Consider the following 54,935-nt stretch of genomic DNA (forward strand, 5'->3'; position numbering starts at 1 on the left):
ATCTCGCCCTTGCAACCGACGCGCCGAGCGGGTCCGCAGCGACGCCGCCCCGCCAGCCGCCGGTCACGCGTCCCGCCGGAACGCCGCAGGGGGGCAGCCAAGCCACAGGCGCCGGTGCGGCAGGGGCGGACTATACTTTGCCCGCGTCGCGCCCGACGGTCATCGCGCGACAGGAAGAGGAAGCGCTGTCCCGCGAAGCGGTGGCAGTGTCGAGCGCGCCTGCGCCTGCCGAACCGCGGCCAGTACCGGCCACGCGAGTCGCCGCGTCCGAGGGGCCGTGGAAAGTCCAGTTGGGGGCCTTCGGCGTTCCTGGAAATGCCGAGCGCTTATGGAGCCAGCTATCGGGCCGCGCGGAAATAGCCGGGCGTCAGCGTCTGCTGATCAAATCCGGCCGCCTGACCAGGCTTTTGGCTGGTGGCTATGCGTCACGGTCCGAGGCTAACGCAGCCTGTGCTTCGCTGAAGCGCAGCGGTCAGGGCTGCCTGGTTACTCGATAACTGCAATCCGTTTCACAAAGTGGTTGACCGTGCTAATGCGGCGATACGGGAGGAGATCGCATGAGCACGGCATACACATCCAGGCCGGAGGTCGGCGCAACCGGACCGGCCTTACCGCTCGCAGTGTCAGCCAGTCGGCGAATCGCAAGCCTGGATTTCATCCGTGGGCTTGCCGTCATGGGTATTCTGGCGGCGAATATCGTCGCTTTCGGTCAGCCGATGCCGGCTTATATGTTTCCCGATGCTTTCACCGTTCCGCACAGCGAGGCGGAGGAGTGGATGTGGGTCGGGCAATTCATCCTGATCGACGGGAAAATGCGCGGGCTGTTCTCGCTGCTGTTCGGCGCTGGAATGTATCTGTTCCTGGAAAAGGCCTGGGCGCGCGGGCAGGGGGTCTGGTTACAGGTCCAGCGACTGTTCTGGCTCGGTGTGATCGGTCTGCTGCACTATTTCTTCATCTGGCGCGGCGACATTCTTTTTCTCTACGCTTGTGCAGGGCTTGCGGGCCTGTTGTTCGTGGCCCTGTCTCGCCGCAAGCAGCTCGTGCTCGGCGTGCTCGGCTATTTGGGCGGATGCCTGCTTTACGGCGGATTCGTGGGCTTTCTCCCCGCCGTCGCGGATACCGAAGTCGGGCAAAATCCGGCCTATTCCGAAATGGCCCGGGAACTGGAAGAGGAAAAGCAAGCCGATCTGGCGGATGGCGAACTCGAGACTCAACTGATCTCCAGCGGTAATTATGGCGCATGGGTTTCGCACAATATCTCCGATCATGGCGGTGATCTGCCGTTTTATCTGTTCCTGTTCTGGTTCGAAACGCTTCCGCTGATGCTGATCGGCATGGCGGCTTATCGCTACGGCCTGTTCGATGGCGGGGTCGATCCCGGACGTCAGCGCAAATGGGGTTGGGCGCTACTGGTGGTCGGAACCGCCCTGACCGTGCCGGTGGCGCTGTGGGCCAAGAGTGGCGGATTGACGTATTACGGCACGCTGGCGGCAATGGTCGGCTTTTCGATGCTTCCCCGCGCGCTGGCCATTCTCGGTCTCGTTGCTTTGCTGGCCTTGTGGGGGCAGACGGTCAGCGGCGGGCTGGCCGAACGCGTCTCGGCGGCAGGCCGTGCCGCTTTCTCGAATTATCTCGGTACGTCGATCCTCATGCTGCTTGTGTTCCACGGCTGGGGTTTGGGTTTGTTCGGAGCGCTCGGACGCAGCGAATTGTATCTTGTGATGCTATTCACATGGGTGTTGATGCTGCTGTGGTCCAAGCCCTGGCTCGAACACCTCCGGTTCGGTCCGCTCGAATGGGTGTGGCGCTGCCTGACTTACCGGAAGCTCTTGCCCTTGCGCCGGTGAAGGCGATTGCCTCTCCCGCCCCTCGCGGGAAGGGAGCGGAGAAATGCCGCGTGCGGCATATCCATCCCTTTCGCTGGTTCGTTTCGGCCAATCCGGCCACGCCATGCAGCCGAGGCGCTTGCTATTGAGAACGACTCGCACTAGATATGCTCTTGCGAATCAATCGCAGGAGTTTTCGAGTGTACGTTTGCATCTGTAATGCGATCCGCGAAAACGAACTGCGCCGTGCGGCGCGTCACGTTTCGGGCGATGCGGAAGCCTGCTACGCGGCTTTGGGCAAGGCCCCCTGTTGCGGCTCGTGCCTCGACGAGGCCGATGATATCCTGAAAGAAGAACGCGAGTTCGGATTCATACCCGCAGCAGCCTGATCTCCCGCTAACGCAAATCGCTCGCAACTGACGGAATTCCGTCACTTTTCGACGATCTGGCCCTTGCCAACCCGCCACCTGAAGGCCCATAGGGGCTCCCTGTTCAGTAGTAAGGAGTCAGGGCCGTGAAGGGCGATCAAAAGGTTATCGAGTTCCTTAACAAAGCGCTCACCAACGAACTGACCGCCATCAATCAATATTGGCTCCACTACCGGGTGCTCGCCGATTGGGGCGTGACCAAGCTCGCCGAATATGAGCGCCACGAATCGATCGACGAGATGAAGCACGCCGACGTGTTGGCCGAGCGCATCCTGTTCCTCAACGGGCTTCCCAACTTCCAGGCGATCCATAAGCTCAAGGTCGGGGAAACGGTGGAAGAAATTCTCAAGGCCGACCTTGCAGTGGAAATGGAAGCGATCCCCTTGCTCAAGGACGCGATCGCCTATTGCGAGGAAGTACGCGACTATACCACGCGTGAGATCTTCGAGCGCATCCTCGAAAGCGAGGAAGAGCATGTCGATTTCCTCGAGACGCAATTCGACATGATCGCCCGCATGGGGCTGGAAAACTATGTCCAGCTCAACAGCAAACCCGCAGGCGAGGGCGAAGACGGCTGACCGCGTTCACGTGACACGCCAGAACGTGGCATAGTGGCCGCCATGCTTTGAAAGCCGGGCAAGGCGGCGCCCGCCGTCCCAGATTTCCGCATCGCCCGCGCCGACATTGATATCGGCGATAGTCAAAGCGGTAGCGATATCGAGCGCTTCCAGGGCGATGGGTGTGGCGCCCGGCATTTCGCCATCGTGAATTGAAACGCGGAATTTGTTCATCCTTCGCCTCCTTTTTCAGGCGGCTTTATCGCATGGGTAGATGAACCCCGCCCGACACGATCGCGCTACTCGTCGCGGAATTGACTGCGGCTGGCCGCTACAGGTTTGTTCTGCGCGGCAGGGCGTTACGGCATCGCGGCTTTGCGCCGCTCGCGCATGCGTTCGCGGTTGCGCCGTGCCGCAGTGCGCGTTTCCATCCAGAAAGATCCCAGGCCGGCCACCAGCAGTCCCATGCAGATTACCCAGACAGCCGACACGAGCGAGCCAAGCGCAGTCTCCACGAATGCGCTGACGAACAACAATACAATCACAATGCTGATGGCGAGCGCGGACGCAGTGCTGAACATCACCGCGCGCTGGGCGTAAATCCGCCGCTGTTCCAAGGCAGGCAATTCCCGGCGCAAGGCCGCGATATCGCCATCTTCGCCTGCTTCGATAATCCGTTCGATCCTGTTGGCAACCCAGATCAAGCGGTTCGTCATCACGTTCATCACCGCGCCGATCCCCGCCAGGAGGAAGGCCGGTGCAAGGCTGAGCTGAACCACTTGCTGTACGCGCAGGGTCGAACTGGTCCGTTCTAGCAGCTCGCTGCCGGGCAGGGCGGTTAAGATATCCAGCAGCACTAATGCTCCCCGCTGTAATTGCCACCGCCGCCCTTATTTGCGTTATAGGGGTTCTTGGGGCTCTTGAGGACGACGCGCACCGGCACTGCCTCGAAGCCGAGCTTCGCGCGGATGCCGTTTACCAGATAACGCTCATAGCTCTTCGGTAGCGAATCGAGGCGCGTACCGAAGACCACGAATCGAGGCGGGCGGGTGCTGGCCTGCGTGATGTAACGCAGCTTTATGCGGCGGCCTCCGGGGGCTGGCGGCGGATTGGCTTCCAGAGCATCATCGAACCACCGGTTGAGCGCGGCAGTGGGCACGCGGCGGCTCCAGGCTTCGCGCAATTCGAAGGCTGCGCCGAGCATCTGGTTGAGCCCCTTGCCGGTTTTCGCGCTGACCGCGAAGAGCGGAACGCCGCGGACCTGCGCAAGCCCTTCGTTTAGCGCGTCCCGGATGCCGTTGAACAGGGCGCTGGCGCCTTCGGCCACGTCCCATTTGTTGATCGCGATCATCAGCGCGCGGCCTTCCTCGAGTACCATGTTGGCGATCTTGAGGTCCTGAGATTCGAGCCCACGTGTCGCATCGAGCAGCAGGACTACGACTTCGGCGAAATCGACTGCCCGGCGCGCGTCGGCAACCGAGAGTTTTTCGAGCTTTTCGACCACCTGCGCTTTCTTGCGCATGCCTGCGGTGTCGATCAGGCGGATTTCCCGCATCTCGCCGCTTTTGGGATCGGGCCATTCCCAGTCGATCGTGATCGAATCGCGGGTGATCCCGGCTTCGGGGCCGGTCAGCAGGCGATCCTCCCCCAGCAGCCGGTTGATGAGTGTCGATTTGCCGGCATTGGGACGACCGACGATGGCCAGCTTGAGCGGGCCAGCCAACAAGGCTTCCTCGTCTTCCTCGTCGATCTGCGCTTCCATCTCGGCGGCTTCCGCCTTGGCACCGATGATCGGCCAGAGATGATCGAACAAATCGGCAATGCCTTCGCCGTGTTCGGCACTGATCGCGGCGGGTTCGCCGAAGCCGAGGGAAAAGCTCTCGTAGATGCCGGCATCGCCCTGGCTGCCTTCGGCTTTGTTGGCGACCAGCACGACGGGCACTTCTTGTTCGCGTAGCCAGCGCGCGATTTCCTCGTCCAGCGGGGTCAGCCCCACGCGCGAATCGAAAACGAAGAGAGCCGCATCCGCCCCCTCGAGGCTGATTTCGGTCTGCTTGCGCATCCGGCCGGGCAGGCTTTCGGGGTCGTCGTCTTCCCAACCGGCCGTGTCGACCACCTGGAATTCGAGCCCGGCGATCGTCGCATCGCCAAATCGGCGGTCGCGTGTCACACCGGGCTGATCGTCGACGAGCGCAAGGCGTTTGCCGACAAGGCGGTTGAACAACGTCGACTTGCCGACATTGGGGCGGCCGATGATGATCACCGTGGGTTTGGCAGAGGAAGGTACCATGATGGCGCGGCAAGTGGCGCTTTGCGCGCCGTATTGCAAGCGGCACCGCCCATCCGGTTAACCCGTGTTAACTGTAAGCGGAAGGGCGGCGATAAGGGGGACCGGCATATTCCTGCCGGTATGAGGAAGAACCTTGCCGCATACGCCCTTCTCGTTCTTGCCGCGCCAGCCGTGGCGGAAGATTTCGACGGTTTCGCACGGAGCGATACCGAACTGGAGGCCTATCTCCAGTGTGTTCCCTATGCACGGGAGGTCTCCGGCATCCAGATTTATGGCGATGCGTACACCTGGTGGGACCAGGCTCAGGGGCGCTATGCGACCGGCACTGCGCCGCGCCCCGGTGCGGTGATGGCTTTCCGCCCGCATCGCAGCATGCAACTGGGCCACGTTGCCGCCGTTAGCCAGGTGCTCGATTCACGCCGGATCCTGCTCGACCATGCGAATTGGTCGCCGATCAACGGTCGTCGTGGCCAGATCGAGAAGGACGTGCTGGCAGTCGATGTCTCGCCCGCGAATGACTGGAGCCAAGTTCGCGTCTGGTATGCGCCGCTCGGCAAGGTCGGAACGACTGCCTGGCCGGTCGAAGGTTTCATCTATTCGGACCGCAGGCCGCAGCAACCGCGCGTACAATACGCGATGGCACCGGCACGCAAACAGACCTCGAAACGCTTCCTCAGCGCTTTCGCCGCCTACGCCGACTAATCAGTCGGCCTTCGAGACGGGCGGTTCCTCGCCCAAATCTTCGAACCATGCCTCGACAGGGCCACTGAGCTTGAGAGTCAGCGGATCGCCTTTTCGATCTACGGTCTTGCCTGCCTGAACCCGCACCCATCCTTCCGAAATCGAATATTCCTCGATATCGGTGCGCTGCCTGCCCTTGAACCGTATGCCGACGCCGCGTTGCAGCACGTCTGCATCGAAGTACTCGCTTCGCGGGTTGACCGAAAGGCGATCGGGCGGGGTCTGGCTTTTGGTTTCTTCGCTCATGGCGCGCGCCCCTAATCTGCGCTGCGGCGCCCGGCAAGAGCAATTGGTCGAGAGCTACGTCCAGCATGCTTGCGCATTGCGTCGCTCTCTACTAGAGGCACGCGCCTACACGCGAAGGTTTGCGCCGTTCGCGCGGCTTCGTTCGGGTTAGCGGGCGTGGCGGAACTGGTAGACGCGCTGGTTTTAGGTACCAGTATCGCAAGATGTGGGGGTTCGAGTCCCTTCGCCCGCACCAGTTTCGCCCGGCGCAAAGCCCCATCGCACATAATCGCTTTTGGAAAGTCACGAGTTTCAACCCATGCAGATCAAAGAGACCGCCAACGAGGGCCTCAAGCGCGCCTACACCGTCACCATTCCGGCCAAGGAAATCGACGAGCGCGTCAACAGCGAAGTGAAGAAGATCGCTCCGCAGGTGAAAATGCCGGGTTTCCGCCCGGGTAAGGTGCCGGCTAACCTCGTGCGCAAGATGCATGGCGAGCAGTTGCACGCGCAGACGGTCAACGACGTGATCCGCGAATCGGTCGACAAGGTGATGGCGGAAAACAAGCTGCGCCCCGCCATGCAGCCCAAGGTCGAGCTCGAAGAAGGCTATGAAGAAGGCAAGGACGCTTCGCTCAGCGTCGAGGTCGAAATCCTCCCCGAGATCGAAGCTCCCGAAACCGATGGCCTCAAGCTCGAGCGCCTGACCGTTCCTGTGACCGACGAGCAGGTCGACGAAGCGGTCCAGCGGATCGCGTCGAATAATAAGAGCTACAAGGATGCCGCGAAGACCAAGAAGGCCGCGGACGGAGATCAGTTGATCATCGATTTCGTCGGCCGCGTCGATGGAACCGAATTCGAAGGCGGCAAGGCCGAGAACACCCCGCTGGTAATCGGTTCGGGCCAGTTCATCCCCGGCTTCGAAGAACAGCTGACGGGTGTGAAGACCGGTGATGAAAAGACCATCACTGTGACCTTCCCGGAAGACTATCCGGCGGAAAACCTGAAGGGCAAGGAAGCCGAGTTCGATGTCACCGTCCAGCAGGTGAAGGTCCCGACCGACACCAAGATCGACGACGAATTCGCAAAGAACCTCGGCCTCGAGAACCTCGGCAAGCTCAAGGAATTGCTGCGCGGCCAGCTCGAGCAGGAAACTGCCGGTCTCACCCGCACGCAGATGAAGCGCCAGCTGCTCGATACGCTGGCCGCCGGTCACGATTTCCCGGTTCCGCAGGGCATGGTCGATGCCGAGTTCGAACAGATCTGGGCGCAGCTCCAGCAGGAAGCCGCACAGTCGGACGACGCCGAAGCCATGCTCAAGGAAATGGAAGACGAGAAGGACGATTACCGCAACATCGCCGAACGTCGTGTCCGCCTTGGTCTGCTGCTCTCGGAAATCGGCCAGAAGAACGGTGTCGAGGTCAATGCCAACGAGATGAACATGCTCATCCAGCAGGCGGCCCAGCAATATCGCGCCGAAGACCGCGAGCGGTTCGTCCAGTACGTCCAGCAGGAGCCGATGGCCGCCGCCCAGTTGCGCGCGCCGCTCTATGAAGACAAGGTCGTCGACTTCCTGTTCGACAAGGCCGATATCACCGACCGCGAAGTGACGCGTGAGGAGCTCGAAGCGGCGATCGAGGCGGAAGAAACCACCGAGGAAAAGCCCAAGAAGAAGGCTCCGGCCAAGAAGGCTGCTGCCAAGAAAGCTCCGGCTAAGAAGGCCGCTTCAAAGAAGACCGACGATAAGCCCGCTGCGAAGAAGGCCCCGGCCAAGAAGGCTCCCGCCAAGAAGGCGGCTGCGAAGAAGGCGGACGATAAGGAACCGGCCAAGAAGGCGGCTGCCAAGAAACCGGCGGCCAAGAAGGCTCCAGCCAAGAAGGCCGCTGCCAAGAAATAAGTACACACGAGCTGCACGTATATGCGAGGGGCGGCGGACTTCGGTTCGCCGCCCCTTGTCTTGTGGATCGCCCTTATTCCGGTTTCGCCGATTTTTCGATTTCGAGGTCGGGACCGTCGGGTGACAGGGATGCCATACTGCTATCTTGCCCGGCATGGATATGCGCGCGGCGATTCTCGACATGCCGGATGAAAGGTCCGGAAAAAACGCCGTGAATCACGATCGACAGCAGAATGGCAAAGCTCACCGTTGCCCATAACAGGTCGATCTGCGCGAAGTCGGCGCTGTTCTGACCATAGGCAAGATAATAGATCGAACCCATGCCGCGTACGCCGAGGAAGGCGACAGCAAGCTTGCCGATCATCGGAAGGTCGCAGTTCATTTCCGCCAGCAATCCAGAGAGCGGCCGGATCACGAAGATCAGAGCGATGCCTACCAATGCGGCTGGCCAGGTCAGCGCTTCGAGCACACCGCTAGCGAGCATCGCGCCGAACCCGAACAGGACGGCCACCAGCACAATCTGTTCGATCTGGTCGATGAAGTGGTGGCTTATCTTGTGATATCGGCTGCGGTTCTCGCGCTGTCTCATCGTAACTGCGCCGACGAAGACCGCAAGGAAACCATAGCCTTCGGTCAGTTCCGCCAGTCCATACGCCAGCAGCAATGTGCCAAGCACGATTAGCCCCTCGCTGGTCGAGTAGATGGGGCGGTCTGAGCCTTCGCTTCCCTTGTCGATATCCTCCATCGACGCGTCGGCCTCGCGCTCGAAGACGTACCACGAACCGACCCGGCCCACGAGCCATCCGACAAGGCAGCCCGCCACGATCCGCCAGCCGAGGTCGAGCGCGGCCCATTCCAGCGTCCAGCCTCCCAGCGCGGTCATTCCCACGGCGGCGATGGCGAGATAGGTGAAAGGGAAGGCCAGCCCATCGTTCAGTCCGGCTTCCACCGTCAGGCTGAAACGAACATCGTGGCGCTGGTCTTCGCCAGGGGGACCAACCTGCACGCTGCGCGCAAGCACCGGATCGGTGGGGGCCAACGCCGCGCCGAGCAGGATGGCGCTGGCCGGGGCCAGGCCCAGTGCCCACCATCCCAGCAAAGCCACTGCCGTTATCGTCAGCGGCATGGCGATGACGAGAAGCGGCCAGATCTGGCGCCAATTGGCCCAGCTCACCGGGCGGTCGATCGCAATACCGGCCGCCATGAGTGATGCGATAACGATGAACTCGGTCGCATATTCGAGTGTGAGGGCATCGAATCCATCCACTGTCGGGTTGAAGTGCGGCAGGCCCAGCGGCAGCGACCAGATGACATATCCGGCGGCGACATAAATGATCGGCAGCGAGAGCCAGAAGCGCGCCAGCCAACGTTCCAGCGCGACGGCCAGGGTCAGGCCCGCGCCGAACACGACGAACATCAAGATGCGCGGATCGAGTTCCATGGGGTGTCAGTCCGCGGGCGCCAAGCCGGGTTGCCAGCGCTTGAAGGAAGGTTGGGGTATCGTGGCGGTCCGCGCCTTCTCATAGGCAGCACCTATCGCAAGGATAGAGGCATCCTGCCAGACGCCGCCCATAAAGCTGATGCCGATGGGCAGACCTTCAACCGCGCCCATCGGCACCGTGAGATGCGGATAGCCTGCGATTGCGGCGAGCGATCCGGCGCCGATGCTGCCATTGAAATTGTCGCCGTTGACGAGGTCGCTTGTCCACGCCGGACCGCGGGTCGGGACGACGAGCACATCGACCTCATGCTCGCGCATCAACCGGTCGATGCCCTCTTCGCCCGCCAGACGTAATGACGTGGCTCTTGCTTCACGGTAGGCGGTCTCGTCGATCGTTTCGAGAGCCTGTTCGAAAAGCGACTGGCCGAACCAGCGCAATTCGCTGTGTGCGTTTTCAACGTTGAAGGCAATCAGATCGGCGAGGTTGCGCGGCATGTTTTCGCCCGGGAGAGAGGCGAGATAGGCTGCCATGCCGGTGCGCAGTTCATACAGAAGGACGGTTGATTGCGCCCCGAACATCTCGCCGGACGCTTCAAATTCGATTTCGACCAGCTCGGCTCCGGCGCGTTCCATGTCGGCCAGTGCCGTTTCGAACACCTCGCGGACGTCTTTGCGATTGCCGATCTGGTTGATGAGCACACCGATGCGGACGCCTTCGAGCGAGGCATCGGCCAGACCCGCAGTGAAATCGGCGACATGCGCGTCCGCCTCCGCCGTTGCGGGATCGGCGGGATCGCTTCCCGCGATCGCGCCCAGCAGCAGGGCGGCATCGAACACGGTGCGCGCCATCGGCCCGGCCGTGTCCTGCGAGTGGCTGATGGGAACGACATGCGTTCTGCTGACCATGCCGACTGTCGGCTTGAACCCCACCACGCCGTTGATACTGGCAGGGCAGGTGATGGAGCCGTTGGTTTCCGTCCCGATCGCGGCCCAGGCGAACCCTGCAGCGACCGCTGCGCCGCTGCCCGAGGACGATCCGCAGGTGTTGCGATCGACAGCGTGCGGATTGCGGGTTAACCCGCCCACCGCGCTCCATCCGCTGGTCGAATTGCCGTCCCGTATATTCGCCCATTCGGAAAGGTTGGTTTTGCCCATCACGACCCCGCCGGCCCGGCGAAGATTGGCGATCAGCGGTGCGTCGCGCCGGGTCCAGTTATCGGCCAGGGCGAGGCTGCCCGCAGTGGTTGGCAGCTCGCGCGTTTCGATATTGTCCTTCACGAGCACCGTGTGGCCTTTCAACGCCGTGCGTCGGCTGCGTGCGTTTCGAATCTGCGCCGTGATATCGGGAGCGAGCGCGATGACGGCATTCAGGCCATCGGGGCCATCGTCGTAGCGCGCGATCCGGTAAGCCTGCCCGGCCGCAGCGCCTTCCGCAGCGGTGGTTGCGGGTTCCAGGCCCTCGGGTAGTTCCATCTTCGGAATTTCGATCGTTACGACGGGACGCGGCGTATCCTGGGCTGCCAGGGGCGTTGCCAGGGAACAGAGCGAAGCGGCCAGGAGCAGTATCGTGCGCATGAGCAGGGTTCTGCCACCCCGCCACCCGAAAGCAAGGGCGGGAGCTAGAAATCCCCGCTGATCGTTAGCCGAAAGATCGGCCCGATGCGGCGATCCTGATACTCTCTGAACAATATGGCGCCGTCCGGACGCGGCCCGTCATAGACCGTTCGGCGGAAGAAGTTGCGAGCGCCCAGCAAGTTGTTGGCGCGCGCTTGAACCGTGAGCCCGAGCACGTCCTTGTGTTCGATAAACAGCGAGCCCCAAACCGGTCCTTCCCAATCGCGACCTTCTTCGAAACGGCGCGAATAGGGTGCTTGATCGTAATGCTCGAGGTTGACGCCCCAAGCCCAGTCGGTCGACGGAATGTCGTGGCGGAAGTCGATCTCGAAGCTGCCCTCCTGATCGTTCGAAAATGGCCGATCAAGTCCGGTGAAGGGGTCGGTCACGCTCATCCAGCGCTTGACCGCTTCGATGTCGAGCCGCGCGCCTTTGAAGCCGATCGGGTCGAAATTGATCGTCGCATTGCCTTGCAGATGCAGGCGGTCGGCATTGCCTATATTACCGCGCGCCTCCCCGCCGCCAGGCAGCGGAAACCAGTCGATGAAGTCTTCGAACCAAGCCTGGCGCGCCTGCAATTGGATCGATCCCCATGGGCCAAGCGTCTTGTTTGCCTCTATTTCGACGTTCCAGCTCTGATAGGGGACGAGCTCGTTATTGCCGCCATTTTGATTTTCGTTGTTGAGGTTCACGCTGGCGAGAAAATCGCCGAAGGACAATTGGCTCACCCGGCGAGCCACCGTCACCGAGACATCAAAATCGTCGGCAGGCTTCCAGGTAGCGGCAAAAGATCCCTTGGGCCGCTTGAAGCTGCGCGAATTGGCAGCGGCGCCGGTTTGCTCGATTTTGGAAAACTCCATCGCGCCGATCAGTTGGACCGAAAGCGTTTCGGACAAAGTGCGTGACAGGCTCAGACTGGTTTCGTAGCGATCCTCGGTAACTCCGCCAGTGCCCTGCGGGAAGGCGAGTTGGACGAATTCTCCGCCGGGAGACAGTTCGAACAGTTTCGAGGCCCGATCGAGCCGGTTGAAGGCCGCTTCACCGGATAATTGCCAATCGGCATTCCACAGCTTCCAGCCATATTCGAAGCGACCGATTCGTTCTCCAGCGCCATTCACCTGCTCGAAATGAAAGCCGGTGGAAGGGCGAGCGTCCGAAAAGCTGTCGACCACCGTGGACTGGAAATTGTCGCGTTCATAGCGTTCCAGCCCGATGAGTTTGAGCGTACCCGGGCCGACCGGGAACTGGATATCGGCGCCGATTTCATATTCCGGGCCATCTTCCTCACGGCGGGCATCGCGTGTGCGGACCGGTCCGCTGACCGGCGTTGCGATCTCGCTTTCGCGTCTTTTAAAGTAGTCCTCGCGGTAGCTGAGATTGAGGTTCGCCACCACACCGCTTCCGAAATCATAGGCGAAGATCGTGGCCAGCTTAGGGTTGTCGAACTTGCCCGAAAACTTGGTGTCCTGTCTTTCGATCAGGTCCCCGGTACCATCCGAGATGATAATCGGCCCGTCGGCGCCGAAGCGATCATTGTCGTTCGTCAGCGATACGGTGTAGTCGAGCGCGCCGCTGCTGCCGGTCAGCGATATCTCCCCGCCATACAATTGTGCTTCGGTGTTGTGTGGGCGAAAGCCGGTGGCCCAGCGGAACTGTCCGGACGCGCCGCTATTGGTGTAGACCACGTTCGCGACCTGCCCGGTAAGGCCGGGAATGCCCGTCGCATTACCATCGACGATTTCGATCCGAAGCACGTCGGAAGCCGGAATGCGCCGTAACTGGTCGCGTACGCTTTCCGACTTGCTCGACAAGCGGTCGCCGTTGACGATGACATTCTGCGTCGCTTGGCCGAGCCCCCTCTGGCCCTGATTGTTGCCACCACTAATGGTGAAGCCGGGAATGCGTTCAACCATGTCGAGCGCATTGCGCGGGGCGAATTGAACGAAATAGTCGGGGTCGAAAGCCTGCGCGCCGGGCGTAGGGGCCGGTGCCACGGGTGCTGCCACATCGAGCGCATCGGTATCCTGCGCATGCGCTGCAGCGTTGATAGACATGGCAAGCGTCAACGTCGCCGTCGAGCATAGAAGCAGGCGTAAAGTCATGAAATAGCAGTCGTCCCTCGTTTCCCTCCTGCCGTGTTTACACCTGTAGGCGCCCACACCAATTCCGCCTCGACCGATGACATTTGTCATCCGACAAACGGATTCACCTGCTGGATCGGTTGCCCGAACACCGCCGAACAGTTTGCCGAGGCCACTCGATCAGCGCCGTGCGCTACATATCCGCCGCTTTCATGGGTAAAGCCTCTTGAACATCTTGCGGGGCATGGCGACATAGGCGGCCAATTGATCCGATAAGAGGACTATTCATGATCGACCTGTTCGGCAGCGACGCCCACGGCGCCCAGGGCCAGTTCACCACCGACCCAGCCACCGGCGCGCTCGTGCCCGTCGTCGTGGAACAGACCAGCCGTGGCGAGCGCAGCTTCGACATCTTCAGCCGCCTGTTGCGCGAACGCATCGTGTTCGTCACGGGCCAGGTCGAGGACAGCATGGCCTCGCTTATCACCGCGCAGCTATTGTTCCTGGAAAGCGAAAATCCGTCCAAGCCGATCAGCATGTATATCAACTCGCCCGGCGGCGTGGTGACGGCGGGCATGGCGATCCACGACACAATGCAATACATCAAGCCAAGGGTTTCGACCGTGTGCATGGGGCAGGCCGCCAGCATGGGCAGCTTCCTCCTCGCAGCGGGAGAACCCGGTATGCGGATCGCGCTGCCCAACGCCCGTATCATGGTTCATCAGCCTTCGGGCGGCGCGCGCGGCATGGCGTCGGATATCGAGATCCAGGCCCGGGAAATCCTGCGCATCAAAAAGCGGATGAACGATCTCTATGTCAAATATACCGGGCAGAGCCTGGATGAGATCGAGAAGGCGATGGACCGAGACACCTTTCTCGAGGCGGACGAGGCCATGAAGTTCGGCATCGTCGACAAGGTTTTCGAAACCCGCCCCGAAAACGAGGGTGCCAGCGCCGACGGTTCGGGTGGCGCGCCCGAGTAATCCGCGCCCTGTATGCGCGCATGACATCTGTTCCCGTACGGGACTGTTGCAAGAATGTCGTAGGAATTGAGCAACCTTGCCGCTTCAGCTTGCGGCAAGGGGTGCGCGCTACCTAGGATATTGACCCATGACCTGCGTACCCTACAGTCGGGATTCTTCCGACGGGCACGCGGGGAAGACGTTTAGGATATGACCAAGTTGAGCGGTACCGACAGCAAATCGACCCTATATTGCAGCTTTTGCGGCAAGTCGCAGCACGAGGTGAGGAAGCTCATCGCGGGTCCGACCGTGTTCATTTGCGATGAATGCGTCGAACTGTGCAATGATATCATCCGCGAGGAAACCAAGGCGGGACTGGTCGGCAAAAAGGATGGGGACGTCCCCTCACCTGCCGAAATCTGTGCCACGCTGGCGGATTACGTAATCGGGCAGGACCGCGCCAAGCGCGTTCTTTCCGTCGCGGTGCACAACCACTACAAACGCCTGAAGCATGGCGCGAAGGCTGGCGATGTCGAACTTGCGAAGTCGAACATCCTGCTGGTCGGCCCGACCGGCTCGGGCAAGACGCTTCTGGCACAAACGCTGGCGCGTACCTTCGATGTTCCCTTCACCATGGCCGATGCCACCACGCTGACCGAAGCCGGTTACGTGGGCGAGGATGTCGAAAACATCATCCTCAAGCTGCTTCAGGCCAGCGACTATAATGTCGAGAAGGCGCAGCACGGCATCGTCTATATCGATGAGATCGACAAGATTACGCGCAAGGCGGAAAACCCCTCGATCACGCGTGACGTGTCGGGTGAGGGCGTGCAGCAGGCGCTGCTCAAGCTGATGGAAGGCACTACGGCTTCCGTGCCGCCGCAGGGCGGGCGCAAGCATCCGCAGCAGGAATTCCTTCAGGTCGACACCACGAACATCCTGTTTATCTGCGGCGGCGCTTTTGCCGGTCTCGACAAGATCATTGCCGACCGTCTGCAGAAGCGTTCGATCGGTTTTGGCGCTCATGTTGCCGATCCGGACAAGCGCCGCATTGGCGAATTGCTGGAAAAGAGCGAGCCGGAAGACCTGCTCAAATTCGGTCTGATCCCCGAATTCGTCGGCCGTCTGCCAGTCATCGCCACTCTGCACGATCTCGATGTCGATGCGCTGGTGACGATTCTGCAGGAGCCGAAGAACGCCATCGTCAAACAGTATCACAAGCTGTTCGAGCTCGAGGATGTCGAGCTTACCTTCACCGACGAGGCATTGCGCGCCATCGCCGAGCGGGCGATCAAGCGCAAGACCGGCGCTCGCGGCCTGCGTTCGATCGTCGAGGCGATCCTGCTCGATACCATGTTCGATCTGCCCGACATGGATGGCGTGTCCGAAATCGTAATCGACAAGGATGTCGTCGAGGGCAAGAAGGAGCCCATTCAGGTGCATGGCGGCAAGAAGGAACAGGACAAGGAAGAAGCGGCCTGATCGCCAAGTCGAATTCGCTGTGAAATAGGGGTGGCGCGCTGCGGGAAGATGTTCCTGTGGCGCGCTTTTCCTTATAGGGTCGGGGCATGAAAACCATCGGCCTGATTGGCGGAATGAGCTGGGAAAGCTCGCTTCACTACTATCGCCTTATCAATCAAGGGGTGCGGGCCGCTCGCGGCGGCATCGCATCCGCACCGCTGCTGCTTCACAGCTTCGATTTCGCAGAGATCGCGGCCATGCAGGCGGCTGGAGAATGGGGCGCGCTGGCAGATCGGTTGGCCGCAGCGGCGCAGGGTCTGCACGCGGCGGGGGCCGAAGCGATCCTCATTTGCACCAACACCATGCACAAGGTGGCCCAGGCAGTGGACGACGCATCGCCTGCGGCGCTGATTCATATCGCCGATCCGCTGGCCGATGCGGTCATTTCGGCCGGACATTCGAGCGTCGGCTTGCTGGGTACGCGCTTCACGATGAACGAGCCATTTTATCACGAGCGTCTTCAGGCGCGCGGCCTCCAGACGGTCTCGCCGCCGGTGGAGGAGCGTGACGAGCTCAACCGGATCATTTTCGAAGAACTGTGCGCAGGGCGGGTCAACGATTCCTCGCGCGCGACCTATATCGATAGCATTTCGCGCATGGCAGCGAACGGAGCGGACTGTGTCGCCTTGGCCTGTACGGAGATCATGCTGCTTGTTGAACCGGATGACAGCGTGCTGCCCTCCTTCGATACGACTGCGCTTCACGCCGCTGCGGCGGTCGATTTCGTGTTGTCGTAAGAGCCCCGCCCAAATCCGCTACCAGCCGACCCGACACAGGGCGGATGCCGTGCCGCAGCAGGCGGGACACATCAGCAGCACGCCTTTTCCGGATGCGTTCGCTCGATCTGGATGGTCGCGTGGCCGATCCGGTGGTGATGGTCCAGATCGCGCTGGATTTCGCGCAGCACGTCATCGCCCGGATGGCCGCCGGGCATGACCAGATGCGCGGTCAGCGCCGTTTCGGTCGTGCTCATCGGCCAGATATGGAGGCTGTGGACTGCCTCGACTCCGGGCCGTGTCGATAGGTAGGCGCGCACTCCCGCTTCCGAAATGCCCTTGGGGACTGCGAGCAGGCTCATCGCCACGCTATCCTTCAGCAGGCCCCAGGTGCCCCAGGCGATGACCAGCACGATCACCAGGCTCACGACCGGATCGATCCAGCGTTCGCCGGTCCAGATGATGGCGAGGCCGGCGATGACGACCCCCAGACTGACCAGGGCATCGGCTGCCATATGCAGGAAGGCGCCGCGAATATTGATATCGTGCTGCCCGCGCATGAACAGCGCGGCCGTGCCGGCATTGATGAGGATGCCGATCCCGGCGACGATGGCCATGGTGTCGCCCTGGACCGGGGCAGGCTCTGCAATACGGTGCAGGGTTTCGAACAGGATTGCGCCTATCGCCACTAGTAGCAGGCCTGCATTGGCCAGCGCGGCAAGGATGGTTGAGCTCTTAAACCCGTAGGTGAAGCGTTCCGAAGGTGGGCGCTTGGCCGCAATACTCGCCGTCCAGGCGAGCACCAAGGCAAGCACGTCCGACAGATTGTGTCCGGCATCGGCGATCAGCGCCATCGAGCCGGAAATCCAGCCATAAACCGCCTCGACGATGACGAAGCCGGTATTGAGTATGATGCCGATCAGGAAGGCGTTGCCGAAATCGGCCGGGGCATGGGCATGCCCGTGCCCATGATCGTGATCGTGCGAATGGCTGTGACCCGAACCCATGGGATTTACCGATATACACAGGAATCGAGCCCGTCACGGGCTACCGAGCCAATTCGCGCGGCGATCGTATTGCCGTGCCGGGCGAGCCAGCCGCGCGGGTTCGTCACTGACCGCTCCTTGGGCAGAGGAAGCGCGGCGGCCATGCGCGCAGCTTCAATCGGTGTGAGCGAGGCGGCCGACTTGCGGAAATAGCGGCGGGCACCTGCCTCCACGCCGTAAGTGCCGATGCCGGTTTCCGCGACGTTGAGATACACCTCCATGATCCGCCGTTTGCCCCAGATCTGTTCGATCAGCACGGTGAACCAGGCTTCGAACCCTTTGCGGACATAGCCGCCGTCCTGCCACAGAAAGACGTTCTTTGCCGTCTGCTGGCTTATGGTCGAGCCGCCGCGGATACGTCCGCCCCGGGCGTTGTTCTCGATAGCTTTCTCGATCGCCTCGCGGTCGAAACCGTCGTGGCTGCAGAACTTCCCATCCTCTGCCGCGATCACGGCGCGTACCATGTTGCGGTCGATGTTCGACAGCGACGTCCAGTCCTTGGTTATCCCGTTGCCATCCATCAGCATGGTCGCCGTGACGGGCACGGGCGCGAACCGGAACAGCAGAACGAGCAGCAGGCTCAGGCCGATGAAGCCGATCACGGCCTTGAACAGGAAACGGACCAGCCAACGCATAGTGCGCCTCTAACCTTGCAAATGTCGCCGCGCAATCTGCCAGCTTGCCCTATGCCGCGCCACATGCTTACCCTGCGCCACGACCAAGGGTAGCCGCGAGGGAGAATTCATGCGCAAGGCACTTATCGGATTGGCCGTATCGGCCATGGCATTGTCACTGGGCGCAACGCCCGCTTCGGCAGATCCGGCCGCTGTGAAGCAGGCAGTGGCGGCGGATTACGATCGTCATCTCGAAGATCTGTTCCTACATTTTCATGCAAACCCGGAACTGTCCTTTCTGGAAACCGAGACCGCCAAGCGGATGGCGGCGGAACTCCGCGATGCAGGGCTGGAAGTGACCGAAGGCGTAGGCGGCACTGGCGTGGTGGGCATGGCACGCAATGGCGATGGGCCGTTGATCCTGCTGCGCGCGGATATGGACGGGTTGCCGATGCCGGAAAAGACCGGCCTCGATTATGCCTCCACGGCGATGCAGACCGGCCTGGACGGTAAGGAATATCCGGTCATGCATGCCTGCGGTCACGACGTTCACATCACCTCGATGGTCGGCACCGCGCGGCGTCTGATGGAGATGAAGGATGATTGGTCGGGGACGCTGATGTTCGTGGTGCAGCCGGCCGAAGAACGCGTCGGCGGTGCGGCGGCCATGCTGGAAGACGGCCTGTACGACCGGTTCGGCACGCCCGATTACGCGCTGGCTTTCCACGTCGCGTCGATCTTGCCGACAGGGAGGATTTCGGCCTCGGAAGGGATCCAGTATTCCAGCGCGGATTCGGTCGACATCGTCGTGCCGGGAGTCGGCGCGCATGGGGCAAGCCCGCATATGGGCCGCGACCCGGTCTATATCGCCTCGCAGATCGTCACGGCGATGCAATCGATCGTCAGCCGGGAAATCGAGCCGCTTTCGCCTGCGGTGATTACCGTGGGCGCATTCCATTCGGGCACCAAGCACAACATCATATCGGACCGGGCCGAATTGCAGCTGACGGTCCGCGCCAATGACGAGGATACGCGCGCGCAATTGCTCGCGGCGATCGAGCGTGTCGCCGTCAATATCGGCAAGGCCCATGGCCTGCCCGACGAGCTTCCCGTTCAGGTGACCGTTTCGGAGGGCACGCCGGTGACGAATAACGACCCGAAGCTTGCGCGTCGGCTGAATTCGGTAATGCAGCGCGATCTTGGAGAGGATGTGCTGATTCCATGGCAGCAACGCGGCATGGGGGCAGAGGATTTCGCTTATTTCGTGGCCGAGGAATATGGCGTGCCCGGCTATTACTTCGCGGTTGGCGGAACGCCGCAAGCAGCCTTCGATGCGGCGGAGGCGGGCGGCCCGCCTGTGCCCTCGCATCATTCGCCGCTGTTCAAGGTCGCCCCGCGGGAAAGCGTGACGCTGGGGACCGAAGCGATGGTCGCAGCGGTGCTCGATCTCGCCCCAGCGGAGTGAGTGGCGGATCAAACGAAAAGGTCGCCGATCCCGTCTGGGTATCGGCGACCTTTTCGCATTTGCGCTATGCGCGACTGATCAGGCGACGCCCGGCAACAGTCTTTCGCCGGCAATAGCCTTCATCGCCTTCTGAAGTTTCTCGAACGCGCGCACCTCGATCTGGCGGATGCGTTCGCGGCTGACATTATAGACCTGGCTCAGCTCTTCCAGCGTTTGTGGGTTTTCCGTCAGGCGGCGTTCGGTGAGGATGTGCTTTTCACGCTCGTTGAGGCTGTCCATCGCCTCGACGAGCATGTCGTGACGCACGTCCGATTCCTGCGCGTCGGCGACCAGTTCGTCCTGCAGCGGACCATCGTCCTTGAGCCAGTCCATCCATTCGCCCGAGCCTTCTTCGCCATTGCGCATCGGCACGTTCAAGGAACCATCGCCGCCCATCAGCATGCGGCGGTTCATGTTGATCACTTCCTGCTCGGGCACGCCGAGGTCCGTCGCGATCTTTTTTACGTCGTCGGGGTGAAGATCGGTGTCCTCGTAAGCGTCGAGGTTTTTCTTCATCCGGCGCAGGTTGAAGAACAGCTTCTTCTGCGCGGCGGTAGTCCCCATCTTCACGAGGCTCCACGAACGCAGGATGTATTCCTGAATGCTCGCCTTGATCCACCACATGGCATAGGTCGCCAGGCGGAAACCGCGATCGGCTTCGAACTTCTTGACGCCCTGCATCAGGCCGACATTCCCTTCGGAAATGAGGTCGGACACCGGCAGGCCGTAGCCGCGATAGCCCATGGCGATTTTCGCCACCAGTCGCAGATGCGAGGTAACGAGCTGCGCCGCAGCTTCGGGATCGTCATGTTCCTCGTAACGCTTGGCGAGCATATATTCCTGCTCTTGCGTCAGCACGGGGAACTTTTTGATTTCGGAAAGATAGCGGTTGAGGCTCTGCTCACCGCCGAGCGCCGGGACGCTCAAAGTTTTGGTGTTACTCACTTGTACCCTGACCTTTCTAGCGTCGACCTCTTTCGTCGGACCCCTGCTGGGCATCCGACTCTCGGGCCACTGCGGTTACGTATAGCGGATGCGTGCGAAATTGCACATGGCTTTCGTCGATTTCAACGAGCGGTTTGGTCGATGAGTTCCCGCATATCGGCAGGCAATTCAGCGCGGAAATCCAAGGTTTCAGCGCTGATAGGATGTCTGAATCCGAGCCGCGCGGCGTGGAGCGCCTGACGGTCGAAACCAAGCTCGTCGAGAAGCGACCTGAGGGCCTTGGGCGTGCGTCCATATACTGGGTCCCCCAATAGCGCATGACCTATTGACGCACAGTGAACGCGGACCTGGTGCGTGCGCCCGGTTTCGAGCCGACATTCGATAAGCGCGGCATGGTCCAGGCGGCGGATGGTTTCGTAATGCGTCACCGCGTGTTTTCCGCGCGTCGCGTGATCCGGCAGTACCGCCATCTTCTTGCGGTCGCGATCCGATCGTCCGATCCGGCCAGCGATCGTGCCCGATGATGGATTGGGGTGTCCGGCGCAGACGGCCAGATATCGGCGGGCGATGGAATGATCGGCGAACTGCCTGGCCAGCCCTTCATGTGCGGCATCGGACTTGGCCACCACGAGCAGACCCGACGTATCCTTGTCGATCCGGTGCACGATACCGGGTCGGGCTACGCCGTTAATGCCCGACAGTTGCCCTTTGCAATGATGCAGCAGCGCATTGACCAGCGTACCATCCCGATTGCCGACTGCAGGATGAACGACCATGCCAGCGGGTTTGTTCACCACAATCAGATGTTCGTCTTCGAACACGACATCCAGCGGGATGTCCTGTGGCTGCGCGGCCAGCGGTTCGGGTGGGGGCAGGGCGATGGTAAAGGCGGTTCCCGCTTCGGCCTTTGCCGACCCGCTCTTCGCAGGCTTTCCGCCGATTTCGACCGCGCCATCGGCAATCAGCCCTTTCACCCGCTCGCGCGACAATCCGCTTGCCGCAGCCAGTGCCTTGTCGAGACGGCCGGTGTCGACGAGCGTTCCGGTGATGATTTCCCCTTCGGCCATGCTAGGGCCATGGGCGATGCCAATCGAAGTCTCAAGCAAAGTCATCGAAACGCTTCTTGGCGAAGCAGCGCGCGCATATCCGCGCGAATGCTGTGGGCTCCTGTTCGGCAAGGGTGACGAGATTATCTCTGCCCAGCCTACCGCAAACGTACATCCCGAACCGTCCAGGCATTTCGAGATCGACCCTCGGGCGCTCCTCGACGCACACCGCGCTGCGCGCGGCGGCGGCCGACAAGTGGTTGGCTATTATCATTCGCATCCCAATGGCGCTGCCGAACCATCCGCCACCGATCGGGCCATGGCAGCGCCCGACGAGGCGGTCTGGGCGATAATCGCGGCGGGGCGAATCACGCTATGGCGTTCGGGGGATGCGGGGTTCGAAGCGCTTCCCTATGTGGTCGCCCCTCGCTAAGACGCTTACCAATTATTCATCTACCGGAACCCCAATGGACGACCGCCAATCGATCGATCTTGCCGCGATGCTGTGCTCGCGCCTGTGCCATGACATGCTCAGCCCGGTCGGGGCTCTTTCGAACGGGCTCGAACTGCTCGCGATGGAAACCGATCCCGAAATGCGCGCCAATGTCATGCAATTGCTGGAACAGAGCGCGCTGATCAGCACCAACAAGCTCAAATTTTTCCGTCTCGCATTCGGGGCGGCTGGCGGCTTCGGCGAGCGCGTGGAAGTGGCAGAGCCACAGGCCCTGATCGAGGCGCTCATTGCGGATAAGGGCAATATCACAATCAACTGGGCACTGGCGGAGCCAACCCTTGGGAAACCGGCGGTCAAGGTGCTGCTAAATTTCGCCCAGATCGCAATCGACGCGCTGGTTCGGGGCGGAACGCTCGATATCGGCGCCGAAGTCAGGGATGGCGCCTGCGAGATCGTGGTTCGCGCAGGTGGACCCAAGATCGCTTTCGATGAAACGATCGGCAAGGCGCTCGATGGCTCACTCGACCGGTGTGAATTGACCAGCCGCACGGCCGCCGCGCATATGATCAACCTGCTGGCGAGCGAGAGCGGCGGCGGGCTGCAATATCACAAAGGCGCCGATATGCTCGTGCTCGGTGCGGTCCTGCCGCAGGGCGCGGGGCTGATCGGTTGACCGGCTCTTCGGGCGAGATGGACGAACTCGTCCACCAGGAACGGCTCTCCCCCAATTTTGACGAGCGCAATGCGCCGGTGGAGATCGTCGTCCTTCACTACACCGAAATGCTCGGTCCCGATGTGGCGATCGAGCGGATGTGCGACCCGCAGACCAAGGTTTCCGCGCATTACCTGATCGCCGAGGACGGCACGGTGACGAGGCTGGTGCCCGAAGAGAAGCGCGCCTGGCATGCCGGCGTGTCCTATTGGCGCGGTCACAAGGACATCAATTCGGTAAGCATCGGGATCGAGCTCGACCATCCGGGCCACCTGCATGGCTATCGCGATTTCAGCGAGCCGCAGTTCGAAGCGCTGGTGCCGCTGCTATTCTCGATTATGAAGCGGCACGACATTCCCCGCGCCAATGTGCTCGGCCATTCCGACGTTGCACCGCAGCGCAAGATCGACCCCGGCGAACTCTTTCCGTGGGAGCGGCTCGCCGAATACGGCCTTTGCCTTCCCACCCCGAAGATCGAGCTGGGCGATCCCTTCGACAATGATGGCGCTTTCTACCTTGCGCTGGAACGCTTCGGCTACGACGTCACCGACGGGCATAAGGCGGTCGAGGCTTTTCAACGTCGCTGGCGTCCGCGCAAGATCGATGGGGAAATCGATGGTGAAGTCCGTGCGATCCTATTCCAGCTCCTGATCGAGCGCGATCGGGGGAAGGCCCGCTAAGTCAGATCCCCAGAAGCGGGGGCTGGCGTTCGGGGCTGCGCACGGAACGCGCCTCATGGCCAAATGAATGCGTTAAATCATTACCGAATCGCTCGGTCTTCTTCGTCTCCTTTTTGAAGAAATTGCCGGTATTGCGTTGCTTTGGAACCGGGAATTGCTCACCTTCGCGCGATACCATAGATGAAGGCCATGGATCGTCACGATATCCATTCCGTATTCGACTCGCTTACCGAGAAGCAGGATGAAGCCCTGCGGCTGGCCTGCCAGCATCTGACCTCGAAGCAAATCGCGCAGAAGCTGAATGTCGCTCCGGTGACGATCGACAAGCGTATCGATGCGGTCCGGGTCAAGCTCGGCCACATGCCCCGCGCCGATGTTCTGCGACACTATCGAGCGTGGGCGGAAGGGTATGATCGAACCATAGATGACCCGACCATACTGGCCCGCCCCGGGCAGGATGATGCACGTCGCCTGCGGCAGCCACGCGAAAGTTCCTACGTCTTCGAGGACTCTTTCGCTTTCGATACGAGAGCGTCTTGGGACCGGAATTCGCCATGGCTGCCGCCGAGGATAAAACCTTCGGACCTGGGAGTGGGCAGCCGGCTGTTGCTCATACTCGCGGGGGCAGTTGCGATCATGATCGTGGCCGTCCTTTCCATGGCCTTCGCCCATGCGCTGGGAACCATGTTCTAGGTCCGCAACCACTCCTCGGCTGGTCTGCCAGAGGAGAATGCCGATGTCGCTTGATCTGCCTACCGCTACCGCCCGCATCGCCCGGGAATTGACGGAATCCGAAACCGCCATCGCCGATGCGTTGGCAAAGACGACGGCTCTCCTGCACAGTGCCGCCCTTGCTGGTCGCGATCTCGGTGGCGCCCCGGAGCTGGAAAGCCAGCGCGCCCTTCTGCGGCTCGAGAAAATCGTCCGCGGTCTGATCGATGTACGCGGTGAGACCGGCCGGGTGCACGGACAGTTGCGCGACATAGCGGTCGAAACGGGGGCCGGCGAAGAGCCGAGCTGTCCCGACAACGGCTTCACCTCGGCCGAGCAGTTGACCACCGTCGCAGCCTGACTTGTCTAAGCGAAGGCGAGGCTCCAAGGGCATGTGCCATGACCCGGTTTCTGATCCAGGTAGCACTTACCCTAGCGGTCCTCGCCTTCGCCTGGAGCAAGGGCGGAAAGCCGGAACGCTATGTCGCAACAATCTATTTCGCACTGGTCTTCTCGGGGATCGCGCGCTGGCTGGTCCTCGGTCATTGGAGCGAAGAAGGCTATACCTCGGTGCAGACCTTCCGTTTCGTGGTCGATGCCGCAGCCCTGTTCGCGGTCACGGCTGTCGCGCTTTCCTATGACCGGTGGTGGCCCCTATGGGTAAGCTCGGCACAATTCATCGCAGTCGTTTCGCACCTGCTGCGCGCGGCAAGCATGCCTCTCGAGCCGATCGTCTATGCGATAATGGAACGGTGGCCGGTCTGGCTGGCGTTGATCATTACCGGTCTCGGCACCCTGGCGCATTATCGCCGGTCGCGGATCGATCGCACCATCTGACCGGTTTGCTCGCGCCGCTCAGCGCGGATCCCCGGGAGCTTGCGGAACGCCTGCTGAAACGGTTCGGATCGCTCAGCGCCCTGACCTACGCCAGCGAAGCGGACCTGCGTCAGTGTGCTTCCCACGGCGAACATTGGGTCGAGGCGTTTCTTACCATCCGGCAATTGCTGCATGACGGCTCGCGAGAACAGATGGTTCAGACGCCTCTGGGCGAGGATCGCAGCGCGCTCGACCGCTATCTCGTGGACACTATGGGCGGATTGCGCCGTGAACGAATGATAGCGATCATGGCCGATGGCGCCGGTTTCGTGATCTCGGAAGAAATCGTGGCGGATGGGGCGGAGGGCGAGATTCGAGTGTCTCCGCGCATCTTGTTCGGCCGGGCTCTCGCGCTCGATGCGCGGAGTATGCTCATCGCTCACAATCATCCCTCGGGGTGTGCCGAGCCCAGCGAGACCGACATTCGCCAGACCAGGCAACTCGTGTCGCAAGCCGATAGGCTGGGTGTCTGCGTGTACGACCATCTCGTGATCGGCAGGCGCACAGTTGTCAGCATGCGTGAGAGGGGGCTTCTGTGATGCCGACCGTTATGGCGGTTTTACGCGGGTTGGAGGAGCGACTCTTTTCGTTCGCCGATTGGAAAAGAGCGCTGCACGCAATTTCGCAGGGTCGCCGAGCCGATCACAGGCGAGGGGAGGATGATACGCCGAAAGAAAAGGGCGGAATCCCGTCGGTCGACATGCTCGAACAGTCCGCGTGGGACATCCTGCTCTATTTATTCGTCCTCCACGCCAACGGGCGACCAGGAAGCCTTTCGGGCTCGTCCAGGGCGGCCGGTCTCACAAAGGAGATAACCTCTCGCCGCATAGACAAGCTCGCCGCCGACCGGTTGGTGATTTTGAACCGCAGCCGGACGGACACTCGGGAAATGGAGGTACGGCTATCGCCTCACGGATTTCGAGTGGCCGAAGAGGGTATACAGGGGTTCGTGATGGACGGACTGGCGCAGAGGGTGGATGCTGCGCGAAATACCATTGGCGGGACTCCGTTCGATCAACGGATAGCGCACGAGCTGAAAATCAACTTGCAATCGGTCGAGCTGCATCGCGCCAATGTGACGGCGAAGCGCATTCCGACGGGTTAGGCAATATCGTCAAGGTCGGCAGGTCCCAGATCGTCGGCCACGATCCCGAGCGCGGTCGCGGCGATGGCCCCGGTCAGGGCGTGGGCCAGCGAATCCGGACTGGAGAAACTTCTTTCTATATCCAGACTGGGCACCGCGATGGTGGCGATGGCATCGCCCGATGCCGCTCGCGATGCCATCAGGCCCACCCGTTCGGTCGTCAGCAGCAATATTTGCTCCGTCCAACCGCGCTCGACAAGCTGCGCGACAGTGCTGCTCAGGGGTGGCTCGAAGTGTTCTCTCACCGCGTCCGGGGCTTCATCAAGGATATGGCAGAGCCGGTGTGCCAGCGCCGAGACATCTTCACAGTTTGGCGCCCGTATTCGTTCGAAGTGATCGAGAAACTCGCTCAACACCCTGTGCCAAGGCGTGCCGGTAGAATTGTTCAAGCTCCGTCTCCTGCCCGTACTTAAAACAATTCCGAAATACCCAAGTCATGGTTGTATACTGCCGCGCTTCTCCTCAAGTCAATTTTCTGCCCGGAAATGTATACAGATCGGTTGTGGTGCTTCCGATTTGGGATAGGACAAGTCACGCTTACCTTCGATCGATTGGGAAGTGCAACCTATCGGCCCTTGGCGAGGGAGCGGTTATCGCCTATCTGCCGCGGCGCCAGGGGGCCGGGCAGCCGCGTGACTTCGGTCACGAGGAAAGTCCGGGCTCCACGAAACAAGGGTGGCGGGTAACGCCCGCCGGACGCGAGTCCAGGGAAAGTGCCACAGAGAGCATACCGCCGATGGCCCCCTCGGGGGATCAGGCAAGGGTGAAAGGGTGCGGTAAGAGCGCACCGGGGCTTCGGCAACGCAGCCCGCATGGCAAACCCCACCCGGAGCAAGGCCGAATAGGGGCGGCACGCTCGCGCAAGCGGGCAGGTGCGTTTCGCATCGACCGCCCGGGTTGGCTGCTGGAGCTCTGGAGCAATCCAGAGCCTAGACGAATGGCTGCCTCCGCGTAGCTGGTGTGCAAGCATACCGTGCGCGGGACAGAACCCGGCTTACAGGCCCCCTGGCGATTTTCGGGCAGTTCCGGCGGTTACCGCGACCGCGTGGCCATCAGGCGAATTCGCCATGTTCGACAGTGATCGATCCGTCACGCTCGCGGGCCTGGATGATGCGGCGTTGGTCGCCTTCCAGCACCAGGGCCGTCAGATTGCCGGTGCGGAAGGCACCGGTATCGATTCCGATACGATAAGGCGTGTGCTCGAGGTTCTCGAAAATGGTGTGGCCGTGCACGACCACGTGGCTGAATGGCTCGCGGTGTTTGAGGAATCGATCGCGGATCCAGCGCAGGTCCGATCTTTTCTGATCCTCGATGCTGTGCTTGGGATTGATGCCGGCGTGGACGAATACATAGTCACCGGCGATGACGATATCCTCCATCGCCTCCAGGAACTTGCGGTGCTTTGCCGGGACCAGATCGTGCAGTTCGCGCTGGAGTTCCTTCATCGTGAGTTCGTTGTAGCGCCGCTTCTTGATACCGTAACTGAGGACGGTTTCCTTGCCGCCATGCTTGAGGAAGTGCCGCAGCATCTCCTTGTCCTCGAAGCTCTCGAGGAACATCTCTTCGTGATTTCCCGCAATGTAGCGTACCTTGCGGCGTTTGCCCCACTGGCGGGCGGTTTCGATCACGCGTGCGCTTTCCGGGCCGCGATCCACCAGATCGCCCAGCAGAACCACCGTGCTCTGGGCGTCGGCTGCCCGCTCGTCGTCCTTCTCGATTGCCAGGATCAATTGGTCGAGCAGATCGCAGCGACCGTGAATGTCGCCCACCACATAGTATCGCTCACCTTGCGGTACGCTGGGGCGTGGTTTGGTCTTCCCCCGCTTCTTCAAAATTTGTGCGAACTTGATCATTGAGAGTTTGTAACACTTTGGCAGTGGTTCGAGATTTGCCGTCCAGATAGGCGCATGGCGCGGCAGGGGCAATAAAGGCACCCTCGCTTGTGATTGTGCAGTTGCGGAAAAAGCACAGCTTATGTTGCGAATGCGAAAACCATCCGAGCCGATCTTGCGTGTGGCGGCCCGGGTGTGCACATTTATGACCGTATCCGATCGAGGAGCCTAACAAAATGGCCCCGGCGGATTCGCAGGTGGGACGAAGCGACACTCGTATAGGAGTCTGTAATGCTCACGTCCTTTCGCGGCCTGGTGGCCGTATCGCTCGCTGCGGCGGGCCTTTCCCTCACCACCCCAGCCATGGCGCAGTCGGATGACGAGGTCGCCAGCGACCTCACGGTTTCGGCCAATGTTGCGCTGACGACCGACTATCGGTTCCGCGGTGTGTCGCTCTCGGGCGGCGATCCGGCCCTCCAGGGGGGCTTCGATGTCGCGCATGACAGCGGATTCTACGTTGGCACCTGGGCATCGTCGATCGATGGCGGTGCGGCTTATGGCGATCTCGAACTCGACATTTACGCAGGGTGGAGCGGAAATCTCAGCGATGCGGTCAGCGTCGATGTCGGGGTGCTCTATTACATTTATCCGACCGAGGATCTGGGCCTCGATACCGACTATATCGAACCCTATGCATCGGTGGGGGTGAACTTCGGCCCAGCGGAAGCAACCTTCGGCGTCGCCTACGCGCCGGAACAGGATTCGCTTGGCGGTGACGACAATCTCTACCTCTATACCGATGTCGGTTTCGGTCTGCCCGGCACGCCGCTGACGATCACGGGCCATCTGGGCTATACCGATGGATCGCTAGCGCCGCCGCTGCTTGCGGGCACGACCGATGACACCGGTCTGGACTGGTCTCTCGGTGCCAGCGCCGCGCAGGGGAATTTCGAGATCGGCGTCGCCTATATCGGCGTGGAAGGCCCCGCCATCGATGGTTTCACCGACGATGCGATCGTCGGCACCATTTCTGCCAGTTTCTAACCACGCAGCGGCGAATTTGAAGGTAGGGGGCGCCGCATTGGGGCGCCCCCTACACGTCACTCGATCAGTCGAGCGCGAAATCGACTGTGGTTACGACCCGCACCTTTTTGAAGGGCGTGTCTCCGATACCCCAGCCACCGGCTTCGCCATCGCGTGCGTCGATCGAGAAATAGCCTTGGGTTGCCTTGCGGATGCTGCCGACATCGGCGCCCGAATCCTCGGCGAACTGTTCGGCCGCCGCTCGCGCATCGCGCGTAGCTTCTGCTACCATTTCCGGCTTGATCGCATTGAGGCCAGTGAATGTGTAGTTGATGCCCGAGCCGTCTTCCAGCACCACACCCTTGCGGACCAGTTCGGCCTGCCTGCGAGCAGCCCGCTGCGCGCGTTCGATATCCTTGGTCCGCAGGACGATGCGCTGGCGCACGGTATAGAATACGACACCATCGTCGGTGTAATTTGATACGTTGACACCGGCCGGTGTAAGCTCGTTTGCGGGAAAGCCAAGATCGTCGAAGAACTCCCGCACAGCCGTTGCGTCGCGATCGGTGCTTGCCTGCGCAGTTCTCAGGTCGGTTGCGGTCGATGCGAAGGACACGGTCCACGTCGCCAGGTCGGCCGTAACCTCCCGTTCCGCCAAGCCGCGTACGGTAACGCTGCGTTCTGCCGCTTTCATGCGAACCAGCCCGTCACCCAGAACGAAACCGCCCACGATCAGTCCGACCGCGACGATACCGGCACTGGCGAGCCATCGCACAAGCATTGCTTTGTCCGCCCGCGGCGTGGCACCAGTGTCGGCAATGTCGGCTTCGTCGGTCATGATCGCGCTCCTTATCGGGTTTTATTCGCCCGGTTTCCGCTAACCAAGTGCCGATGAACCGTGCTTTAATGTCGATAAATGGAGTTCGAATTGACTGAATATCTGCACACCATGATCCGGGTGACGGACCCGGATGCCACGATCGATTTCTTCAAGTTGATCGGCCTCGAGGAAGTTCGCCGCTTCGATGTCGAGGCGGGGCGCTTCACGCTGATTTTCCTTGCCGCACCGGGTCAGGAAGGCGTAGCCGAGGTGGAGCTGACCTATAACTGGCCGACGGAGGACGGCAGCCCGCCCGAACGCTATGACAATGGTCGCAATTTCGGCCATCTCGCTTATCGGGTCGCGGACATCTACGAGACCTGCCAGAAAATCATGGATGCGGGCCACACGATCCACCGCCCGCCGCGCGACGGGCACATGGCTTTCGTCAAGACACCCGATGGCATCTCGGTGGAACTGCTGCAGGACGGCTACCTCGAACCGAAGGAGCCGTGGGCGAGCATGGAAAACAGCGGAAGCTGGTAACTACGGCTGGTCGATATAAGGAGATACGGCATCGTCCGGGTGCTTCGCAGACATGCGCAGGATCGCATAACCCGCGATTGCGGATATCAGCGAGCCCAGCAGGATGCCGATCTTCGCCTCGTTTATCAGCAATTGCTGGCCTGCGAACGCAAGGCCGCTGATGAACAGAGACATGGTAAAACCGATACCGCACAGGATCGACACACCCCAGATTTCAGTCCAGCTCGCCTGGTCCGGGCGCGGGGCGAAACCGATCTTGTCAGCGGCATAGATGGCCGCGAAAATGCCCACCTGCTTGCCAAGGAAAAGGCCGGCGGCGATCGCCAGGGGCAGCGGGGCAAGCAAATGCTCCACGCCCATTCCGGCCAGCGGTACGCCGGCATTGGCGAATCCGAAGACGGGCACGACCAGATAGGCGCTCCACGGGGCGAGACCGTGCTCCATGCGCTCCACCATCGTCTGGTCGTCTGGACCGACCATCGGGATGCACAGAGCCGCCACGACCCCGGCGATAGTCGCGTGGATGCCGGTGTTCAGCACGAAGTACCATAGCACCAGCGCGAGCAGGACGAAGGGCCAGTAGGAGGCAACGCGCATGCGGTTCAGAACCATCATGAGCACGACGACGCCTGCGGCGGCGGCCAGCCAGCCCAGCTTGATGTTTGCCGTGTAGAACAGGGCGATGACCATTACTGCGCCGATATCGTCGACGATCGCCACGGTCAGCAGGAACAGGCGCAGCGAAGCGGGGCAGCGATTGCCGAGCAGCCCCAGCACACCCATCGCGAAGGCAATGTCGGTGGCAGCGGGGATGGCCCAGCCGCGTAGCAATTCCGCATCGTCCCCGACAACGCCGACATAAAACAGCGCGGGAATGGCCATCCCTGCCACGGCCGCCAGGATGGGGAGCCTGCGCGATTGCGGCGTGGAGAGCTGACCCTCGATCCATTCGCGCTTCACTTCGAGCCCGACGACGAAAAAGAAAACCGCCATCAGACCATCGTTGATCCACAGGTGTAAATCATAGAGCTTCGGAATCGGCGTCCATGGCAGCTTGCCGTAGAACAATTGCTCGTATTCGCCGGCGAACGGCGAGTTGGCAGCGATCATCGCCGCTGCGGCAACCAGGATCAGCAGGATGCCGGCAGACGCGTCGCTGACGAAAAGGGCGCGGACAGGGGCGAATACTAGGCGGAAGGCTGAAGGACGTTCGGTCATTGTGGGCACGCTCTCTTTCGCAAAGCGGCCCACGTTGCAAGTCCTGAAACTCGAAGCTATCCAGAAAGGCAGGGGGGTGCCGTTTGGTACTAGGGTCGTTTACGATCGCGGAATGGCTCGTGCTGGTGCAGCACGAATTGCTGCTGTTTGCGGCGGCATTCTTTCTGCTCGGCCTCGCCGATGAACTGGCGCTCGACTGTGTCTATTTCTGGTACCGGATTACGGGCCGTATCCGGACCCCGCGATTGCGCGACGGGCATGGCGACGACATTTCCAGCCTTGCCGGCCGGGCGGCAGTCTTCATTCCCACATGGCAGGAGGCCGATGTCATCGGTCCGACACTGGCCCACATGCTCGGTGCCTGGCGGCAGGAAGAACTCACCGTTTATGTAGGGTGCTACCGGAACGACGAAGCGACGATGGCTTCGGTTCTCGCTGCGGTGCGTGGCGATCGACGGGTGCGGCTCGTCATTCACGGAGCGGACGGGCCGACATCGAAAGCGGATTGCCTCAACCGACTGTACGCCGCGCTGGTCGAGGATGAAAAGCGCGCTGGCGTCGCGGCGCGGATGGTCATTCTCCACGATGCGGAGGATATGGTCGATCCGGCGGCGCTTTCGCTACTGGACCGGGCCTTGTGGCATGCGCATTTCGTCCAACTCCCGGTTCTCGCGCTGCCCCAGCGGCATTCCCCCTGGATCGGCTCGCACTATTCCGACGAATTCGCGGAATCGCACGCAAAGGTCCTCGTCGTGCGCGACGCTCTGGGCGCGGCGATTCCGGGAGCCGGTGTCGGCTGCGCGGTTGCGCGCGGTTCGCTGGCTGCGCTGGCTCACGAGGAAGGGGGGCACCCTTTCGCGGCAGAATCGCTGACCGAAGATTACGAGCTCGGGCTCCGGATCGCGCAGGCGGGAGGGAAAGGGCGCTTCCTCAGAGTCCGGGGTGAGGACGGGCGCCTCATCGCGACCCGCGCATTTTTCCCGTCCCGGCTCGACGCCGCCATTCGGCAAAAGACGCGTTGGATGCACGGTATCGCCTTGCAGGGCTGGGACCGGTTGGGGTGGGGGTACACACCTGTCGACCTGTGGATGCTTTTGCGCGACCGGCGCGGCCCCGTGGCGGCCATCCTTCTCGTCGTGGCCTATGCGCTGGTGGGGCTCGTCACGCTCAATCTGGGGTTGCAGATGATGAACATGATCGAGCTCCCGCCGCTTTCGCCGCTGCTCCTCATGTTACTCGCGATCAACTTCGCGGGATTGCTGCTGCGCCTTTGCCTTCGCGCGTGTTTCACCGCGCGTGAATATGGCTGGCGTCAAGGGCTTCTCGCCATTCCTCGTACCCTGGTGTCGAACATTGTCGCAGTCATGGCCGGGCGTCGGGCGCTCTCAGCCTATATCGGCACGCTGCGCGGCGCACCGCTGCTGTGGGACAAAACCGAACACCGGGAGCATCCGGCACTCAGCCTGTTCGGTGAAAACCGCCTGTGAGGGACGCGGTCGCCCGGCGGCAGGGCCAACCGGTCCTTTTCCTCGCACTCCTGCTCGCCGGATGGTGTCTGCTCAGAATAGTGACCTGGGAAAATCCCTGGCCCCTGAACAGCGTCTTGTCCGAGCCTTTCCAACTGACCAACGCCAATCTCGTGGACAAACGTCAGGATATTACGCGCAGCGCCCAGTTGCCCGGGACGCCCTTCGAAAGCAGGCAGGAAGTTGGCGATCGGGGAGATCGGGGGCGCATGGTCCCTTCGCCTTCGGCTTTCGATCCGGTGGTCAAGCCAGAGGTCGGCGAGCCGTCTCCACTTGCTACTTTCGACGAACATTTCGACAAGCATCGGCGCGCGGTCGGCCATAATCTCCTCTTCGCCGCGAGCATGGCAAATCTGCCAATGCCGCGCAGCGTGTCCGAAATGCTTGATCGGCGGCGCGAAGCACTTCCGGCGCGGCGTGAGCGCGTCGGCATCCCGGCTTCCGGCTGGCGGGCGGATAGTTGGCTCATGCTTCGCCCGGCAGGCAGCCGCTCGATCGAATCCGGAGCACTGCCTCCTGCCTACGGAAACAGCCAGGCCGGTGCAGTCCTGACCTTTCGCCTGGCACCTGCAAACAGGTATCGTCCCGCCGCCTTCGTGCGCGCGAGCACAGCGCTCGTGACCGCCGGAGAAAGCGAAATGGCGATCGGTCTTCGCGCACGTCCGATCAGCAGCATTCCTGTCGACCTGTATCTTGAAACCCGCGTCACCGATCGGTCCGGGTCGACGGAAATTCGGCCCGCCGTCTTTCTCGCCGGTGGTTTCGACGAAGTTGCCTTGCCAGGCGGGCTGGATGCGCGCGGTTATATTCAGGCGGGCTACGTACACGGTCGTTTCGCTACCGGCTTCATCGATGGGAAAGCTGTCGCCACGCGAGAAGTCGCGCGGTTCGATCTGGGGCGGTTAAGCGTGGGCGCGGGGGCCTGGGGCGGTGCGCAGAAGGATTCGAGTCGCCTCGATATAGGACCGTCGCTATCTCTCGATCTACGACTGGGCCAGGCGGATACCAGACTGGAGGCGGATTATCGTTGGCGCGTCGCAGGCCATGCAGAGCCAGGCAATGGCGGCGTCCTCACGCTTTCGACGGGCTTCTGACACGGTTCAGCTTTTATCCGTGACGCCCCTGCGATAGGGCGCAGCTATGGACGTCTACCTCCCCATCGCGAACCTGTCGGTGAACGGGCTGTGGATCGTCGCGCTCGGCGCGCTCACGGGGGTTTTGTCGGGCCTTTTCGGGGTCGGCGGTGGGTTCCTGACCACGCCGCTGCTGATCTTCTATGGAATTCCGCCGACGGTGGCCGCCGCTTCGGCATCGACGCAGGTCACGGGCGCCAGTGTCACCGGTGTCCTGGCCCATGGCAATCGCGGCGGAGTCGATTACCGCATGGGCATGGTGATGGTCGCGGGCGGGGTCATCGGGTCGGGGTTCGGGGCGCTGCTGTTCCGTTTTTTCCGGGCGATCGGACAAATCGACGTGGTCATCAGCGCGCTATATGTGATTCTGCTGGGCACCATCGGCATGCTGATGGCGCGCGAGGCGGTCCAGACGTTGCGCGGCACCGGCAGCAAGCAGGCGGCGCGGCGCCGACACCACCCGCTGGTCGCCAGCCTGCCGATGCGCTGGCGTTTCTATCGCTCGGGTCTCTATATTTCGCCGCTCGCGCCGCTCATCGTAGGGGTCGCGGTCGGCATCCTGACCATGCTGATGGGTGTGGGTGGCGGGTTCATCCTCGTACCCGCGATGCTGTATATTCTCGGCATGAGCGCGAATGTCGTCGTGGGGACCTCGCTCTACAACATCCTGTTCGTGACGATGGCGACCACGATCATGCACTCGCTGACCACCAAGGCGGTCGACATCGTATTGGTATTCCTGCTGTTGATCGGTTCGGTAACGGGGGCGCAGCTCGGATCGCAAATCGCCGTCAAAGCCAAGCCGGAATACCTCCGCCTGATCCTTGCCACCATCGTCCTGCTTGTCGCCTTCCGGATGTTTCTGGGCCTGTTTTATCAGCCCGACGAAATCTATACGGTATACCCGCTGTGAGAGCGCTGCTGCTCGTCCTGTTCGCGTTTGCGCTGATGGGGCAGCGCGATCCGATCCTGGTTCCCGAGGTGAGCCAGCACGATGTCGAGGTGCGCCAGGGATTTACCGGAACCGAATTGCTGCTCTTCGGCGCGGTGCTCGATCCCCGGGGGCGGGCCGCAGGGAGCGACTACGATATCGTTGTCGTACTCAAAGGCCCGTCGCGGCCGGTCCGCCTGCGTGAAAAAGAACGCTTCATCGGCGTATGGATCAATGCGGCCAGTAGCGATTTCCGGTCCGTACCGTCCTTCTTCGCGGTTGCGTCTTCGCGCCCGATTCCGCAGATTGTCGACGAGAAGACCGCCGCGATCTACGAGTTCGGTACCGACTATATCCAGCTTTCGCCAAGCGGCGCGATCGACCCCGAGGAAAGGGCGCGTTTCAAGGACGGGCTGGTCGACCTCAAGACCCGCGAGCAGCTCTATAATCAGGACTTCGGCGGCGTGCAGATCAGCGAACAGGTTCTCTACCAGGCCAGGATCACCCTGCCATCGAACGTGACGACCGGTACCTACACCGCAGAAACTTTCGCAGTGCGCGGCGGGCGCGTTATCGCATCGGCGATGACCGAGGTCGAGGTGCAGAAGGTCGGATTCGAACGCAAGGTCGAGGAATATTCGCAAGACCTTGCCCTGGTTTACGGTCTTCTCGCCGTGTTTCTCTCCGTTGGGATGGGCTGGCTCGCGGGGCGCCTTTTCGCGCTGATCTGACCCCGGCGATACCGCGCTATTGACGACATTTTAAGCAGTTTCGGGCAGGCGGTTCCGGTGCGCTCGGCATGCACGCTACGTGGGACATAATCAGACCGATGAACGACATGGGCAATCCGAACGACCGCACCTTCGACCCGCCGGGAGAAGAGGGCGCGGAATCATCGCAGTTCCGCAGGATATCCCTACGCGACCGGGTTCGGCGCAGCGCGGAGACGGCCCCCCACACGCCCTCCGCATCGCCGTCCGGCTACGTCCATCAGCCTGTCGCCGGAAAATCGTCGACCGAGGTCCGGCCCGAGCCGCCGACAAGTGCGAAACCGATCCCCGATAGACCGGCCACGGCCCCGCCCGAACAGCGGCGCTCCGCGAGGGTCGACGAAGCCGGACCGCAGGCAGCAGACTCGACCGCAGGCACACCCATGGAGACCACGCCCGCCGCACCGGACGAACCCGGCGACATGGTCGAGGATTTGGGCGAGGACATGGGCGAGAATGCGACACAGGCTATCGGGGTGGTGCTCGAAATCGCCGGTTCCGGATCGCAGGTTGCGATCGACCGCCGCCGGCTCGACGAATGCGCCGACGATGCCGACCCGTCGATCGCGATGGCCGGCCAGGTCGGCTCGCAGATCAAAATCCGTGTCGGCAATAGCTGGCTGCTCGCCAGTATCCGCAATCAGCGACAGGACCGCAGCGCGGGTTCGATCCTCGCCAATATCGACTTTCTCGGCGAGGGGCTGGAAGAAAAGCTCACCGGCAAGCTGCACGGCTTTCGCCGCGGCGTGACGCGCTATCCGATACCGGGTGCCCCGGTCTATCCCGCCACGACGCAGGATTTGCGGCAGGTCTATGCCAGCGACGGTCGCAGCTCGGTCGGCATAGGAAAAGTCTATCCCACCAGAGACATCCGCGCCGGGCTCTATGTCGATGCCATGCTGGGCAAGCACTTCGCGCTGCTGGGGTCGACGGGTACGGGTAAGTCGACCGGCGCAGCCCTGATTCTGCACCGGATTTGCGAGGTCGCGCCGGAAGGCCATATCGTCATGATCGACCCGCATGGCGAGTATTCGGCCGCCTTCCGGAATATTGGCGTTATCCTGGATGTCTCCAACCTGCAGATGCCCTACTGGATCATGAATTTCGAGGAGCACTGCGAGGTTCTGCTGACCAGCAATGGTAGCGAGCGGCAGATCGATGCCGATATTCTGGCGAAGTGTCTGCTCAAGGCGCGCCAGAAAAGTCGACTGGCGGAAAACATGGGCAAGATCACGGTGGATTCGCCCATTCCCTATCTGCTGTCCGACCTGTCGAACGAAATTCAGGACGCGATGGGCAAGCTCGACAAGTCGACCAATTCGGCCCCCTACATGCGGATCAAGAACAAGCTCGACGAGTTGAAGGCCGATCCGCGATACCAGTTCATGTTTTCCGGAATGCTGGTGGCCGACACCATGGCCGACTTCATCTCGAAGATTTTCCGCATGCCGTCGAACGGCAAGCCGATCTCGATCATCGACGTGTCGGGCGTGCCGTCGGACATTACCGCCACCGTGGTCGCCGTGCTCAGCCGGTTGGTCTTCGATTTCGCCATATGGGGCCGCGAGGAACGCACCAATCCGATCCTGCTGGTATGCGAGGAAGCGCACCGCTACGTCCCGAACGAGAAGCATGCCGATGGCAATTCGGTCGGCACGATACTCAGCCGCATCGCCAAGGAGGGCCGTAAATACGGCATCGGCCTCGGCCTCGTCACGCAGCGCCCCTCCGACCTGGCCGAAGGCGTGCTGTCGCAATGCGGCACGATCATCTCGATGCGCCTCAACAACGACCGCGACCAGGAATTCGTCCGCGCGGCGATGCCCGAAGGCGCGCGCGGCTTCCTCGACGCGATTCCGGCGCTGCGCAATCGCGAATGCATCATCTGCGGCGAGGGCGTGGCGATCCCCGTCCGCGCCAGTTTCGACAATCTCGAGGAAGCCAAGCGTCCGGCATCGGAAGATCCGAGCTTTATCGAGCTGTGGAACGAGACCGGCGGCGAAGAGGAGATCGTCGAGCGGACTGTGCGGCGGTGGCGGAGCCAGGGGTAGAGGTTGGCTTGTGTTACGCACCGACCTTCGTCGGTGCATCCTCGGAGCTGTTCCTCCGCTGCGCTACGGGCTCCTGCGGGCGCGCGGTCGCGCTTGCCGGCCCTCTGCCGGGCCGGATCTGGCACGCGCCTGGAAGGTGGCGATGATTTCCGAGCCGCAGGCGAGGCAAGGGCGATCGCCCGCCAGCAGCGGGTGCAGCTTGCTGCACATCTAGCGAGGACGCAGCCACGGAGGTGGCTGCGAAAAGCAAATTACGTCCCCCGCGTGTCTCCGAACAGGTGGATATGCAGCCGGTCGCTCATCCTGAAGCCATGCTCGACGCATAGCGGGGCGAGCCATTTCTCGCGCCCGCGCAGCGTCTCGCTATCGGTGCCTTCGGGCATCAGGAAAACGTGGTCCGGGCGGAAGCGATAGCGCTCGTGCAGCGCCAGCACCTCGTCGAGGTCGGAGGGTTTGGCGATGACGAATTTGAACCAGGCGCGCGGATCGGTGGCATAGGCGTCGAGCCGTTCGGGGATCAGGGCGAGTTCGGCGGGATTGCCGCTATGCGCCAGCTTGGGGCTGACATTGAACTGGTCGATGCGGATGTCGAGCCGGGGCGGCGCCTTGGTGGTGCCGTTGGTCTCGATCTCCACGCCGATGTCGGGCAGCAGCTCGAGCAGCTTGGCGAGCGCGGGCGCCTGCAATAGCGGCTCGCCGCCGGTAATCACCAGGCGGTTCTGGCCAAGGGCCATGATGCGTGCGGCAACCTCTTCCTCGTCGAGCGTGACCTGATTGGCCTTGCGATCATAGGTCTGGCCATCGCGGTGCGGGCGATTGTCGCCCTCGAACCGCCAGGTGTAGGCGGTGTCGCACCATATGCAGGCAAGGTTGCAGCGCGACAGGCGCATGAAGGCGACCGGCATGCCCATGCTCGGCCCTTCACCCTGAACCGAGGAGAAGATTTCCGGCCCGCCGTCATCGTCGGTCGCGAGAGTCAGCATGGCGTGTAGGTGACACAAGGTGACACCGGTGTCACCCAAGTCCTACGGCTTAGTGCTCTGAAAAATATACGTTTCCTCCGCGCAGGGTGACACATTCCCGGTTTTTGGGGGAGGGGGGTTGTTCCCGATGGGGCGCAGCGCTTCACCATTTCAGCATGTCCCTGCCACAGTTCGGCCGGAGTAGGAAACTCCGCAATCGGCCGATTGCCGTCATCGCCAGCAGATCGAACCGGCGCTTCTCCTTCGGCCCGAAGCCCTGCTGCCCTCCTCGCTGGGGAGGGGATATGGGCGGTGGCCGAAAGGGCCAGGCACGCGCCCATTCCGGAGGAGACAGCGAGTGCGGCGGCTAACCCAACCGTGCGAGCGCCGCTTCGAGCCGGGCGACTTCGGCGACGTGATGCGCATGGTCGGCGCGGGCCTTCTCGACCGCTTCGGGCTTGGCGCGTTCGACGAAGTTCGCATTCGACAGGCGGCCTTCGAGCGATTTGGCTTCCTTCGCGCTGGCCGCGAGCGCCTTTTCGAGGCGGGCCTTCTCAGCCTCGATATCGATCACCCCTTCGAGCGGGATGACGAATTCGTCCTCGCCCGCCGCGATCTGCATCGCAGCACCCGAAGGCGCTTCGCCGAATGTCACCGGGGTCAGGCGCGCCAGCCGTTCGATCGCCCCGGCATTCGCCTCAACCACCGATTTCGCCAGCGGGCTGGGCGATGCGCAAAAGGCTTGCAGCTTCGCGCCCGGCGCGATGCCGAGCTCGTTTTTTGCGGTGCGCGTGGCCGATGTGAGCGCGATCAGCCAATCGATCTCCGCCTTGGCCTCCGCGTCCACTTCGGCCTGCGGGTCGGGCCATTTGGCAGTGATCAGCGGATAGTCCGCGCGGTCCCCCTGCTTCGACCATAGCTCTTCGGTGATGAAGGGCATGAAGGGGTGCAGCATGACGAGGATCTGGTCGAGCGCCCAGCCGGCGACAGCCTTGGTTTCCTCATCGAAATTGCCTTTGACCAGTTCGATATACCAGTCGCAGAAGCGGTCCCATACGAAGTGGTAGATCGTGTTGGCGGCGGCATCGAAGCGCAGGTCCGCCAGTGCGGCGTCGAGCGCCTGCTTGGTCTCGACCACTTCGCCGATGATCCAGCGATTGACCGCGTGGCTGGCCTTGGGCGCCGCGATCGTCGTGCTCGCCCCGATCCCGTTCGCCTGGCAGAAACGCGTCGCATTCCAGAGCTTGGTCGCAAAGTTGCGATAGCCCTCGATGCGCTTGTCATCCATCTTGATGTCGCGGCCCTGGCTTTCCATCGCCGCCATGAAGAAGCGCAGCGCATCGGCACCGTAGCGGTCGATGAGGCCCAGCGGGTCGACGACATTGCCCTTGGACTTGGACATCTTCTGCCCGTCCGCCGCGCGCACCAGGCCATGAAGATAGAGCTTGGGCCAAGGGTTCTGGCCTGTGTTGTACTGCCCCATCATCATCATGCGGGCATCCCAGAAGAACAGGATGTCGAAGCCGCTGATCAGCAGGTCGTTGGGATAGTGCTTGGCGAGCAGATCAGTCTGCTCGGGCCAGCCGAGCGTTGCCGATGGCCAGAGCGCAGACGAGAACCACGTGTCGAGTACGTCATTGTCACGATGTATTCGAACAGGCACAACATCGCCTTCAGCTGTAAGGGTCAGCTCAGAATACTCATTCTCATCAGCTTCATCTGCAAGATACGGACGGTAGCCCTCACCGTAGTATTCGTTCGCCTGTTCGAGCGCTTGCTCTTCGGTTTCAGCGACAAAAATTGGGCGTTTACTGCCGCTCTGAAGCATCGGCGTGAAGTGACCATATAGGTCGTCGCCTTCTTTTCGCTGACCATACCACGCCGGAATCCGGTGCCCCCACCAGAGCTGGCGGCTGACGCACCAGGGCTGGATGTTTTCCATCCAATTGAAGAAGGTCTTTTCCCAGCTCTTCGGGACGATCTCCACCTCGCCGCTCTTCACCGCCTCGATCGGCTTCACCGCGAGCTTTTCCGCATCGACATACCACTGGTCGGTCAGCCACGGTTCGATCACCACGCCGCCGCGGTCGCCGAAGGGTGTGGCGATGGTGCGCGGTTCGGCGTCGAGCTCCTGCTCCTCGCCCTTTTTGGTCTTGGCGATATGCGGGATGAGATAGCCGGCTTCCTTGAGGCGCTGCACCACCAGTTCGCGCGCGCCGTCCACGCCTCCATCTTCTTTGGCACGCTTGAAGCGGTGCAGGCCGATGAATTCCTCCGGCACCAAACCGTCGGCGGTCTGGCAGACATTCGCCTCCGCATCGAGCATGTTGAGCATCTCGGCAGGCTGGAAACCCGCGCGTTTGCCGACGTCGAAATCGTTGAAATCGTGGCCCGGCGTGATCTTCACCGCGCCGCTGCCGAGTTCGGGATCGGCGTGTTCGTCGGCGACGATCGGCACGCGGCGGCCGGTGATCGGCAGCACGACATGCTTGCCGACGACGCTCTTGTAGCGCTCGTCGTCCGGATGCACCGCCACCGCCATATCGGCGAGCATGGTCTCGGGCCGCGTGGTTGCAACTTCGATATAGTCGCGCCCGTCATCCAGCGTGACGCCGTCTTCTAGCGGATATTTGAAGTGCCAGAAATGGCCCTTCACATCCTGCGTCTCGACTTCGAGGTCCGAAATCGCGGTCTTGAGCTTGGGGTCCCAGTTCACCAGCCGCTTGTCGCGGTAGATCAAAGGAGCCGGATTCCCGTCTTCGTCCTTGTTATTATAGAGGTCGACGAAGGTCTTGAGCACGGCTTTCGAAAAGTGCTCGTCCATGGTGAACTGTTCGCGCGGCCAGTCCATCGAGCAGCCGAGGCGGCGCAATTGGCGCGTGATCGTGCCGCCCGATTGCTCTTTCCATTCCCAGACATGGTCGAGAAAGGCCTCCCGGCTCATATCGGTGCGTTTCACGCCTTGCGAGTTGAGATTGCGTTCGACCACCATCTGCGTCGCAATGCCCGCATGGTCGGTCCCGACCACCCACAGCGCATCCTTGCCGCGCAGCCGCTCGTAACGGATCATCACGTCCTGCAACGTGTTGTCGAGCGCGTGGCCGATATGCAGGCTGCCGGTCACATTGGGCGGCGGGTTGACGATCGTATAGGGTTCGGTCCGGGGATTTTCAGGAGTGGGGGCGGGCCGGAACAGGCCGTTCTCTTCCCAATGCTTGTACCAGCGCGCCTCGATGTCGGCGGGGTCGAAAGTCTTCGGTAGCTCGGTGGTCATTTTCGTGTTCGCTCACGCTCACTGGCGGCACCGGCCCGCTCCCCCTCCCGGCCACCCATGGCACTATCCTGTTGGGTGGCCGGGAGGGGGAGCGGGCCGGTGCCGGAAATTTGATAGCAAGCCCATGCCAGCGCCCATGCTGCGATGCAACGTTGCAGGTGATCCGGATCGATCATCGCTTGGCAAGCGCCTGATTTCCCCGCATACCGCGCCGCGATGGGTGGTATTGCCGAATACGAATTGGTCGAGGGGGACGACGGGGGCACGGTGCTGGTGCTGTCCGGCCCCTATCTGGTGTCCACCATCGGCGCGATCGACCAGGATTTGCGCACGCTCGAAGGGCCGATCGCCAGAATCGATCTGGCTGGGGTGAACGAAATCGACACGGTGGGAGCATGGACGGCGACCAGCCTTTCCGCCACGCATGAGGCGGAGATCGCCGGAGCGAGCGAGCGGGCCGAACGCCTGATCGAGGCCTTGAAGAATGTGCGCGCGGAAGAGGAAATCGCCGCGCCGCGCCTGCCGGTATGGGAGCGCGTGCCGCAGGCCATGGGCGAAAAGATGTTCGATGCGCGCAAGGGCGTGTACGGCGTGGTCGGCTTTCTCGGTGCATTGCTCGTGGCGTTTGCCAGCCTGATGCGTCATCCGAGCCGGTTCCGCTGGCTCGCGCTCGTCCGTCAGCTCGAACTGGTGGGCGTGTCGGCGCTGCCGATCATCGGCCTGATGAGCTTCCTGATCGGCATCGTGATCGCGCAGCAGGGTGCGGTACAGCTTGCCCAGTTCGGGGCGGAGACGCTGACCGTCAATCTGGTCGGGCGGATCACCCTGCGCGAACTGGGCGTGCTGATGACCGCGATCATGGTCGCGGGCCGTTCGGGCAGCGCCTTCGCCGCCCAGATCGGGACCATGCGGCTGACCGAGGAAGTCGATGCGATGCAGACCATCGGCATTTCACCGATGGAAGCGCTGGTCGTCCCGCGCATCCTCGCCGCAATCCTGATGATGCCGCTGCTGGGCTTCTATTCCGCCGGCGTCGCGATCATCGGCGGGGCCTTTGTGGGCCAGTTCATGCTGGGAATACCCTTCTGGACGTTCCTTTCCCGCATTCAGGACGTGGTGCCGATTTACGATCTGTGGGTCGGCCTGATCAAGGCGCCGGTCTTCGGCCTGATCGTGGCCCTGGCGGGTTGCTATCATGGCATGAACGTCAAGGGGAATTCCGAAGAGGTCGGCCTGCGCACCACCATGGCGGTGGTCACCGGCATCTTCGCGGTGATCGTGATCGACGCCTTCTTCGCCGTGTTCTTCACCGAGATCGGGTGGGGCTGATGGCACAGGATGAAACCGGGCGCGAACTGGGCCGCCACGAACGCTATCGCGGCGAATATCCGATCATTGTCGAAGGACTGAAGACGGCTTTCGGCCCGCAGGTCGTCCATCAGGACCTCGATCTCAAGGTCAGGCGCGGCGAAATTCTCGGCGTGGTCGGCGGTTCGGGAACGGGCAAATCGGTGCTGATGCGCGCGATCATTGGGCTGCAGCGCCCCACCGAAGGCGAAGTCAGCGTGTTCGGGCGCTCGATCGCCGGGAGCGATCCGCAGCGGGAGATCGGCATTCGCAGTCGCTGGGGCGTTCTGTTCCAGGGCGGGGCGCTGTTCAGCACGTTGACGGTGGGCGAAAACGTCGAAGTGCCCCTGAAGCAGTTCTATCCCGACATCGAACCCGAACTGCGCCACGAAATCGCGCGCTACAAGGTGGTGCTCTCGGGCCTGCCGGAAGAAGCGGTCAGCAAATACCCTTCCGAGCTGTCCGGCGGCATGAAGAAGCGCGCCGGTCTCGCGCGGGCGCTGGCGCTCGATCCCGAACTGCTGTTTCTGGACGAACCGACCGCCGGGCTCGACCCGATCGGCGCCGCGGCGTTCGACCGGCTGACCCTGGAACTGAAGGAAACGCTGGGCCTGACCGTGTTCCTCATCACGCACGATCTCGATACGCTGCACGAGATCTGCGACCGGGTGGCGGTGATCGCCGACAAGAAAGTCATCGCAGTCGATACGGTCCCCAATCTGATGGAACTCGATCACCCGTGGATCCAGGAATATTTCAACGGACCGCGCGGGCGCGCCGCGCTGACCGCGCAGGCGCTCGACGAATTGCGCAAGCACATGGACGAGCCCGTGGCGGCACATGCGGTCAAAGCGTTGGACAAACCGCCTGCGGGCAAGGCATAGGGCGAAACCAATGGAAACGCGGGCAAATCACGTTTGGGTGGGGGCGGTTACACTGCTGATCCTCGGCGCGCTCGCGCTGTTCATCGTCTGGCTCGCGCGGCTCGGCGGCGGGGCGCAGAACGAATACGACATCTTCTTCAAGCAATCGGTCGCCGGGCTCGCCAATGGCAGCTCGGTCGATTTCGCCGGCGTTCCGGTGGGGCAGGTGAACGAGATCGTGCTGTGGGACAAGGATCCCGAATTCGTCCGCGTGCGGATCAAGGTGAAGGAAAGCGTGCCCATTCTGGTCGGCACCACGGCCACGATCCAGGGCAGCTTTACCGGCGTTTCGACAATTACGCTCGATGGCGCGCGCAGCGGTGCTCCGCCGATTTCCTGCGAGACGACCGCCTGCACCGAAGGTGTGCCGATCATCCCGCCGACGACGGGCGGCGGTTTCGGTGCCGTGCTCGCCAATGCGCCCCTGTTGCTCGAACGCCTGGCCACTCTGACCGAGCGGTTGACGATGCTGCTGAGCGATCGCAACCAGGAAGAAATATCGCAGATACTCGCCAACACCAATGCGGCAAGCGCGGGCTTCGCGGCGGCGGCACCGCAGATGGAGCGGACCATGGCCGAATTGCAGGTGACGCTGCGCGAAGCGAGCGAGGCACTCGACCAGTTCGAACAGGTCACCGCCACGACCGATCGCATCCTCAACGAGGAAGGCGAGGCCATCGCCAAGGATCTGCGGGCAACGCTCAAATCGGCGAGCGGCGCAGCCAAGGCGCTCGAGGACACGTTGAACGATGCGCGGCCTGCCACAAAACAGCTCACCGAAAGCACGCTTCCCGCAGCCGAAGCCACGCTGAAGGACCTGCGCGCCACCAGCAAGGCCTTGCGGGGCGTGACCGAAAAGCTCGACGAGCAGGGGGCGGGCGCGCTGCTTTCGAACCAGCCGCTGCCCGATTACAAGCCGTGAGAGGCACAAGCATGAACAGCACCATCAAACTCGCTGCGCTGGCTCCGGCCCTGTTGCTGGGCGGTTGCCTCAGTCTGGGCGGCGAAGTCCCCGACAGCCTGTTGACCCTCACCCCCACCGCATCGGCGCCCGCCGGGTCCGGCGGTGGCGAAGCGCGGGAAGGGGCGCTGATCATCGCGGAATTCGAAGTGCCCAAGGCGCTCGATGTCACCCGCGTACCGGTGCAGGTCACCGATACGCAGATGGCCTATCTTCAGGACGCGGTATGGGTTGAACGCCCCGCACGCCTGTTCGGTCGTCTGGTCGCCGAAACCATCCGCACGCGGTCGAACCGCATTGTCGTCGATGGCGACGATCCGGGGGTGGGTGCAAGCGACCGGCTGCACGGTTCGCTGCGCGCCTTCGGCTACGATGCGCGCACGCGCGAAGCGGTGGTTACGCTCGATGCCGTCCGTAATCGCAGCGACTCTGCAGTGAGCACCCGCCGCTTCGAGGCCCGGGTGCCGGTCGCCGCTCCGGAAACGGCATTTGTGGGTCCGGCGCTCAACGAAGCAGCCAACGATGTGGCCGGACAGGTCGCCGACTGGTTGAACTGAATCCGGTCAACCGCGCGCCAGCCGCGCGAATTCCATCGCCTTGAGGAAACTGTCGAGCCGCTTTGCACGGCGGTCGGCGGCTTCCTCGTCTTCGCCCCATTGCTCGACCTGCCAGTCTTCCTCCAGATTGGCGGCGGCCCAGAGCTGCTCGCCATCGGCATCGTCTTCCAGCGCGGCGAGGCCGATGCAGAGCGAGGCGGCGAGCGAGGTAAGCTGTTCGAGTGCCGTGAGAGCGAAGTGGTCGTGACTGTCGAGGCGCATCTTCAGGCGATCCACCGTCTCGGGCGTATGCGGCCGCGCTACGACGCCGCTCACGCGCTCAAGTTTCACCCCTTCGCGCAATTCCAGTGCTTCGACGAGCGGGTCCCATACCTTGCGCTGGCGGTGCCACAGCGGCTCGTCGGGGTCGGCGCGGTAGCATAGCGTGTCGGTTTCGGCATAGCGCAGCAGCTTGGCCACGATGTCGGCGCGGGTGGCCGGGACGACGTCGAGCGCGTAATCGGTCATGTCGCGCAGGGCGAAGCGGGCAGGGTCGATCGTGTCGCCCTGTCCGGCCCATTCCGCAGCCAGTGACTCGGCCAGGCCTTTCGACCTGACAAGCTGCGGATCGCCGCCCTGCGTCTTGATCGGCCGTCCGTCGAGCGCGACATGGTAGGCCGAGCCGGACTGTTCGACCGACACGCTCTTGTAGAATCGCTTCACGCGCGGCTGCTCCACCGTTTGGCCAGAATGGTCGGCAGGATGAAGACGTCGAACGCGCCGAATGCAAGCAGCAGATAGCCGACCAGTTCGGGCAAGGGCAGGATCTCGCCAAGGACGAGCGCGCCGAGTATGCCCAGCACCACGCCCGACAATCGCACCGCTTGAATCAAGAAGAACCGCGCTTTCGCCGGATCATGCTGGTCCACGAATCATGTCTCCCAATTGGCGGGCCGTGTCGGCCACCGCGCTAGCGCCCGTATCGAACAGTTCCTGCGGTTCGTGATAGCCCCAGGACACGCCGATGGCGCGGACACCGGCGGCAACGGCCATTTCCATGTCGAAACTGGTATCGCCGATCATCACCGCCTCGTCTGGCGCAACCCCGGCATCGACCAGCGCCGCTTCGAGCATGGCGGGATGCGGCTTTGACGGGTGGCGGTCGGCCGTCTGCAGCGAAACGAAGCGGTGCTTGATGCCATGCGTGTCGAGACAGGCGTGAAGGCCCCGGTCGCTCTTGCCGGTTGCCACGGCGAGCAGCCGGTTCTCGGCATCGAGTTCCTCGATCAGCGCGCCGATCCCTTCGAACAACGGCTCTCGCAAGGCGCCCGACAGGCGCAGGTCGCGAAAGCCGATCTTGTAGGCTTCCACCACGGCCTGGCGTTCGTCGTCGCTCGCATCGGGGGCCAGTTCGCGCAGCGCGTAGGGCAGGCTGAGCCCGACCATGCGCCGTACCTGCTGCCGGTCGGGCGCGACCAGACCGGCGCTGGCAAAGGCCCGCTCCATGGTCTGGCAAATCGCCGCCTGCCCGTCGACCAGCGTGCCATCGCAATCGAAGACGACCAAGCGGGTCATGCCGCCCGGTCTCGCATCCAGCAGGCCATGTCCGGATTGCCTTCCGCTTCGATATGATCGGCGAGCGCGCGCGCCACCGGGGCGGGTTTGTTCTGGCTCAGTTTCAGCGTGTCGCGCATCGCGGTGATAGAGAATTCGAAACCCACGATACCGCGCAACAACGCCCGGCGCGCGGGGTTCGACATTTTCGCCATCGTCCACGGTACGCCGCCAGTGCTAACCCGCGCCTCGTGCCGGTCCGACAGGTCGGAAACCAGTTGTTCGGTCCGGACTTCGCCGAGCCGCGAAACCGTGCCATCGCATTCCAGAGCGACGTAATTCCAGGTCGGCACCTGATCGGCTGCATCGTACCATCGCGCCGAAACATAAGCGTCGGGGCCTTGCAGCACCAGCATCGCCTGCGCGCCGTGGAGGTGGCGCGTCAACGCATTCGGCCGCGCGAGGTGAAACAGGAGCTGCCCGGTTTCCGATCTCAGGAGAGGGACATGCGCCGCGCGCGGACCATCCGGCGAATGGGCGAAAAGGGTGGCGAATGCCGACCCCTCAAGCAGGCGGTCGAGCAACGCGCCCGGATCGCCGCGAAACGCCGCATTCGGGTGCATCAGCGCTTCGTTCCCGGCTTGCGGGGCTTTGCGCCAGCGCTGCCGCGGGCGCGACGCGGCGAACGCTGCGACTTGCGGAAATTCTTGGCGTGCTGGCGGGCCTGCTGTTTCTTTTCCTCGCGGCTCTTGGGCGGCGGATCGTCGCGCATCGGCGTTGCGTCGCTGGTGCTTTCCTCGAAACCGAGATGCTCCATCGAGCCTGCGAAATGCTCGGGCAGATCGGCCGTCACGTCGAGCTTGCCGCCATCGGGGCTGTCGATAATCAGGCGCCGTGCATGGAGGTGCATCTTGCGGCTGATCGCGCCGGTCAGGAAAGCGTCCCGGCCGCCATATTTGCCGTCGCCGACGATCGGATGACCCATCGCCGCGCAGTGAACGCGGAGCTGGTGGGTGCGGCCGGTCATGGGCTGCAGTTCGAGCCAGGCGGCCTTTTTGCCCACGCTATCGACCACGCGATATTTGGTCTTGGCCGGTTGACCGTCCTCGTGGTCGACATGCATCTTCTCGCCCCCCGATCCGGGCTGTTTGGCAAGCGGGGCTTCGATCACGCCTTCCCTGATATCGGGCACGCCTATGACCAGCGCCCAATAGATCTTCTTGGCGCTGCGCCCGGAAAAGCGTTTGGAGAAGAAGGCCGCGCTGCCGGGCGTGCGGGCGACCAGCAACACGCCCGACGTATCCTTGTCGAGCCGGTGGACAAGGCGCGGGCGCACGTCTTCTTCGCCCGGGGCAAAGGCATCGAGCAAGCCGTCGACGTGATTGAACGTATTGGTCCCGCCCTGCGTCGCGAGACCGGGCGGCTTGTTCAGCACCAGTGCGCCCTTGGTCTGCTTGATGACCATGGCTTCGGCCTGCTCGATCTCGGCAGGTTTCAGCTCGCGCTTAGGCTTGGCTTTCTTATGCGGTGCGTCGCCCCCCGGAGGCACGCGAATTTGCTGACCTTGGGCAAGCCGGTCGTCGGGTTTCACCCGCTTGCCGTCGACCCGGACCTGGCCCGTTCGCGCCCATTTGCTGACCGTGCCGAAGCCGATCTGCGGCAGGTGGCGCTTGAACCAGCGATCCACGCGAATGCCGTCATCGTCCGCCGCCACGGTGAAGATGCGTACTTCGTCGGAGGTCTTCATCCCACCATCCTCATCACGCCCAGGCCGACCATGAGGCCGGTGATGCCGAGCGCGATCGACAGAATCGCATAGAGCAGGGCGAAGAGATACTGCCCGCGCTGGAGCAGCATCACCATTTCCAGGCTGAAGGCGCTGAAAGTGGTGAAGCCGCCGAGCAGGCCGATCCCCAGCAGCAGCCGCAATTGTTCGCTGTCCCCGCTACCGCCGCGGGCCAGCCACCCGGCGAGAAACCCCATGGCGAGGCTGCCGATGGCATTGGCGGCGAGCGTGGCGAAGGGGAATGCCGTGACCATGGGGGCACCGAGCCAGTTGGTCATCGATCGGCCCAGCAGCCAGCGCAGGACGGCGCCGACTCCGCCGCCAAGAAAGACGTGCAGTGCGGCGATAAATGGAGTAAAGGAGGACATCGTTGCTGCCCTTAGCCGCGAAATGCCCGGTCGTCATCCCGATCTAGGTGGTTGCGACAAAGGCTTGCCATAGGCAGCGAGAATCCGTATGTGCGCCCCCGTTCGAGCCGATCCGGAACGGATTCGGCGCGTTTTTCGTTCTCTTGGCGAAACCGTTTCAAGGAGGCAAAACCCGCTGGTGCGGGCTCTGGCCCGCTTAGTGAGGTGTTTGAATTTATGCAGATCATCGTTCGCGATAACAATGTCGACCAGGCCCTGCGCGCGCTCAAGAAGAAGCTGCAGCGCGAAGGCGTGTATCGCGAAATGAAGCTGCGCCGCCACTATGAAAAGCCGAGCGAAAAGCGCGCCCGCGAGAAGGCTGCCGCCGTTCGCCGCGCCCGCAAGCTCGAGCGCAAGCGTATGGAGCGCGACGGCGCGAAGTAAGTCGCTATTGCGGCTATAACCAAGCTAAGCCATGAGGGCGCGGAGCAATCCGCGCCCTTTGCGTATCCGGAAGAGACATCCATGACCGAGATTACCCGCGTTCCCCTCCAGCCCATCAAGAAAGGCTCCCTGACCAAGCTCTGGCTCGGTATCATCGTGGCCGTCCTGCTCGGCGCAGGCCTCGCCTGGGCAGCCGTGCCCAAGGGCCTCGATGTCGAAACGGTAACTGCGGGCACGGGCGATTCGCCCAAGCTGGGCGATGTGGTCTTCGTCAATTACGTCGGCAAGCTGGCCGACGGGACCGAATTCGACCGTTCGCAGCCCATGCCGATCCCGCCGGGTGTGTTTCCCGAAGGCAACCCGCTATTGCTGGAGGAAGGCGCGATCATCGACGGCTTCATCGAAGGCCTGACCCAGATGCAGAAAGGCGGCAGCTACGTCCTCACCATCCCGGCCGAGCAAGCCTATGGCGCCGCACCGCCTCCGGGTTCGCCGATCCCGCCCAATGCCGATCTGGTGTTCGAAGTCGACGTGGTCGATTTCATGAGTCGCGAGGATTTCCAGGCGCGCGCCGCTGCCCTTCAGTCCATGATGGGTTCAGGTGAGGAAGGCGAAGCGGGGGCATCGCCAACCGAATAGACGCCACCGGGGGAGGGCGCATGAACGATACTATCGAGGATCACGCGCCCGAAACCCATAGCGACTGGCCGCTGCGGCCTTGGGTGCTGGCGGTTCTGCTGGGCCTTGCCGGGCTGGCCATTCACTGTATCGATGAATGGGGATCGGATAGCTGGGTGCCGTGGCGCGCGGCGCTGTCCGCCGCAGTCGCGTTCGGAACGCTGGCCTTCGCCTTCACGCTCGATCGCGATCGCTGGCAGCAGCCGCTGGCCTTTGCCGCGATCGTCGCGCTTGTCATGGCGGGTATTGCATGGCGAGTCGCCAGTGCGGGCGACCACCACGCCGACGAGTCCTTCTGGCTTGCTGCCGGTGTGGTGGCCATCGTGCTGGCACTCCCGCTGTTCCAGGCCGGTTTTCATCGTCTGCGCTGGCGCACGCCCTACCGGCAAACGCATTTCCACGTCTGGACCGATGCAATCAGCGCCGGTGGCGCGGCAGCTTTCACGGGCCTTTCATGGCTGTTGCTGATCCTGCTTTCGACGCTGTTTTCCGCTATCGAGATCGACCTGCTCGATGACCTGGTGAACGAGGCGTGGTTCGGCTGGACTTTCTCCGGCGCTGCCTTCGGCGCCGCACTGGGCGTGCTGCGCAATCAGCTCAAGATAATCGGCACGCTGCAATCGGTGGTGATGCTGGTGTTTTCGATCGTCGCCGTGCCGCTTGCCCTTGCGTTGGTCATCTTCCTGCTGGCCGTGCTGGCGAGCGGGATAGCGGTCCTGTGGAACGCCACCGAAAGCCCGACCCCGCTCTTGCTCTCGGTCGCGGTCGCCAGCTTCGTGCTGGTCAATGCCGTTGTCCGCAATGGCGATGCGGAAGCGAGCGAGAACCGCATATTGCGCTGGGCGGCGCTGGTGCTGGCGCTGGCGATCTTGCCGCTGGCCCTGCTCGCGGCGATTTCTACCGGTACCCGCATTTCCGAATACGGCCTGAGCCCCGAGCGTTTGTGGGGCGTCGTCGCGGTGGCCGTGGCGGTCGCTTATGGCTTTGCCTATTTCGTCGCGCCGATCCGCGGACGCATGGCCGGCTGGATGGAACGCGTGCGCCGCGCCAACATGCATTTCGCCGCCGGTATCGGCGTTCTTGCCCTTATTCTCGCACTGCCCTTGTTCGATTTCGGCGCGATTTCCACGCGCAACCAGATCGCGCGGCTGGAGGCGGGCAAGGTCGCAGTCGACGAGTTCGATTTCGACGCGCTGCGCTGGGATTTCGGCGACGCAGGTCGCGAGGCACTGGCTGTTCTGACCAGGGATGACGATGCGGAGATTGCACGGCTGGCCGCCAGGGCTCAGGCGCGGAAAAATCGCGTCTATCCTGGATATCGGGACCGCAATCGCGACCAAAGGCTCGCCAACCTCCGGTTCGATTTCGAAGACCCCGAGTTGCGCGAGGATGTCATCGCCTTGATCCGCGAGGAAACGTGGCATTGCGCCACGGCATGTGTTGTCCTCGATCTGGGCGAAGGCGACGGCGCGCAGCGCCGAATTGCGCTCGTCGAGAACGGTAACGTATTTTGGGAGGTTCTGGGGGACGGCGAAGCGGCTGAGCCTGCGAAAATGATCGAGAATCCCCGTCCTCAGCAAAAACCCGATTCGCGGGTGGAAATCCGCGAATGGTCGGGGCGTCGGGTCTATATCGATGGCCAGCCTGCGGGGACACCTTTCGAATAGCACTTCGGCCCGCTATCGCGCTTGAAGCGCAGCCCCCTCGCGGCTAGTGCGCTCCCCATGTCAGTCACACGCGAAGAAGTGGCCAGGATCGCCTCGCTCGCCCGCATCAAGATGGGCGATGCCGAGCTCGACAGGATGGTCCCCGAATTGAACGGTATCCTCGACTGGGTCGAGCAACTGGGCGAGGTCGACACGAGCGGCGTCGAACCGATGACCGCGGTTATTCCCAACACGTTGCGTCTGCGCGACGATGTCGTCGATGCGATCCCGGAGACCGCTGGCGGCCGGCGCGAAGATGTGCTCGCCAATGCGCCTGCCGCCGAACACGGTTTCTTCGGCGTGCCCAAGGTGATCGAATGATGGCTAGGACTATTTATCGTCATCCCAGCGCAAGCTGGGATCTGCCTCAGCTTGGCGCGAGCCCGATAGAGATCCCAGCTTGCGCTGGGATGACGGAAGTTTAAAATGACCGACCTCACAAACCTGGGCGTCAAGGCCATCCGCGACGGCGTGGCCGGCGGCGATTTCACCGCGCGCGAAGTGGCCGAAGCCTTCAACGCGGCCGTTGCGGACGCGGCAGACCTCAACGCCTTCATCGTCACGACGCCCGACCATGCGCTCGCCGCCGCCGATGCGGTCGATGCCAAGCGCGCAAAGGGCGAGGACTTGGGCACAATGGGCGGCGTGCCCATCGGCATGAAGGACCTGTTCGCCACCAAGGGCGTGCAGACGACGGCTGCGAGCCATATCCTCGAAGGCTTCACGCCGCAGTACGAAAGCACCGTCTCGCAGAACCTGTGGGATGCGGGCGCGGGCATGCTCGGCAAGCTCAATCTCGACCAGTTCGCCATGGGCAGCTCGAACGAGACCAGCTATTTCGGCAATGTCGCCTCGCCGTGGAAGAAGGACGGCACCAATGCCGCGATGAGCCCGGGCGGGTCCTCGGGCGGGTCCTCCTCTGCCGTGGCCGCACGTATCGCGCCTGCCGCGACCGGCACCGACACAGGCGGTTCGATCCGCCAGCCTGCCGCCTTCACCGGCATCTGCGGGATCAAGCCGACCTATGGCCGCTGCTCGCGCTGGGGCGTCGTCGCCTTTGCCAGCAGCCTAGACCAGGCCGGACCGATGGCGCGCAGCGTCGAAGACTGCGCAATCATGCTCGAAGCCATGGCCGGGTTCGATCCCAAGGATGCGACCAGCCTGAAGATGGACGTTCCCGCCTGGGAAGCGGGCCTCAGCGCGGACCTCAAGGGCAAGAAAATCGGTATCCCGAAGGAATACCGGATGGACGGCACCGACGAGGAGATCCTCAAAAGCTGGGAGCAGGGCAAGGAATGGCTGCGCGATGCAGGGGCGGAGATCGTCGATATCTCCCTTCCGCACACCAAATATGCGCTGCCCGCCTATTACATCATCGCGCCCGCCGAAGCGTCGAGCAATCTCGCGCGCTATGATGGCGTGCGTTACGGACTGCGCGACCTGCCCGATGGGGCGGGTCTGCAGGACATGTACGCCGCCACCCGCGCCGCCGGTTTCGGCGACGAGGTGAAGCGCCGCGTGCTGATCGGGACCTATGTGCTGAGCGCAGGCTTCTACGACGCGTATTATACGCAGGCGCAGAAGATCCGCACGCTGGTGGCGCAGGACTTCGAGGAGGCCTGGGGCGAGTGCGATGCAATCCTCGCGCCGACCACGCCGACCGCGAGCTTCCCGCTCGGCAGCCTCGATAAGGACCCGCTGACGATGTATCTGAACGACGTTTTCGCCGTTCCCGCATCGCTTGCCGGGCTTCCCGCCATGAGCGTGCCCGCCATGCTCAACGGCGACGGCCTGCCGCTGGGCCTGCAGATCGTCGGCAAGCCGTTCGACGAGCAGGGCGTGCTTAACGCAGGGCTGGCGATCCAGCAGCGCGCCGGGTTCGACGCGCAGCCGGAGAAGTGGTGGTAATGCCCGGGGTCGGAATGCTTCTGGTCATCGTCGGGGCGATATTCCTGACCGGTGCGGTTGCGTTCTACATTTCGCGCAATGTCGAGCATGGCGAGGCGCGGTTCGGCCCCGACGGCGAGCAACTGCCCGCGCATCCGCCGGCTCCCGAGAAGAAAGACATGAGCGTGAGTCTCACGCAAAGCGAGAAGATCGATGACTAGTTACCGCATCCAGGGCGCAACGGGCGAATGGGAGGTCGTAATCGGCCTCGAAGTCCATGCGCAGGTCACCTCCAACGCCAAGCTGTTCAGCGGCGCCAGCACCGCATTCGGCGCGGAGCCCAACACGCAGGTGTCTCTGGTCGATGCGGCGATGCCGGGCATGCTGCCCGTGCCCAATCGCGAATGCATTCGCCAGGCGGTGCGCACCGGCATGGCGATCGAAGCCAAGATCAATCGCTGGAGCCGGTTCGACCGCAAGAACTACTTCTATGCCGACCTGCCGCAGGGCTACCAGATTTCGCAGCTCTACCATCCGCTGGTGGGCGAGGGTTCGCTGCATATCGAGGCCGACGAGAAGGCGGGGATTGCCGAAGACAAGGTGATCGGCATCGAGCGTATCCATGTCGAACAGGATGCGGGCAAGCTGA

General features: G+C 62.5%; 60 protein-coding genes, 1 tRNA gene and 1 other RNA gene (2 of these 62 cut by a window edge). 38 read left to right on the forward strand and 24 right to left on the reverse strand.

Annotation, left to right across the window (positions count from 1 at the left end):
- The 4 genes from MUY37_RS09740 to bfr all read left to right on the forward strand — a co-directional run.
- Positions 1–497, forward strand: the end of a protein-coding gene (locus tag MUY37_RS09740) for an SPOR domain-containing protein (RefSeq protein WP_499195192.1). The gene continues 610 nt to the left of window position 1, outside the view; the window shows 497 of its 1,107 coding nt (coding positions 611–1,107); the start codon falls outside the window, past its left edge; it ends in the stop codon at positions 495–497.
- A 60-nt stretch (positions 498–557) separates the two neighbouring features.
- Positions 558–1,847 carry a DUF418 domain-containing protein gene (locus MUY37_RS09745; RefSeq protein WP_499195193.1) on the forward strand — a complete coding sequence of 430 codons (1,290 nt, stop codon included), beginning with the start codon at positions 558–560 and terminating at the stop codon, positions 1,845–1,847.
- A 179-nt stretch (positions 1,848–2,026) separates the two neighbouring features.
- Positions 2,027–2,215 carry a (2Fe-2S)-binding protein gene (locus tag MUY37_RS09750; protein ID WP_499195194.1) on the forward strand — a complete coding sequence of 63 codons (189 nt, stop codon included), beginning with the start codon at positions 2,027–2,029 and terminating at the stop codon, positions 2,213–2,215.
- 125 nt (positions 2,216–2,340) lie between these two features.
- Complete coding sequence (bfr, locus tag MUY37_RS09755; protein ID WP_067696711.1) at positions 2,341–2,832, forward strand: bacterioferritin; 492 nt, start codon at positions 2,341–2,343, stop codon at positions 2,830–2,832.
- A gap of 6 nt (positions 2,833–2,838) precedes the next feature.
- Here the strand turns inward: bfr and MUY37_RS09760 are convergent, their stop codons facing one another.
- The 3 genes from MUY37_RS09760 to der form a co-directional block, all read right to left on the reverse strand.
- Complete coding sequence (locus MUY37_RS09760) at positions 2,839–3,045, reverse strand: hypothetical protein (protein WP_499195195.1); 207 nt, start codon at positions 3,043–3,045, stop codon at positions 2,839–2,841.
- Between the two features lie 125 nt (positions 3,046–3,170).
- The gene (locus tag MUY37_RS09765; RefSeq protein WP_499195196.1) at positions 3,171–3,668 is read right to left on the reverse strand and encodes a DUF2721 domain-containing protein; all 498 of its coding nucleotides are present in this window, start codon (positions 3,666–3,668) and stop codon (positions 3,171–3,173) included.
- Positions 3,668–5,101 (reverse strand): ribosome biogenesis GTPase Der, encoded by a 1,434-nt coding sequence (gene der / locus MUY37_RS09770; RefSeq protein WP_499195197.1) that lies wholly within the window; start codon positions 5,099–5,101, stop codon positions 3,668–3,670. Before der ends, MUY37_RS09765 begins: the two co-directional genes overlap by 1 nt.
- 120 nt (positions 5,102–5,221) lie before the next feature.
- Here der and MUY37_RS09775 point away from each other — a divergent pair, with 120 nt between their 5' ends.
- Complete coding sequence (locus MUY37_RS09775; protein WP_499195198.1) at positions 5,222–5,803, forward strand: CHAP domain-containing protein; 582 nt, start codon at positions 5,222–5,224, stop codon at positions 5,801–5,803.
- Here MUY37_RS09775 and MUY37_RS09780 read toward each other — a convergent pair whose 3' ends face one another.
- Positions 5,804–6,088 (reverse strand): DUF3297 family protein, encoded by a 285-nt coding sequence (locus tag MUY37_RS09780; RefSeq protein WP_499195199.1) that lies wholly within the window; start codon positions 6,086–6,088, stop codon positions 5,804–5,806. It abuts the gene before it with no gap.
- A 150-nt stretch (positions 6,089–6,238) separates the two neighbouring features.
- Here MUY37_RS09780 and MUY37_RS09785 point away from each other — a divergent pair.
- Both MUY37_RS09785 and tig read left to right on the forward strand, forming a co-directional pair.
- Positions 6,239–6,323: transfer RNA gene (locus tag MUY37_RS09785), tRNA-Leu, on the forward strand.
- A 63-nt stretch (positions 6,324–6,386) separates the two neighbouring features.
- Positions 6,387–7,964, forward strand: coding sequence for a trigger factor (tig, locus tag MUY37_RS09790; RefSeq protein WP_499195200.1), 1,578 nt, complete (start codon positions 6,387–6,389; stop codon positions 7,962–7,964).
- Positions 7,965–8,037: 73 nt separating this feature from the next.
- Here the strand turns inward: tig and MUY37_RS09795 are convergent, their stop codons facing one another.
- From MUY37_RS09795 to MUY37_RS09805, 3 genes are read right to left on the reverse strand one after another with little or no spacing between them, the layout of a single operon-like run.
- Positions 8,038–9,405: a cation:proton antiporter gene (locus MUY37_RS09795; RefSeq protein ID WP_499195201.1), complete on the reverse strand. Its 1,368-nt coding sequence runs from the start codon at positions 9,403–9,405 to the stop codon at positions 8,038–8,040.
- 6 nt (positions 9,406–9,411) lie between these two features.
- A complete protein-coding gene (locus MUY37_RS09800; protein ID WP_499195202.1) occupies positions 9,412–10,980 on the reverse strand; it encodes an amidase in 1,569 nt (522 codons plus the stop codon).
- A 44-nt stretch (positions 10,981–11,024) separates the two neighbouring features.
- Entirely contained in the window at positions 11,025–13,121 is a 2,097-nt protein-coding gene (locus tag MUY37_RS09805; protein WP_499195203.1) for a TonB-dependent receptor plug domain-containing protein, read from the reverse strand.
- 266 nt (positions 13,122–13,387) lie between these two features.
- Here MUY37_RS09805 and MUY37_RS09810 point away from each other — a divergent pair, with 266 nt between their 5' ends.
- The 3 genes from MUY37_RS09810 (at position 13,388) to MUY37_RS09820 (ending at position 16,320) form a co-directional block, all read left to right on the forward strand.
- Positions 13,388–14,083, forward strand: coding sequence for an ATP-dependent Clp protease proteolytic subunit (locus MUY37_RS09810; protein WP_499195204.1), 696 nt, complete (start codon positions 13,388–13,390; stop codon positions 14,081–14,083).
- A gap of 189 nt (positions 14,084–14,272) precedes the next feature.
- Positions 14,273–15,544, forward strand: coding sequence for an ATP-dependent Clp protease ATP-binding subunit ClpX (gene clpX / locus MUY37_RS09815; protein ID WP_499195205.1), 1,272 nt, complete (start codon positions 14,273–14,275; stop codon positions 15,542–15,544).
- Between the two features lie 86 nt (positions 15,545–15,630).
- A complete protein-coding gene (locus MUY37_RS09820) occupies positions 15,631–16,320 on the forward strand; it encodes an aspartate/glutamate racemase family protein (RefSeq protein ID WP_499195206.1) in 690 nt (229 codons plus the stop codon).
- 71 nt (positions 16,321–16,391) lie between these two features.
- Here MUY37_RS09820 and MUY37_RS09825 read toward each other — a convergent pair whose 3' ends face one another.
- Together MUY37_RS09825 and mtgA are read right to left on the reverse strand one after the other, a co-directional pair.
- Positions 16,392–17,306 carry a cation diffusion facilitator family transporter gene (locus tag MUY37_RS09825; protein ID WP_499195207.1) on the reverse strand — a complete coding sequence of 305 codons (915 nt, stop codon included), beginning with the start codon at positions 17,304–17,306 and terminating at the stop codon, positions 16,392–16,394.
- Positions 17,307–17,311: 5 nt separating this feature from the next.
- The gene (mtgA, locus tag MUY37_RS09830; protein WP_499195208.1) at positions 17,312–17,980 is read right to left on the reverse strand and encodes a monofunctional biosynthetic peptidoglycan transglycosylase; all 669 of its coding nucleotides are present in this window, start codon (positions 17,978–17,980) and stop codon (positions 17,312–17,314) included.
- Between the two features lie 109 nt (positions 17,981–18,089).
- Between mtgA and MUY37_RS09835 the strand changes: the two genes are divergently transcribed.
- Complete coding sequence (locus MUY37_RS09835) at positions 18,090–19,424, forward strand: M20 metallopeptidase family protein (protein ID WP_499195209.1); 1,335 nt, start codon at positions 18,090–18,092, stop codon at positions 19,422–19,424.
- A gap of 78 nt (positions 19,425–19,502) precedes the next feature.
- Here the strand turns inward: MUY37_RS09835 and rpoH are convergent, their stop codons facing one another.
- The gene (gene rpoH, locus MUY37_RS09840) at positions 19,503–20,408 is read right to left on the reverse strand and encodes an RNA polymerase sigma factor RpoH (protein WP_417322502.1); all 906 of its coding nucleotides are present in this window, start codon (positions 20,406–20,408) and stop codon (positions 19,503–19,505) included.
- Positions 20,409–20,530: 122 nt separating this feature from the next.
- Positions 20,531–21,475, reverse strand: coding sequence for an RluA family pseudouridine synthase (locus MUY37_RS09845; RefSeq protein ID WP_499195704.1), 945 nt, complete (start codon positions 21,473–21,475; stop codon positions 20,531–20,533).
- 16 nt (positions 21,476–21,491) lie between these two features.
- On the opposite strand from MUY37_RS09845, the gene MUY37_RS09850 reads away from it, so the two are divergent.
- The 3 genes from MUY37_RS09850 to MUY37_RS09860 are packed head-to-tail and all read left to right on the forward strand — an operon-like array spanning position 21,492 to position 23,300.
- Positions 21,492–21,887 (forward strand): M67 family metallopeptidase, encoded by a 396-nt coding sequence (locus tag MUY37_RS09850; protein WP_499195210.1) that lies wholly within the window; start codon positions 21,492–21,494, stop codon positions 21,885–21,887.
- Positions 21,888–21,921: 34 nt separating this feature from the next.
- Complete coding sequence (locus tag MUY37_RS09855) at positions 21,922–22,581, forward strand: histidine phosphotransferase family protein (protein WP_499195211.1); 660 nt, start codon at positions 21,922–21,924, stop codon at positions 22,579–22,581.
- 17 nt (positions 22,582–22,598) lie between these two features.
- Positions 22,599–23,300, forward strand: a complete 702-nt coding sequence (locus MUY37_RS09860) for an N-acetylmuramoyl-L-alanine amidase (protein WP_499195705.1) — start codon at positions 22,599–22,601, stop codon at positions 23,298–23,300.
- Position 23,301: 1 nt separating this feature from the next.
- Here the strand turns inward: MUY37_RS09860 and MUY37_RS09865 are convergent, their stop codons facing one another.
- Entirely contained in the window at positions 23,302–23,478 is a 177-nt protein-coding gene (locus tag MUY37_RS09865) for a hypothetical protein (protein WP_499195212.1), read from the reverse strand.
- Between the two features lie 11 nt (positions 23,479–23,489).
- Between MUY37_RS09865 and MUY37_RS09870 the strand changes: the two genes are divergently transcribed.
- The 5 genes from MUY37_RS09870 (at position 23,490) to MUY37_RS09890 (ending at position 25,992) form a co-directional block, all read left to right on the forward strand.
- Positions 23,490–23,993 carry a LuxR C-terminal-related transcriptional regulator gene (locus tag MUY37_RS09870; RefSeq protein ID WP_499195213.1) on the forward strand — a complete coding sequence of 168 codons (504 nt, stop codon included), beginning with the start codon at positions 23,490–23,492 and terminating at the stop codon, positions 23,991–23,993.
- A gap of 43 nt (positions 23,994–24,036) precedes the next feature.
- Positions 24,037–24,372: a hypothetical protein gene (locus tag MUY37_RS09875; protein WP_499195214.1), complete on the forward strand. Its 336-nt coding sequence runs from the start codon at positions 24,037–24,039 to the stop codon at positions 24,370–24,372.
- Between the two features lie 38 nt (positions 24,373–24,410).
- Positions 24,411–24,848 carry a hypothetical protein gene (locus MUY37_RS09880; protein ID WP_499195215.1) on the forward strand — a complete coding sequence of 146 codons (438 nt, stop codon included), beginning with the start codon at positions 24,411–24,413 and terminating at the stop codon, positions 24,846–24,848.
- A 5-nt stretch (positions 24,849–24,853) separates the two neighbouring features.
- Positions 24,854–25,426 carry a JAB domain-containing protein gene (locus tag MUY37_RS09885; RefSeq protein WP_499195216.1) on the forward strand — a complete coding sequence of 191 codons (573 nt, stop codon included), beginning with the start codon at positions 24,854–24,856 and terminating at the stop codon, positions 25,424–25,426.
- A 161-nt stretch (positions 25,427–25,587) separates the two neighbouring features.
- Positions 25,588–25,992, forward strand: a complete 405-nt coding sequence (locus tag MUY37_RS09890; protein WP_499195217.1) for a hypothetical protein — start codon at positions 25,588–25,590, stop codon at positions 25,990–25,992.
- Here the strand turns inward: MUY37_RS09890 and MUY37_RS09895 are convergent.
- Positions 25,989–26,420 carry a hypothetical protein gene (locus MUY37_RS09895; RefSeq protein ID WP_499195218.1) on the reverse strand — a complete coding sequence of 144 codons (432 nt, stop codon included), beginning with the start codon at positions 26,418–26,420 and terminating at the stop codon, positions 25,989–25,991. The two genes, MUY37_RS09890 and MUY37_RS09895, sit on opposite strands and share 4 nt — an antisense overlap.
- Before the next feature lie 223 nt (positions 26,421–26,643).
- Between MUY37_RS09895 and rnpB the strand changes: the two genes are divergently transcribed.
- Positions 26,644–27,044, forward strand: an RNA gene (gene rnpB / locus MUY37_RS09900) — RNase P RNA component class A.
- 39 nt (positions 27,045–27,083) lie between these two features.
- Here rnpB and MUY37_RS09905 read toward each other — a convergent pair.
- The gene (locus MUY37_RS09905; RefSeq protein ID WP_499195219.1) at positions 27,084–27,884 is read right to left on the reverse strand and encodes a metallophosphoesterase family protein; all 801 of its coding nucleotides are present in this window, start codon (positions 27,882–27,884) and stop codon (positions 27,084–27,086) included.
- A 270-nt stretch (positions 27,885–28,154) separates the two neighbouring features.
- Here MUY37_RS09905 and MUY37_RS09910 point away from each other — a divergent pair, with 270 nt between their 5' ends.
- The gene (locus MUY37_RS09910) at positions 28,155–28,907 is read left to right on the forward strand and encodes a TorF family putative porin (RefSeq protein ID WP_499195220.1); all 753 of its coding nucleotides are present in this window, start codon (positions 28,155–28,157) and stop codon (positions 28,905–28,907) included.
- 64 nt (positions 28,908–28,971) lie between these two features.
- Here the strand turns inward: MUY37_RS09910 and MUY37_RS09915 are convergent, their stop codons facing one another.
- Positions 28,972–29,667: an SIMPL domain-containing protein gene (locus MUY37_RS09915; protein ID WP_499195706.1), complete on the reverse strand. Its 696-nt coding sequence runs from the start codon at positions 29,665–29,667 to the stop codon at positions 28,972–28,974.
- A 147-nt stretch (positions 29,668–29,814) separates the two neighbouring features.
- Between MUY37_RS09915 and MUY37_RS09920 the strand changes: the two genes are divergently transcribed.
- On the forward strand, positions 29,815–30,252 hold the full coding sequence (locus MUY37_RS09920; RefSeq protein WP_499195221.1) for a VOC family protein: 438 nt from the start codon (positions 29,815–29,817) through the stop codon (positions 30,250–30,252).
- Here the strand turns inward: MUY37_RS09920 and nhaA are convergent, their stop codons facing one another.
- On the reverse strand, positions 30,253–31,470 hold the full coding sequence (gene nhaA / locus MUY37_RS09925) for a Na+/H+ antiporter NhaA (RefSeq protein ID WP_499195222.1): 1,218 nt from the start codon (positions 31,468–31,470) through the stop codon (positions 30,253–30,255).
- A gap of 83 nt (positions 31,471–31,553) precedes the next feature.
- On the opposite strand from nhaA, the gene MUY37_RS09930 reads away from it, so the two are divergent.
- From MUY37_RS09930 to MUY37_RS09950, 5 genes are all read left to right on the forward strand, one after another.
- Positions 31,554–32,957: a glycosyl transferase family protein gene (locus tag MUY37_RS09930; RefSeq protein ID WP_499195223.1), complete on the forward strand. Its 1,404-nt coding sequence runs from the start codon at positions 31,554–31,556 to the stop codon at positions 32,955–32,957.
- Complete coding sequence (locus MUY37_RS09935) at positions 32,954–34,090, forward strand: hypothetical protein (RefSeq protein ID WP_499195224.1); 1,137 nt, start codon at positions 32,954–32,956, stop codon at positions 34,088–34,090. The genes MUY37_RS09930 and MUY37_RS09935 overlap by 4 nt, the downstream gene beginning before the upstream one ends.
- Before the next feature lie 46 nt (positions 34,091–34,136).
- Positions 34,137–35,042 (forward strand): sulfite exporter TauE/SafE family protein, encoded by a 906-nt coding sequence (locus tag MUY37_RS09940; RefSeq protein ID WP_499195225.1) that lies wholly within the window; start codon positions 34,137–34,139, stop codon positions 35,040–35,042.
- A gap of 35 nt (positions 35,043–35,077) precedes the next feature.
- Positions 35,078–35,791 carry a TIGR02186 family protein gene (locus MUY37_RS09945; protein WP_174223769.1) on the forward strand — a complete coding sequence of 238 codons (714 nt, stop codon included), beginning with the start codon at positions 35,078–35,080 and terminating at the stop codon, positions 35,789–35,791.
- Positions 35,792–36,252: 461 nt separating this feature from the next.
- A complete protein-coding gene (locus MUY37_RS09950) occupies positions 36,253–37,881 on the forward strand; it encodes an ATP-binding protein (protein WP_499195707.1) in 1,629 nt (542 codons plus the stop codon).
- A 251-nt stretch (positions 37,882–38,132) separates the two neighbouring features.
- Here MUY37_RS09950 and MUY37_RS09955 read toward each other — a convergent pair whose 3' ends face one another.
- Both MUY37_RS09955 and MUY37_RS09960 read right to left on the reverse strand, forming a co-directional pair.
- Entirely contained in the window at positions 38,133–38,864 is a 732-nt protein-coding gene (locus tag MUY37_RS09955) for a 7-carboxy-7-deazaguanine synthase QueE (RefSeq protein ID WP_499195708.1), read from the reverse strand.
- 346 nt (positions 38,865–39,210) lie between these two features.
- A complete protein-coding gene (locus MUY37_RS09960; protein WP_499195226.1) occupies positions 39,211–42,117 on the reverse strand; it encodes a valine--tRNA ligase in 2,907 nt (968 codons plus the stop codon).
- A 216-nt stretch (positions 42,118–42,333) separates the two neighbouring features.
- On the opposite strand from MUY37_RS09960, the gene MUY37_RS09965 reads away from it, so the two are divergent.
- The 4 genes from MUY37_RS09965 to MUY37_RS09980 are packed head-to-tail and all read left to right on the forward strand — an operon-like array spanning position 42,334 to position 45,905.
- Positions 42,334–43,446 (forward strand): ABC transporter permease, encoded by a 1,113-nt coding sequence (locus tag MUY37_RS09965; RefSeq protein ID WP_499195227.1) that lies wholly within the window; start codon positions 42,334–42,336, stop codon positions 43,444–43,446.
- Positions 43,446–44,348, forward strand: coding sequence for an ABC transporter ATP-binding protein (locus MUY37_RS09970; protein ID WP_499195228.1), 903 nt, complete (start codon positions 43,446–43,448; stop codon positions 44,346–44,348). Before MUY37_RS09965 ends, MUY37_RS09970 begins: the two co-directional genes overlap by 1 nt.
- Before the next feature lie 10 nt (positions 44,349–44,358).
- Positions 44,359–45,309: an MlaD family protein gene (locus MUY37_RS09975; RefSeq protein ID WP_499195229.1), complete on the forward strand. Its 951-nt coding sequence runs from the start codon at positions 44,359–44,361 to the stop codon at positions 45,307–45,309.
- Positions 45,310–45,320: 11 nt separating this feature from the next.
- Positions 45,321–45,905, forward strand: a complete 585-nt coding sequence (locus tag MUY37_RS09980) for an ABC-type transport auxiliary lipoprotein family protein (RefSeq protein ID WP_499195230.1) — start codon at positions 45,321–45,323, stop codon at positions 45,903–45,905.
- 6 nt (positions 45,906–45,911) lie between these two features.
- Here the strand turns inward: MUY37_RS09980 and MUY37_RS09985 are convergent, their stop codons facing one another.
- Genes MUY37_RS09985 through crcB form a run of 6 tightly spaced genes read right to left on the reverse strand, consistent with a single transcriptional unit; the run spans position 45,912 to position 49,592 of the window.
- Positions 45,912–46,607: an ATP12 family chaperone protein gene (locus MUY37_RS09985; protein ID WP_499195231.1), complete on the reverse strand. Its 696-nt coding sequence runs from the start codon at positions 46,605–46,607 to the stop codon at positions 45,912–45,914.
- Entirely contained in the window at positions 46,604–46,777 is a 174-nt protein-coding gene (locus MUY37_RS09990) for a hypothetical protein (protein WP_236924992.1), read from the reverse strand. The genes MUY37_RS09985 and MUY37_RS09990 overlap by 4 nt, the downstream gene beginning before the upstream one ends.
- Positions 46,778–46,799: 22 nt before the next feature.
- Positions 46,800–47,459 carry an HAD-IA family hydrolase gene (locus tag MUY37_RS09995; protein WP_499195232.1) on the reverse strand — a complete coding sequence of 220 codons (660 nt, stop codon included), beginning with the start codon at positions 47,457–47,459 and terminating at the stop codon, positions 46,800–46,802.
- Positions 47,456–48,061 (reverse strand): FMN-binding negative transcriptional regulator, encoded by a 606-nt coding sequence (locus MUY37_RS10000; protein ID WP_499195233.1) that lies wholly within the window; start codon positions 48,059–48,061, stop codon positions 47,456–47,458. The genes MUY37_RS09995 and MUY37_RS10000 overlap by 4 nt, the downstream gene beginning before the upstream one ends.
- The gene (locus MUY37_RS10005) at positions 48,061–49,185 is read right to left on the reverse strand and encodes an RluA family pseudouridine synthase (RefSeq protein WP_499195234.1); all 1,125 of its coding nucleotides are present in this window, start codon (positions 49,183–49,185) and stop codon (positions 48,061–48,063) included. The genes MUY37_RS10000 and MUY37_RS10005 overlap by 1 nt, the downstream gene beginning before the upstream one ends.
- Entirely contained in the window at positions 49,182–49,592 is a 411-nt protein-coding gene (gene crcB, locus MUY37_RS10010) for a fluoride efflux transporter CrcB (RefSeq protein ID WP_499195235.1), read from the reverse strand. Before crcB ends, MUY37_RS10005 begins: the two co-directional genes overlap by 4 nt.
- A 216-nt stretch (positions 49,593–49,808) precedes the next feature.
- On the opposite strand from crcB, the gene rpsU reads away from it, so the two are divergent.
- The 7 genes from rpsU to gatB form a co-directional block, all read left to right on the forward strand.
- A complete protein-coding gene (gene rpsU, locus MUY37_RS10015) occupies positions 49,809–50,015 on the forward strand; it encodes a 30S ribosomal protein S21 (RefSeq protein ID WP_067677802.1) in 207 nt (68 codons plus the stop codon).
- Between the two features lie 81 nt (positions 50,016–50,096).
- Complete coding sequence (locus tag MUY37_RS10020) at positions 50,097–50,654, forward strand: FKBP-type peptidyl-prolyl cis-trans isomerase (protein ID WP_499195236.1); 558 nt, start codon at positions 50,097–50,099, stop codon at positions 50,652–50,654.
- A gap of 20 nt (positions 50,655–50,674) precedes the next feature.
- Positions 50,675–52,360, forward strand: a complete 1,686-nt coding sequence (locus tag MUY37_RS10025; RefSeq protein WP_499195237.1) for a DUF4153 domain-containing protein — start codon at positions 50,675–50,677, stop codon at positions 52,358–52,360.
- A 57-nt stretch (positions 52,361–52,417) separates the two neighbouring features.
- Positions 52,418–52,720: an Asp-tRNA(Asn)/Glu-tRNA(Gln) amidotransferase subunit GatC gene (gene gatC / locus MUY37_RS10030; RefSeq protein ID WP_499195238.1), complete on the forward strand. Its 303-nt coding sequence runs from the start codon at positions 52,418–52,420 to the stop codon at positions 52,718–52,720.
- A 105-nt stretch (positions 52,721–52,825) separates the two neighbouring features.
- On the forward strand, positions 52,826–54,307 hold the full coding sequence (gene gatA / locus MUY37_RS10035) for an Asp-tRNA(Asn)/Glu-tRNA(Gln) amidotransferase subunit GatA (protein WP_499195239.1): 1,482 nt from the start codon (positions 52,826–52,828) through the stop codon (positions 54,305–54,307).
- Positions 54,307–54,507, forward strand: a complete 201-nt coding sequence (locus MUY37_RS10040; protein WP_499195240.1) for a hypothetical protein — start codon at positions 54,307–54,309, stop codon at positions 54,505–54,507. The genes gatA and MUY37_RS10040 overlap by 1 nt, the downstream gene beginning before the upstream one ends.
- Positions 54,500–54,935, forward strand: the beginning of a protein-coding gene (gene gatB, locus MUY37_RS10045) for an Asp-tRNA(Asn)/Glu-tRNA(Gln) amidotransferase subunit GatB (protein ID WP_499195241.1). 1,061 nt of this gene lie beyond the right edge of the window; only the first 436 of its 1,497 coding nucleotides appear in the window; the start codon lies at positions 54,500–54,502; its stop codon lies off the right edge, out of view. The genes MUY37_RS10040 and gatB overlap by 8 nt, the downstream gene beginning before the upstream one ends.

This window comes from Qipengyuania sp. ABI-127-1, from assembly GCA_022953095.1.
In the GTDB taxonomy this organism is placed as follows: domain Bacteria; phylum Pseudomonadota; class Alphaproteobacteria; order Sphingomonadales; family Sphingomonadaceae; genus Qipengyuania.

Bases quoted from the DNA above. Each gene is read 5' to 3' on its own strand.
- MUY37_RS09745 (WP_499195193.1), top strand. From the start codon at position 558: ATGAGCACGGCATACACATCCAGGCCGGAGGTCGGCGCAACCGGACCG.
- MUY37_RS09760 (WP_499195195.1), bottom strand. From the start codon at position 3,045: ATGAACAAATTCCGCGTTTCAATTCACGATGGCGAAATGCCGGGCGCC.
- der (WP_499195197.1), bottom strand. From the start codon at position 5,101: ATGGTACCTTCCTCTGCCAAACCCACGGTGATCATCATCGGCCGCCCC.
- MUY37_RS09775 (WP_499195198.1), top strand. From the start codon at position 5,222: ATGAGGAAGAACCTTGCCGCATACGCCCTTCTCGTTCTTGCCGCGCCA.
- MUY37_RS09780 (WP_499195199.1), bottom strand. From the start codon at position 6,088: ATGAGCGAAGAAACCAAAAGCCAGACCCCGCCCGATCGCCTTTCGGTC.
- tig (WP_499195200.1), top strand. From the start codon at position 6,387: ATGCAGATCAAAGAGACCGCCAACGAGGGCCTCAAGCGCGCCTACACC.
- MUY37_RS09795 (WP_499195201.1), bottom strand. From the start codon at position 9,405: ATGGAACTCGATCCGCGCATCTTGATGTTCGTCGTGTTCGGCGCGGGC.
- MUY37_RS09800 (WP_499195202.1), bottom strand. From the start codon at position 10,980: ATGCGCACGATACTGCTCCTGGCCGCTTCGCTCTGTTCCCTGGCAACG.
- MUY37_RS09805 (WP_499195203.1), bottom strand. From the start codon at position 13,121: ATGACTTTACGCCTGCTTCTATGCTCGACGGCGACGTTGACGCTTGCC.
- MUY37_RS09810 (WP_499195204.1), top strand. From the start codon at position 13,388: ATGATCGACCTGTTCGGCAGCGACGCCCACGGCGCCCAGGGCCAGTTC.
- clpX (WP_499195205.1), top strand. From the start codon at position 14,273: ATGACCAAGTTGAGCGGTACCGACAGCAAATCGACCCTATATTGCAGC.
- MUY37_RS09820 (WP_499195206.1), top strand. From the start codon at position 15,631: ATGAAAACCATCGGCCTGATTGGCGGAATGAGCTGGGAAAGCTCGCTT.
- MUY37_RS09825 (WP_499195207.1), bottom strand. From the start codon at position 17,306: ATGGGTTCGGGTCACAGCCATTCGCACGATCACGATCATGGGCACGGG.
- mtgA (WP_499195208.1), bottom strand. From the start codon at position 17,980: ATGCGTTGGCTGGTCCGTTTCCTGTTCAAGGCCGTGATCGGCTTCATC.
- MUY37_RS09835 (WP_499195209.1), top strand. From the start codon at position 18,090: ATGCGCAAGGCACTTATCGGATTGGCCGTATCGGCCATGGCATTGTCA.
- MUY37_RS09845 (WP_499195704.1), bottom strand. From the start codon at position 21,475: ATGGCCGAAGGGGAAATCATCACCGGAACGCTCGTCGACACCGGCCGT.
- MUY37_RS09850 (WP_499195210.1), top strand. From the start codon at position 21,492: ATGCCAATCGAAGTCTCAAGCAAAGTCATCGAAACGCTTCTTGGCGAA.
- MUY37_RS09855 (WP_499195211.1), top strand. From the start codon at position 21,922: ATGGACGACCGCCAATCGATCGATCTTGCCGCGATGCTGTGCTCGCGC.
- MUY37_RS09860 (WP_499195705.1), top strand. From the start codon at position 22,599: ATGGACGAACTCGTCCACCAGGAACGGCTCTCCCCCAATTTTGACGAG.
- MUY37_RS09865 (WP_499195212.1), bottom strand. From the start codon at position 23,478: ATGGTATCGCGCGAAGGTGAGCAATTCCCGGTTCCAAAGCAACGCAAT.
- MUY37_RS09870 (WP_499195213.1), top strand. From the start codon at position 23,490: ATGGATCGTCACGATATCCATTCCGTATTCGACTCGCTTACCGAGAAG.
- MUY37_RS09875 (WP_499195214.1), top strand. From the start codon at position 24,037: ATGTCGCTTGATCTGCCTACCGCTACCGCCCGCATCGCCCGGGAATTG.
- MUY37_RS09880 (WP_499195215.1), top strand. From the start codon at position 24,411: ATGACCCGGTTTCTGATCCAGGTAGCACTTACCCTAGCGGTCCTCGCC.
- MUY37_RS09890 (WP_499195217.1), top strand. From the start codon at position 25,588: ATGCTCGAACAGTCCGCGTGGGACATCCTGCTCTATTTATTCGTCCTC.
- MUY37_RS09905 (WP_499195219.1), bottom strand. From the start codon at position 27,884: ATGATCAAGTTCGCACAAATTTTGAAGAAGCGGGGGAAGACCAAACCA.
- MUY37_RS09910 (WP_499195220.1), top strand. From the start codon at position 28,155: ATGCTCACGTCCTTTCGCGGCCTGGTGGCCGTATCGCTCGCTGCGGCG.
- MUY37_RS09915 (WP_499195706.1), bottom strand. From the start codon at position 29,667: ATGCTTGTGCGATGGCTCGCCAGTGCCGGTATCGTCGCGGTCGGACTG.
- nhaA (WP_499195222.1), bottom strand. From the start codon at position 31,470: ATGACCGAACGTCCTTCAGCCTTCCGCCTAGTATTCGCCCCTGTCCGC.
- MUY37_RS09940 (WP_499195225.1), top strand. From the start codon at position 34,137: ATGGACGTCTACCTCCCCATCGCGAACCTGTCGGTGAACGGGCTGTGG.
- MUY37_RS09945 (WP_174223769.1), top strand. From the start codon at position 35,078: ATGGGGCAGCGCGATCCGATCCTGGTTCCCGAGGTGAGCCAGCACGAT.
- MUY37_RS09950 (WP_499195707.1), top strand. From the start codon at position 36,253: ATGGTCGAGGATTTGGGCGAGGACATGGGCGAGAATGCGACACAGGCT.
- MUY37_RS09955 (WP_499195708.1), bottom strand. From the start codon at position 38,864: ATGCTGACTCTCGCGACCGACGATGACGGCGGGCCGGAAATCTTCTCC.
- MUY37_RS09960 (WP_499195226.1), bottom strand. From the start codon at position 42,117: ATGACCACCGAGCTACCGAAGACTTTCGACCCCGCCGACATCGAGGCG.
- MUY37_RS09965 (WP_499195227.1), top strand. From the start codon at position 42,334: ATGGGTGGTATTGCCGAATACGAATTGGTCGAGGGGGACGACGGGGGC.
- MUY37_RS09970 (WP_499195228.1), top strand. From the start codon at position 43,446: ATGGCACAGGATGAAACCGGGCGCGAACTGGGCCGCCACGAACGCTAT.
- MUY37_RS09975 (WP_499195229.1), top strand. From the start codon at position 44,359: ATGGAAACGCGGGCAAATCACGTTTGGGTGGGGGCGGTTACACTGCTG.
- MUY37_RS09980 (WP_499195230.1), top strand. From the start codon at position 45,321: ATGAACAGCACCATCAAACTCGCTGCGCTGGCTCCGGCCCTGTTGCTG.
- MUY37_RS09995 (WP_499195232.1), bottom strand. From the start codon at position 47,459: ATGACCCGCTTGGTCGTCTTCGATTGCGATGGCACGCTGGTCGACGGG.
- MUY37_RS10000 (WP_499195233.1), bottom strand. From the start codon at position 48,061: ATGCACCCGAATGCGGCGTTTCGCGGCGATCCGGGCGCGTTGCTCGAC.
- MUY37_RS10005 (WP_499195234.1), bottom strand. From the start codon at position 49,185: ATGAAGACCTCCGACGAAGTACGCATCTTCACCGTGGCGGCGGACGAT.
- crcB (WP_499195235.1), bottom strand. From the start codon at position 49,592: ATGTCCTCCTTTACTCCATTTATCGCCGCACTGCACGTCTTTCTTGGC.
- rpsU (WP_067677802.1), top strand. From the start codon at position 49,809: ATGCAGATCATCGTTCGCGATAACAATGTCGACCAGGCCCTGCGCGCG.
- MUY37_RS10020 (WP_499195236.1), top strand. From the start codon at position 50,097: ATGACCGAGATTACCCGCGTTCCCCTCCAGCCCATCAAGAAAGGCTCC.
- MUY37_RS10025 (WP_499195237.1), top strand. From the start codon at position 50,675: ATGAACGATACTATCGAGGATCACGCGCCCGAAACCCATAGCGACTGG.
- gatC (WP_499195238.1), top strand. From the start codon at position 52,418: ATGTCAGTCACACGCGAAGAAGTGGCCAGGATCGCCTCGCTCGCCCGC.
- gatA (WP_499195239.1), top strand. From the start codon at position 52,826: ATGACCGACCTCACAAACCTGGGCGTCAAGGCCATCCGCGACGGCGTG.
- MUY37_RS10040 (WP_499195240.1), top strand. From the start codon at position 54,307: ATGCCCGGGGTCGGAATGCTTCTGGTCATCGTCGGGGCGATATTCCTG.